This window comes from Acinetobacter sp. ANC_7588, from assembly GCF_056783995.1.
Genome location: NZ_JBWYIU010000006.1, coordinates 57,672 through 115,342 on the forward strand (window position 1 = coordinate 57,672; position 57,671 = coordinate 115,342).

General features: G+C 39.8%; 48 protein-coding genes, 1 tRNA gene, 2 pseudogenes and 1 riboswitch (2 of these 52 cut by a window edge). Of the genes and pseudogenes, 29 read left to right on the forward strand and 22 right to left on the reverse strand.

Going from position 1 to position 57,671, the window contains the following annotated elements:
• Window positions 1-233 carry the start of a DsbC family protein gene (locus AC1M9J_RS07415; RefSeq protein ID WP_481952098.1) on the reverse strand. 583 nt of this gene lie to the left of the window's left edge, so the window shows 233 of its 816 coding nt (coding positions 1-233); it begins with the start codon at window positions 231-233; the stop codon falls past the left edge of the window.
• A 109-nt stretch (window positions 234-342) separates the two neighbouring features.
• Complete coding sequence (xerD, locus tag AC1M9J_RS07420) at window positions 343-1,260, reverse strand: site-specific tyrosine recombinase XerD (protein ID WP_481596102.1); 918 nt, start codon at window positions 1,258-1,260, stop codon at window positions 343-345.
• 170 nt (window positions 1,261-1,430) lie between these two features.
• Between xerD and AC1M9J_RS07425 the strand changes: the two genes are divergently transcribed.
• The 5 genes from AC1M9J_RS07425 to ftsW all read left to right on the forward strand — a co-directional run bounded on the left by AC1M9J_RS07425 (window position 1,431) and on the right by ftsW (window position 6,521).
• Window positions 1,431-1,682: a FeoA family protein gene (locus AC1M9J_RS07425; RefSeq protein ID WP_481591514.1), complete on the forward strand. Its 252-nt coding sequence runs from the start codon at window positions 1,431-1,433 to the stop codon at window positions 1,680-1,682.
• Complete coding sequence (feoB, locus tag AC1M9J_RS07430) at window positions 1,679-3,535, forward strand: ferrous iron transporter B (RefSeq protein WP_481613091.1); 1,857 nt, start codon at window positions 1,679-1,681, stop codon at window positions 3,533-3,535. Before AC1M9J_RS07425 ends, feoB begins: the two co-directional genes overlap by 4 nt.
• A gap of 24 nt (window positions 3,536-3,559) precedes the next feature.
• A complete protein-coding gene (locus tag AC1M9J_RS07435) occupies window positions 3,560-3,808 on the forward strand; it encodes a DUF6587 family protein (protein WP_035263913.1) in 249 nt (82 codons plus the stop codon).
• A gap of 150 nt (window positions 3,809-3,958) precedes the next feature.
• A complete protein-coding gene (gene murD / locus AC1M9J_RS07440; RefSeq protein WP_481596104.1) occupies window positions 3,959-5,314 on the forward strand; it encodes a UDP-N-acetylmuramoyl-L-alanine--D-glutamate ligase in 1,356 nt (451 codons plus the stop codon).
• Between the two features lie 10 nt (window positions 5,315-5,324).
• Window positions 5,325-6,521 carry a putative lipid II flippase FtsW gene (gene ftsW / locus AC1M9J_RS07445; RefSeq protein WP_035263915.1) on the forward strand — a complete coding sequence of 399 codons (1,197 nt, stop codon included), beginning with the start codon at window positions 5,325-5,327 and terminating at the stop codon, window positions 6,519-6,521.
• A 16-nt stretch (window positions 6,522-6,537) separates the two neighbouring features.
• On the opposite strand, the gene AC1M9J_RS07450 is transcribed toward ftsW, so the two are convergent.
• The 7 genes from AC1M9J_RS07450 to AC1M9J_RS07480 all read right to left on the reverse strand — a co-directional run bounded on the left by AC1M9J_RS07450 (window position 6,538) and on the right by AC1M9J_RS07480 (window position 13,228).
• Window positions 6,538-6,792: a zinc-ribbon domain-containing protein gene (locus AC1M9J_RS07450; protein ID WP_481589171.1), complete on the reverse strand. Its 255-nt coding sequence runs from the start codon at window positions 6,790-6,792 to the stop codon at window positions 6,538-6,540.
• A gap of 79 nt (window positions 6,793-6,871) precedes the next feature.
• On the reverse strand, window positions 6,872-7,735 hold the full coding sequence (gene gluQRS, locus AC1M9J_RS07455) for a tRNA glutamyl-Q(34) synthetase GluQRS (protein WP_481952099.1): 864 nt from the start codon (window positions 7,733-7,735) through the stop codon (window positions 6,872-6,874).
• 59 nt (window positions 7,736-7,794) lie between these two features.
• On the reverse strand, window positions 7,795-8,316 hold the full coding sequence (gene dksA / locus AC1M9J_RS07460; protein ID WP_035263919.1) for an RNA polymerase-binding protein DksA: 522 nt from the start codon (window positions 8,314-8,316) through the stop codon (window positions 7,795-7,797).
• A gap of 206 nt (window positions 8,317-8,522) precedes the next feature.
• A complete protein-coding gene (gene cpdA, locus AC1M9J_RS07465; RefSeq protein ID WP_035263920.1) occupies window positions 8,523-9,329 on the reverse strand; it encodes a 3',5'-cyclic-AMP phosphodiesterase in 807 nt (268 codons plus the stop codon).
• A 3-nt stretch (window positions 9,330-9,332) separates the two neighbouring features.
• The gene (locus tag AC1M9J_RS07470) at window positions 9,333-9,959 is read right to left on the reverse strand and encodes an NUDIX domain-containing protein (protein WP_035263922.1); all 627 of its coding nucleotides are present in this window, start codon (window positions 9,957-9,959) and stop codon (window positions 9,333-9,335) included.
• 73 nt (window positions 9,960-10,032) lie between these two features.
• On the reverse strand, window positions 10,033-11,928 hold the full coding sequence (gene thiC / locus AC1M9J_RS07475) for a phosphomethylpyrimidine synthase ThiC (protein WP_481591483.1): 1,896 nt from the start codon (window positions 11,926-11,928) through the stop codon (window positions 10,033-10,035).
• 87 nt (window positions 11,929-12,015) lie between these two features.
• Window positions 12,016-12,135: riboswitch (TPP riboswitch) on the reverse strand.
• Between the two features lie 40 nt (window positions 12,136-12,175).
• Window positions 12,176-13,228, reverse strand: coding sequence for a hypothetical protein (locus AC1M9J_RS07480; protein WP_481952100.1), 1,053 nt, complete (start codon window positions 13,226-13,228; stop codon window positions 12,176-12,178).
• A gap of 279 nt (window positions 13,229-13,507) precedes the next feature.
• Between AC1M9J_RS07480 and abuO the strand changes: the two genes are divergently transcribed.
• Entirely contained in the window at window positions 13,508-14,848 is a 1,341-nt protein-coding gene (gene abuO / locus AC1M9J_RS07485) for a multidrug efflux outer membrane protein AbuO (RefSeq protein ID WP_092767312.1), read from the forward strand.
• A gap of 96 nt (window positions 14,849-14,944) precedes the next feature.
• Window positions 14,945-15,670 (forward strand): phosphate signaling complex protein PhoU, encoded by a 726-nt coding sequence (gene phoU, locus AC1M9J_RS07490; protein ID WP_035263928.1) that lies wholly within the window; start codon window positions 14,945-14,947, stop codon window positions 15,668-15,670.
• A 399-nt stretch (window positions 15,671-16,069) separates the two neighbouring features.
• Here phoU and AC1M9J_RS07495 read toward each other — a convergent pair whose 3' ends face one another.
• The 3 genes from AC1M9J_RS07495 to ompR all read right to left on the reverse strand — a co-directional run bounded on the left by AC1M9J_RS07495 (window position 16,070) and on the right by ompR (window position 20,128).
• The gene (locus tag AC1M9J_RS07495) at window positions 16,070-17,587 is read right to left on the reverse strand and encodes an acetyl-CoA hydrolase/transferase family protein (RefSeq protein ID WP_481952101.1); all 1,518 of its coding nucleotides are present in this window, start codon (window positions 17,585-17,587) and stop codon (window positions 16,070-16,072) included.
• 208 nt (window positions 17,588-17,795) lie between these two features.
• Entirely contained in the window at window positions 17,796-19,256 is a 1,461-nt protein-coding gene (locus AC1M9J_RS07500) for an ATP-binding protein (RefSeq protein WP_092767308.1), read from the reverse strand.
• Window positions 19,257-19,363: 107 nt separating this feature from the next.
• The gene (gene ompR, locus AC1M9J_RS07505) at window positions 19,364-20,128 is read right to left on the reverse strand and encodes an osmolarity response regulator transcription factor OmpR (RefSeq protein WP_035263934.1); all 765 of its coding nucleotides are present in this window, start codon (window positions 20,126-20,128) and stop codon (window positions 19,364-19,366) included.
• A gap of 482 nt (window positions 20,129-20,610) precedes the next feature.
• Here ompR and AC1M9J_RS07510 point away from each other — a divergent pair, with 482 nt between their 5' ends.
• Together AC1M9J_RS07510 and AC1M9J_RS07515 are read left to right on the forward strand one after the other, a co-directional pair.
• Window positions 20,611-22,977 carry a Tex family protein gene (locus tag AC1M9J_RS07510; RefSeq protein WP_481952102.1) on the forward strand — a complete coding sequence of 789 codons (2,367 nt, stop codon included), beginning with the start codon at window positions 20,611-20,613 and terminating at the stop codon, window positions 22,975-22,977.
• Between the two features lie 198 nt (window positions 22,978-23,175).
• On the forward strand, window positions 23,176-25,371 hold the full coding sequence (locus tag AC1M9J_RS07515) for a bifunctional SulP family inorganic anion transporter/carbonic anhydrase (protein WP_481596108.1): 2,196 nt from the start codon (window positions 23,176-23,178) through the stop codon (window positions 25,369-25,371).
• A 58-nt stretch (window positions 25,372-25,429) separates the two neighbouring features.
• On the opposite strand, the gene AC1M9J_RS07520 is transcribed toward AC1M9J_RS07515, so the two are convergent.
• The 4 genes from AC1M9J_RS07520 to AC1M9J_RS07535 form a co-directional block, all read right to left on the reverse strand.
• The gene (locus AC1M9J_RS07520; protein WP_481952103.1) at window positions 25,430-25,747 is read right to left on the reverse strand and encodes a hypothetical protein; all 318 of its coding nucleotides are present in this window, start codon (window positions 25,745-25,747) and stop codon (window positions 25,430-25,432) included.
• A 113-nt stretch (window positions 25,748-25,860) separates the two neighbouring features.
• The gene (locus tag AC1M9J_RS07525; RefSeq protein WP_035263939.1) at window positions 25,861-26,160 is read right to left on the reverse strand and encodes a hypothetical protein; all 300 of its coding nucleotides are present in this window, start codon (window positions 26,158-26,160) and stop codon (window positions 25,861-25,863) included.
• A 116-nt stretch (window positions 26,161-26,276) separates the two neighbouring features.
• Window positions 26,277-27,164, reverse strand: coding sequence for an SDR family NAD(P)-dependent oxidoreductase (locus AC1M9J_RS07530; protein ID WP_092767298.1), 888 nt, complete (start codon window positions 27,162-27,164; stop codon window positions 26,277-26,279).
• 241 nt (window positions 27,165-27,405) lie between these two features.
• Window positions 27,406-28,683, reverse strand: a complete 1,278-nt coding sequence (locus tag AC1M9J_RS07535; protein WP_035263942.1) for an O-acetylhomoserine aminocarboxypropyltransferase/cysteine synthase family protein — start codon at window positions 28,681-28,683, stop codon at window positions 27,406-27,408.
• A gap of 298 nt (window positions 28,684-28,981) precedes the next feature.
• On the opposite strand from AC1M9J_RS07535, the gene ettA reads away from it, so the two are divergent.
• Complete coding sequence (ettA, locus tag AC1M9J_RS07540; protein ID WP_035263944.1) at window positions 28,982-30,643, forward strand: energy-dependent translational throttle protein EttA; 1,662 nt, start codon at window positions 28,982-28,984, stop codon at window positions 30,641-30,643.
• A 52-nt stretch (window positions 30,644-30,695) separates the two neighbouring features.
• Here ettA and AC1M9J_RS07545 read toward each other — a convergent pair whose 3' ends face one another.
• The 5 genes from AC1M9J_RS07545 to AC1M9J_RS07565 all read right to left on the reverse strand — a co-directional run bounded on the left by AC1M9J_RS07545 (window position 30,696) and on the right by AC1M9J_RS07565 (window position 33,747).
• Window positions 30,696-31,001: an SEL1-like repeat protein gene (locus tag AC1M9J_RS07545; protein ID WP_051586493.1), complete on the reverse strand. Its 306-nt coding sequence runs from the start codon at window positions 30,999-31,001 to the stop codon at window positions 30,696-30,698.
• A 158-nt stretch (window positions 31,002-31,159) separates the two neighbouring features.
• Complete coding sequence (locus tag AC1M9J_RS07550; protein ID WP_035263946.1) at window positions 31,160-31,501, reverse strand: zinc-ribbon domain-containing protein; 342 nt, start codon at window positions 31,499-31,501, stop codon at window positions 31,160-31,162.
• Between the two features lie 105 nt (window positions 31,502-31,606).
• Window positions 31,607-31,682, reverse strand: a tRNA-Glu gene (locus AC1M9J_RS07555).
• Between the two features lie 114 nt (window positions 31,683-31,796).
• A complete protein-coding gene (gltX, locus tag AC1M9J_RS07560) occupies window positions 31,797-33,305 on the reverse strand; it encodes a glutamate--tRNA ligase (protein ID WP_481952104.1) in 1,509 nt (502 codons plus the stop codon).
• Window positions 33,306-33,432: 127 nt separating this feature from the next.
• Window positions 33,433-33,747 carry a hypothetical protein gene (locus AC1M9J_RS07565; RefSeq protein WP_092767291.1) on the reverse strand — a complete coding sequence of 105 codons (315 nt, stop codon included), beginning with the start codon at window positions 33,745-33,747 and terminating at the stop codon, window positions 33,433-33,435.
• A gap of 405 nt (window positions 33,748-34,152) precedes the next feature.
• On the opposite strand from AC1M9J_RS07565, the gene AC1M9J_RS07570 reads away from it, so the two are divergent.
• The 9 genes from AC1M9J_RS07570 (at window position 34,153) to AC1M9J_RS07610 (ending at window position 44,586) form a co-directional block, all read left to right on the forward strand.
• Window positions 34,153-35,127: a sulfate ABC transporter substrate-binding protein gene (locus tag AC1M9J_RS07570; RefSeq protein WP_481952122.1), complete on the forward strand. Its 975-nt coding sequence runs from the start codon at window positions 34,153-34,155 to the stop codon at window positions 35,125-35,127.
• Window positions 35,128-35,364: 237 nt separating this feature from the next.
• A complete protein-coding gene (locus tag AC1M9J_RS07575) occupies window positions 35,365-36,381 on the forward strand; it encodes a sulfate ABC transporter substrate-binding protein (RefSeq protein ID WP_481589159.1) in 1,017 nt (338 codons plus the stop codon).
• A 184-nt stretch (window positions 36,382-36,565) separates the two neighbouring features.
• Window positions 36,566-37,489, forward strand: a complete 924-nt coding sequence (gene rsmH, locus AC1M9J_RS07580; RefSeq protein WP_481591473.1) for a 16S rRNA (cytosine(1402)-N(4))-methyltransferase RsmH — start codon at window positions 36,566-36,568, stop codon at window positions 37,487-37,489.
• The gene (gene ftsL, locus AC1M9J_RS07585; protein WP_092767285.1) at window positions 37,489-37,833 is read left to right on the forward strand and encodes a cell division protein FtsL; all 345 of its coding nucleotides are present in this window, start codon (window positions 37,489-37,491) and stop codon (window positions 37,831-37,833) included. Before rsmH ends, ftsL begins: the two co-directional genes overlap by 1 nt.
• A gap of 9 nt (window positions 37,834-37,842) precedes the next feature.
• Window positions 37,843-39,672 (forward strand): penicillin-binding protein PBP3, encoded by a 1,830-nt coding sequence (ftsI, locus tag AC1M9J_RS07590; RefSeq protein ID WP_035263956.1) that lies wholly within the window; start codon window positions 37,843-37,845, stop codon window positions 39,670-39,672.
• A gap of 7 nt (window positions 39,673-39,679) precedes the next feature.
• Window positions 39,680-41,176 (forward strand): UDP-N-acetylmuramoyl-L-alanyl-D-glutamate--2,6-diaminopimelate ligase, encoded by a 1,497-nt coding sequence (locus AC1M9J_RS07595; RefSeq protein WP_481952105.1) that lies wholly within the window; start codon window positions 39,680-39,682, stop codon window positions 41,174-41,176.
• 9 nt (window positions 41,177-41,185) lie between these two features.
• Complete coding sequence (locus AC1M9J_RS07600) at window positions 41,186-42,589, forward strand: UDP-N-acetylmuramoyl-tripeptide--D-alanyl-D-alanine ligase (RefSeq protein WP_035263958.1); 1,404 nt, start codon at window positions 41,186-41,188, stop codon at window positions 42,587-42,589.
• Entirely contained in the window at window positions 42,590-43,708 is a 1,119-nt protein-coding gene (gene mraY / locus AC1M9J_RS07605; protein ID WP_092767279.1) for a phospho-N-acetylmuramoyl-pentapeptide-transferase, read from the forward strand. It begins immediately after the preceding gene.
• A gap of 71 nt (window positions 43,709-43,779) precedes the next feature.
• Window positions 43,780-44,586 carry a putative RNA methyltransferase gene (locus tag AC1M9J_RS07610; RefSeq protein ID WP_180028177.1) on the forward strand — a complete coding sequence of 269 codons (807 nt, stop codon included), beginning with the start codon at window positions 43,780-43,782 and terminating at the stop codon, window positions 44,584-44,586.
• A gap of 32 nt (window positions 44,587-44,618) precedes the next feature.
• On the opposite strand, the gene ponA is transcribed toward AC1M9J_RS07610, so the two are convergent.
• A complete protein-coding gene (ponA, locus tag AC1M9J_RS07615; RefSeq protein WP_481596116.1) occupies window positions 44,619-47,144 on the reverse strand; it encodes a penicillin-binding protein PBP1a in 2,526 nt (841 codons plus the stop codon).
• 168 nt (window positions 47,145-47,312) lie between these two features.
• Here ponA and AC1M9J_RS07620 point away from each other — a divergent pair, with 168 nt between their 5' ends.
• The 10 genes and pseudogenes from AC1M9J_RS07620 to gltB form a co-directional block, all read left to right on the forward strand.
• The gene (locus tag AC1M9J_RS07620) at window positions 47,313-48,371 is read left to right on the forward strand and encodes a pilus assembly protein PilM (protein WP_035263966.1); all 1,059 of its coding nucleotides are present in this window, start codon (window positions 47,313-47,315) and stop codon (window positions 48,369-48,371) included.
• Window positions 48,371-48,997 (forward strand): PilN domain-containing protein, encoded by a 627-nt coding sequence (locus AC1M9J_RS07625; RefSeq protein WP_035263969.1) that lies wholly within the window; start codon window positions 48,371-48,373, stop codon window positions 48,995-48,997. Before AC1M9J_RS07620 ends, AC1M9J_RS07625 begins: the two co-directional genes overlap by 1 nt.
• Window positions 48,994-49,722, forward strand: coding sequence for a type IV pilus inner membrane component PilO (locus tag AC1M9J_RS07630; protein WP_481952106.1), 729 nt, complete (start codon window positions 48,994-48,996; stop codon window positions 49,720-49,722). Before AC1M9J_RS07625 ends, AC1M9J_RS07630 begins: the two co-directional genes overlap by 4 nt.
• The gene (locus AC1M9J_RS07635) at window positions 49,722-50,249 is read left to right on the forward strand and encodes a pilus assembly protein PilP (protein ID WP_035263973.1); all 528 of its coding nucleotides are present in this window, start codon (window positions 49,722-49,724) and stop codon (window positions 50,247-50,249) included. The genes AC1M9J_RS07630 and AC1M9J_RS07635 overlap by 1 nt, the downstream gene beginning before the upstream one ends.
• A 196-nt stretch (window positions 50,250-50,445) precedes the next feature.
• Window positions 50,446-50,667: pseudogene (locus AC1M9J_RS07640) on the forward strand (AMIN domain-containing protein); the annotation flags it as partial.
• Window positions 50,668-51,027: 360 nt separating this feature from the next.
• A pseudogene (locus tag AC1M9J_RS07645) lies at window positions 51,028-52,758 on the forward strand (type IV pilus secretin PilQ); the annotation flags it as partial.
• A gap of 36 nt (window positions 52,759-52,794) precedes the next feature.
• Window positions 52,795-53,337: a shikimate kinase AroK gene (aroK, locus tag AC1M9J_RS07650; protein ID WP_035263975.1), complete on the forward strand. Its 543-nt coding sequence runs from the start codon at window positions 52,795-52,797 to the stop codon at window positions 53,335-53,337.
• Between the two features lie 25 nt (window positions 53,338-53,362).
• The gene (gene aroB, locus AC1M9J_RS07655) at window positions 53,363-54,442 is read left to right on the forward strand and encodes a 3-dehydroquinate synthase (protein ID WP_035263978.1); all 1,080 of its coding nucleotides are present in this window, start codon (window positions 53,363-53,365) and stop codon (window positions 54,440-54,442) included.
• A gap of 14 nt (window positions 54,443-54,456) precedes the next feature.
• A complete protein-coding gene (locus tag AC1M9J_RS07660) occupies window positions 54,457-55,302 on the forward strand; it encodes a hypothetical protein (RefSeq protein ID WP_481596119.1) in 846 nt (281 codons plus the stop codon).
• Window positions 55,303-55,715: 413 nt separating this feature from the next.
• Window positions 55,716-57,671: the 5' portion of a glutamate synthase large subunit gene (gltB, locus tag AC1M9J_RS07665; RefSeq protein ID WP_481610872.1), read on the forward strand. It continues 2,520 nt past the right edge of the window; 1,956 of the gene's 4,476 nt are visible here — the first part of the coding sequence; its start codon is at window positions 55,716-55,718; its stop codon lies off the right edge, out of view.

Here is a 57,671-nt window from a genome sequence, read left to right on the forward strand (position 1 = left end):
ATCTCGATAATTTTGGCATTGATATTGGCAGTTTTAAAATTTTTCTCTAACTTTTGAATCAAGCGTTGTTGCGCATTTCGCTCAGTTAAATTTGATGCTTGGCCCGTTGCTGGTGCAGTTGCCGTTAAAGTACCATCAGATTTTTGCGTGTCTTCAGATTTGGAACATGCACTCATAAAAAGCGTCGTTGCAAGGGTAGAAGCGAATAAAATTTTCGAACGGGTAAATAACATAAACAACCCTTTTAAAGTTTTCAGCATTATTTTTACTGCGTTAAGCATAACAAAAAATAATCTCAAATCGTAAATTATAGCTCAGTGCTACAAAATTCAGATCGATGACTTAGCCACGGGGATGATGCTGAGCATGAAGTTGTTGCATGCGAATTTGTGCAACATGCGTATAAATTTGTGTTGTCGATAAATCACTATGCCCTAAGAGCATTTGTACCACTCGGAGATCTGCACCATGATTGAGCAGGTGAGTTGCAAAAGCATGTCTTAATGTATGGGGGGATAGCTCTGTAGCTATACCTGCTTGGAGGGCATAACGTTTGATGGCATACCAAAAGTTTTGACGGCTCATAATCCCGCCATGTTGGGTCAGGAATAAGTAATCTGTAGCACTTTTATGGAGTTGGGGGCGAGCTTCTGCTAAGTATTTTTCAATCCATTCCACAGCAATTTGCCCCAAAGGAACTAAACGCTCTTTATTTCCTTTGCCCAAAATTCGCAAAAAACCCTGATTGAGATTGATGTGATCTATTCTTAAATTAATCAGTTCGCTCACGCGTAAACCACAAGCATAAAGGACTTCAAACATCGTGCGATCACGCAAGCCTAACGCTGTGTTTGTATCTGGTGCTTGAATGAGTGATTCAACATCTTGCTCAGATAAATCTTTAGGTAACGCTCGTCCTAACTTGGGTGTTTTGTGCGCTGCTATAGGATTATCTGTTCTTAAATTTTGCTCTCTTAAAAATTTATAAAAAGACCGAAGTGCCGATAAAGTGCGAGCAATTGATCGAGGACTTTTACCTTGTTTGGTGAGCTCAATCAGTACATCTGAAATATCATCATGTGACCATAAGGTCATGGGGCTGGTTAACAGAGTACTGCATTGGACTAAATCTGTGAGATAAGCATTTCGGGTGTGCGGACTAACAGACTGAGCGATTAAATAATCCCGAAATCCGTGTAAGAACGAAAGTTGTTCTGGAATTTGAATGGGGGTAGGAATTCGAGGTTTCTTATTAATCATATGGATATTCGATTGAGAAATTCGATTGATTTAATTGAGATTATCTAATGTAGTGTAATTTTCTATGCATGTCGATGTGTTATAAGAAGATGCGAATCATTCTTGATGAGAGTGCGGTAATAATTCTCATTTGTATGTATACTGTTCAAAATTTTTTAGGGTTAGGTACGGTGCGTTTATCTGATTTGAAAGTCAAACAATCTGCCATCATTACGCAAGTGCATCGCACTGTAGATGGTACTTCTACAGACATGGTGGCAAGTCGTTTAGAAACTCTAGGATTTGTTGCCGGAACTAAAGTACAAGTCATTACGAAAGGACTGTTTGGTGGCGAACCAATTCTCATTCAAGTGGGTTTTACTCGCTTTGCCTTAAGAAAAAATGAAGCAGAAAAAATTGAAATAGAAGGAGTGTCGGCATGAGCGATGCGTTGCGTGTTGCCCTTGTTGGTAATCCTAACTGTGGTAAAACTTCATTATTCAATCATTTGACTGGAACACGCCAAAAAGTAGGTAACTATGCAGGTGTAACCGTTGAGCGGAAAATTGGTCATTTCACGCTAAACTCGGGTAAAGCGGTTCGTGTTTTAGACTTGCCAGGAACGTATAGTTTAGACGCAACTAGTCCAGATGAAGAAATCACCCGTGATGTTGTTTATGGGAAAATTGCGGAAGAAGGTCGTCAAGATGCATTTTTATGCGTTGTAGATGCAACCAATCTTAAGTTGCACCTTGGTTTAGTTTTGGAGTTGATCCAATTGGGTCGTCCAATGCTACTCGTGCTTAACATGATGGATGAAGCTCGTCGTCGTGGAATGCAAATCAATACCCAGAAGCTTTCTGAGCGCTTAGGCATTCCAGTTGTAGAAACAGTTGCTGTACGTCGCTCAGGTATTGAAAACCTGATGAATGCGCTAGATCATGGCAAATATGCTGTTCCTCAAACTGAGCTGACAGGTTTGAAAGGATCTGATCACGACAAAGTTGAAGCGATTGTCAAAGATGCCGTTCAATTTGTTGAATTTGATGATAAACGTTCAGTTTTTCTCGATAAAATCTTTTTGCACCCTGTATTTGGTCTATTCAGTTTAGCGGTGATGATGTTCGTCATTTTCCAAGCAGTTTTTGCTTGGGCGGCACCCTTCATGGATGGTATTGAGACGTTCTTTGGCTGGTTGGGTGAAGTTGTTGGCGAGAATATTGCCCATCCATTACTCAATAGTTTAGTGGTTGATGGAATTATCGCGGGTGCTGGTGGTGTAGTTGTCTTTTTGCCTCAGATTCTCATCTTATTCTTTTTTATCTTGGTGCTTGAAGAATCAGGTTATTTACCCCGAGCGGCATTCTTACTTGATAAGTTGATGTATAAAGCAGGTCTTTCGGGACGTGCATTTATTCCATTACTGTCAAGTTTTGCCTGTGCAATTCCTGGAATCATGGCATCACGGACTATTAGTGATCCAAGAGACCGTTTGACCACGATCTTTGTTGCACCATTGATGACTTGTTCAGCTCGTTTACCCGTCTATGCGTTGTTGATTGCAGCTTTTGTTCCTTCTCAAATGGTTTGGGGACTATTTAACCTTCAAGGTTTAGTGCTGTTCGGTCTATATATGGCAGGGATTGTGAGTGCACTGATCGTATCGTTTGTGTTGAAGTTTTTCCAAAAAGATAAATCTCAACATATGCTATTGATGGAACTTCCAAGCTATCGTTTTCCAGATTTGAAAAATGTGTGGATTGGTTTGCTTGATCGAGCAAAAATCTTTTTAAAGCGAGTCGGTGGAATCATCTTTGCGCTTTCTATTTTATTATGGTTCTTGTGCACATTCCCACAACCACCTGAGGGTGCAACATTACCTGCGATTGATTATTCATTTGCGGGGATGTTAGGTCATTTGATGCAACCAATCTTTGCGCCATTAGGCTTTAATTGGCAGATTTGTATTGCCTTAATTCCAGCCATGGCTGCGCGTGAAGTTGTCGTTGCTGCTTTAGGCACGGTGTATGCTTTGTCTGCTGTTGATGAGGATGCGATGTCGGAAGGCTTGGCATCACTGATTAGTAGTGGTGGGGATTTGGGCTGGTCTTTAGCAACAGGATTATCACTTTTGGTCTGGTTCATTTATGCACCACATTGTTTGGCGACATTAGCGACAGTGAGACGCGAAACAGGTTCTTGGAAGACAGTTGGCTTTATGACCGTCTATTTATTTGGTTTAGCGTACTTTATGTCGTTCTTGACCTATCAAGTCGCGACCAGCGTGTTAGCTTAAATCTGAAGAGTTGAGGAGACTGAGATGATTGAAATTCTAATTATTACGGCATTGGTCCTTTGGAGTGCATTGGTCGTATTCAAAAAGGTTTTTCCACAGACGTCAAATTCAGTCTTTATGAAACTGTCAGATGCTACGGAAAGAAAAGGGTGGAAGGCACTATCAAAGTGGCTTAAACCCAAAATGACTGCTGGATGTGGCGGAAATTGCGCTTGTCCTGTTTCAGACAAGGAAACACCCAAGTTAAACCCTCAAGCTGTGAAATGGAAGTAGTTTACTTCAATAAAAAAACCGCCTAAATTGGCGGTTTTTTTACGCATGGACACAAAATAATGTCAAGATTATGAAATCAAAAAAAGCATTCAAAGCAGCAAAGTGCTAACATTTCGGCAGTTTCTAATTAGACTAAAATATGGGGCAGAAATGTTAATACAGCGTGGTGGATTAAAAGTTGTCGCAGGACTCGGAATTTCGGGTGTTGCTGCGGTAAATTTTCTACATGAAAAAGGCTATCACGTTGCAGTAACAGATTCGAGGACCTCTCCACCTGGACATGATCAAATTCCACCTGAAGTCCAAACTAGCTTTGGGAAATTTGACGAAGAAATGTTGTTGTCTGCTGAGGAAATTATTATCAGTCCAGGGCTTGATCTTAAACTGCCAGTGATTCAAACAGCACTTGCACAAGGCATTCCTGTTGTCAGTGAAATTCAAATTTTACGACGTGCGACTGAAAAGCCTATTGTTGCAATAACAGGTTCTAATGCAAAAAGTACAGTGACCACCTTGATCGGCTTAATGGCGAAATATGCAGGCAAAAAAGTCGCTGTAGGGGGGAATTTAGGACGTCCAGCCTTAGATTTAACCAAAGATGATCCAGAGCTATATATCTTAGAACTATCCAGTTTCCAATTAGAAACTACATCGAACTTAAATGCTGAAGTTGCTGTCGTCTTAAATATGAGCGAAGACCATCTCGATCGTCATGGCGATATGATGGGATATCACACTGCCAAACATCGTATTTTTCAAGGTGTCAAGAAAGTGGTCTTCAATCGGGATGACTCTTTGACACGTCCTTTAGTACCTGATGCAACGCCAATGCAGAGTTTTGGGCTCAATGCACCAGATATGAATCAGTATGGTGTACTCAGAGATACTGATGGCACGATGTGGTTAGCAAGGGGGCGTGAACGTTTATTGAAAAGTTCTGAGATGTATATTCAAGGGACACACAATGTCGCAAATGCACTTGCGTGTTTAGCTTTAGGTGAAGCGATAGGTCTACCATTAGAGGTCATGCTGGAAACTTTGAAAACCTTCAAGGGGTTGGAACATCGCTGCGAATTTGTCAAAGAAGTGCAAGGTGTTCGTTATTATAACGACTCAAAAGGTACAAATATTGGGGCAACCTTAGCAGCATTAGACGGCTTAGGTGCGGCGATCGCAGTACAGAAAGCTAAAGTTGCCATCATTTTAGGTGGTCAAGGTAAAGGGCAAGATTTTACTGCTTTAAGAAAATCATTAACGGAATTTGCAAAACTCGCGGTACTCATTGGTGAAGATGCGCCAGTGATTGAACAAGCAATTCAAGGCACAACCACAATTCTTCACGCTACATCATTAGAAGAAGCAGTAAAATTATGCCAAGCAAATACACAGCAACATGATGTGGTATTGCTTTCGCCGGCATGTGCAAGTTTTGATATGTTTACTGGCTATCCACAACGCGGACATCAATTTGTTGCTTGTGTGAATGCGCTGCACGAAGAACAATAAGGACGAAGATATGGCTGAGTCAGCTCAGACAACGATTGATAAAGTGAATAAAATTTACCAACGTTGGTTACCACGTATTCCAAGTGAAATTACATCAAGGAATGTTCTAATTTTTTGTGTGATTGCACTGCTCTGTATTGGAACGGTGATGGTTGGTTCAGCTTCTATGCCTTACGCTGAAAGATTGCATGAAAATCCATTCCACTATGTCATCCGCCATGCCATATCCATCGTGGTTGCGTTTGTCGCAGCAATTTTGGTTTATCGTGTTTCGTTAAATACCTGGTTTAATAACACATTTCCGTTATGGATGATGACTATGGCATTGCTTGTCGCGGTGTTATTAGTCGGTTCGGAAGTGAACGGTTCGACGCGTTGGATTCGAATCGCAGGATTTACCTTCCAGCCTACTGAAGCTGCGAAAGTGATGATGGCTATTTTTACTGCAGATTATGTTGTCCGTCGGGCAGAAGAAGTGCGGAATAATGTGAAAGGGCTGGCACGGTTAGCAACAGTAATGCTATGTACAGTTGGTTTGATTATTGCTGAACCTGACTTAGGTGCAACGGTAGTGGTTGCCTTAACGATGTTAGGGGTGTTCTTTCTTGCAGGTGCGCCACTAATCCAGTTTGGTATTGCATTGGGTGCCATTATCATGGCATTTGTAGTGCTGGTTGTGTTCGAGCCTTATCGTTTCGAGCGTTTAATGTCTTTTACCAATCCATGGGCAGATCCTTTAGGTTCTGGTTATCAGCTTTCAAATGCGCTTATGGCCTTTGGACGTGGTGAATGGTTAGGGGTAGGCTTAGGCCATAGTATTCAAAAAATGTCTTATCTCCCTGAGGCGCATACGGACTTTATGTTGGCTATTTTGGCAGAAGAGTTCGGTTTCATGGGCATTACGGTTGTTCTCGCACTGTCATTTCTTATGGTGGGTGCGTGTATTCGAATTGGGCATCGTGCCATTCAACATCAATTCTTGAGAGCGGGTTATTTGGCTTACGGGATTAGCATTATTTTTGTTCTGCAAATTATGGTAAATGCTGGCATGAATATGGGGCTGCTCCCAACAAAAGGTTTAACTTTACCATTTATTAGTTATGGTGGTTCATCTCTGATTATGTGTGCTGTCATGGTCAGTTTAATGCTGAAAATTGAAGCAACAACCCAAGAAAAGAATCAGGCTAAGGAAGTATCTAGCTTTTAAAATACACGATTGTATCTTAAGCATTCAAATCTGATGATGGTGGAGTACTATTTTGCTGCAACACCATTGTTGGCATATGTGTGCCACAGTTTAAACAGGTGACTTGACCAGATTTGGGTTTTGATAGTGGAATCAATGGAATAAAAAATAAAGAAAAATAATTGCGTTGTTGTTTAATTTCATAATTGCTATGTGTACGACAGACTGGGCATAGAAATTGCCCCTTTTCCGTTTTGATGGTTTTAGGTCCTACCCCAAAAATAAAAAACATAATGAACTCCTGATTAATCTATTTAAATGGAATTCAAAAACATTTTCAGCTGAATAACAAGCATGATTCTGTATGGACACTATTCAAAAACACCTTGTATGGTGGTGCCAACTGGAATTTTCTTACGATCCCATTGTTGAATTGCTTGTAGAAGCATGCGATTTGGTTGATCTAGATCAACTGGATCTTGTCCTAATGCATGAATAGCTTTGTTCAAGAGTTGGGGGGCTTGGGTGAGATCAAGTGCTACAGCTAAATTTTGCTTAGAAAGCTTTGTACCATCTTTATTCATTGCTAGGGGCAAATGCATATACTGAAGTTCAGGGTAGCCCAATAATCGCCCTAACCAAATTTGTCGTTCAGTGTTATCCAGCAAATCAGCACCACGCACAACATGAGTCATTCCTTGTAGATAATCATCCACAACCACGGCGAGCTGATAATTAATAATACCGTCGCGACGTTTAAGAACAAAATCTCCTAATTCATTGGTCAAATTAGAGCAATGCTGACCTTGTAAAAGATCCTCAAAACAAATCAACTCGTCTGATGTTTTAACCCGAATGGCTTGTTGATCGTGTGGTAGTTTTAAATCGCGGCAAGTACCGCTATAGATATGATTAGAGCCTAAGATTTTGCGTGTACATTGGCAGGCATAGGTGAGGTCACGTTGCTGAAGATCATTTAAGACAGATTCATAGATGTTTAAACGGTCTTTTTGAAAGATAATTTCGTCATCAAAATCGAAACCGAAAGCTTCAATACATGACAAGATATGTTCTTCACTACCAGGATATATGCGAGGGATGTCTGTATCTTCAATTCGTACAACCCATTTGCCTGCATGAGATCTTGCTTCACAATAGCTTGCAACAGCTGTAATGAGTGATCCAAAATGAAGAGGGCCGGTTGGCGATGGCGCAAACCGACCCACATAAGCCATCCTGTTGTCCCCCTCCTTTATCAAAGGAGGGGTTAGGGAAGGATTATTAAATAACATGATTAACCGTTATTTTGTTTCTCTTTAATTTCAGCTAAAGTTTTGCAATCAATGCAAAGCGTCGCTGTTGGACGAGCCTCTAAACGACGTAAGCCAATTTCGATCCCACAGGTTTCACAGAAACCATAGTCATCATTTTTGATTGCTTCGATAGATTGTTCAATTTTGCGAATTAACTTGCGTTCACGGTCACGAGTACGAAGCTCAATCGCAAACTCTTCTTCTTGCGTTGCACGGTCATTTACATCAGGCAATGCAGTATTTTCATCTTGCATTGTATTTAATGTTCGATCCACTTCTGACATTAACTCGTCTTTCCATGCCAATAAAATTTGACGGAAATGCTCAAGTTGACCTTCAGACATGTATTCTTCATTTTTTTTCGGCTGATAAGGCTCGATGCCAAATAGACTCGCTGTAGTACCGCCTTCGGAAGTCTTTGGCTTGGTCTTACGCACGCGTTTTACTTTTTCAGCAACTACGTTGTTTTCTTCCAAGACTTGATTTTGGTTGTCATTCGCCATAAAGGGCATTCCTCATCATATGCGTGTTTGCGTACGCAAAAAATATGGTGATATGCAAGTGTTTTTATCGCTTCCGATAGATTGTTGCTATCGGGGGCGTCATCATATAGATTTTTTATCAAAGATGAAAGCTATGAATATCTGTTTTGGACTGTTCAGATTCCATTCGGACAGATAACTTAATCCAAAACACTTTAAAAGAAAAGCTAATAACCTGAAATTTCTTTATTAATATTTTGCGCAAAATTTTGTAGGCGATGAACACGTGTTTCAAAGCTACCATCAGCTTTCAATAGCAGGCTGCGATAGCCTGGTGCAAGGTCATCAAAGGCAAAATCTTCAGTCTTTGGTTTAAACTGAACAGAGGTAGAAGGCGTTGATAAAAATTGAATATTTTTCCAGACATTCAACGAATCTTGGTGCACATGTCCAAAGATCACTGCTTGAATGTGTTGATATTCTGCCATGATCTGTGTCAATTGATCTGAATTTTTTAAGATGTGTCGATCAATCCACTTGGAATTCATTTCAAGTGGGTGATGATGACACGCCAAAATGACTGGGTGCTGCTGTGTTTCCTGAAGAATCATTGATAAATGATTCAATTGTTCTGCTTTAATCCAACCATCTACTTTGTGGGGCACAGCACTATTTAATAGGACGATTTTCCACGTTCCGAAAGTTAACACGGCCGGTATAGGATCAGGCGCTGCAAAAGGAAAATATTCGGCATCATCATGATTGCCTGGAATTTGATAAAACGGAATATTCAAATTTTTCATGAAACTCAAATATCGCTGATAAGTTGCCTCATGTGGTACCTGTGCCAAGTCACCTGTATGAATAATCGCATCAATGTCTTGATAGCGATTTAAAATATCATTGATCACTGCATGAAAACTTTGTTCAGGATTTATCTGAACAAACGGCGTGTCAGGATGATCCATGAGATGGGTATCGGTAATTTGGATAATGAGCTGATCATTTTTATTCTGTTTGATTAAAGGCGTCATAAATTACCTCAGCGCTATAGAGGTAGTAGCAATGTGCTGTTTGAGCCATTGCAGAGCCATGATGACAGGTGCATTACACAATCGTTTGGATGCCAATAATGGTTCAAGATCTGAATAAGCTAAGATATGCAGTTGGATATTCTCACCTTCATCTGGCATACCATGAATACCGCCTTGCTCAGGAAGATCTGCTTCTGCAACATACAAATGAAAAACTTCATCGCACGCACCAGCAGAAGGATAGAAGGTAAATAAATGTTCCAGATTACGAATTTCACAACCAGATTCTTCTAAACTCTCACGCTGAATACATGTTTCAGGTGATTCATCGCCATCTAATACGCCTGCAATGATTTCTAGTTGCCATGGGGAGATAGGATCATCGATTGCACCAATTCGAAATTGTTCAATCAGTGCAAAGCGCTTGAGCGCATCATTGTAGATGAGTACACCAGCAGCTTCTTTACGATGCACTAATTCACGATGAATTGTTGGGGTATAAGTATTCTCACCAAATAAACGATGTGTGATGCTCACTTTCTCTATACGAATGAATCCTTGATAAAGGGATTCGCGAGAATGGACCTTAAAATCTTTATTATTGTAGGTGGCTTTTTCAAGAATTTTCATTCGTATACGTTAGGACAAAAATTTATTTCATCCTAACTGAGATTGCATTAAAGAAAAACAGGTTTTTTAATTTTTACAGCTTCTGATACAACTTTTGTCCTTGCTTATGATACTCATTTTTCATCGCGTTGAGACCTGATTCAATCTCTTGATTTAACTTGAGATCTAGATTATCAGACTGCTGATTTTGAGCGTATTCACGCACATTTTGGGTAATCTTCATTGAGCAAAATTTAGGTCCACACATCGAACAGAAATGCGCTGATTTATGTGCCTCTTTAGGCATGGTTTCATCATGCATACTACGTGCTGTATCAGGATCTAAACTTAAGTTAAATTGATCTTCCCAACGAAACTCAAAACGTGCTTTTGAAAGCGCATTATCACGGACTTGAGCACCTGGGTGTCCTTTGGCGAGGTCTGCAGCATGTGCTGCAATTTTATAGGTAATAATGCCATCTTTGACGTCCTTTTTATTGGGTAGACCTAAATGCTCTTTAGGTGTTACGTAACAAAGCATCGCTGTTCCATACCAACCGATCATGGCTGCACCAATTGCTGAAGTAATATGATCATAACCAGGTGCAATATCTGTTGTTAATGGTCCTAATGTATAAAAAGGTGCTTCTTTGCAAACCTCAAGTTGTAAATCCATATTTTCTTTAATCATATGCATAGGAACATGACCAGGACCTTCAATCATGACTTGCACATCGTGTTCCCAAGCTCGATGGGTTAATTCTCCTAATGTACGCAGTTCGGAAAATTGGGCTTCGTCATTGGCATCTTGAATGCACCCAGGGCGTAAACCATCACCTAAGCTGAATGAGACATCATAGGCTTTCATGATCTCGCAGATTTCATCAAAATGGGTGTATAAGAAATTTTCTTTATGATGTGCAAGACACCACTGTGCCATGATTGAACCGCCGCGTGAAACGATGCCCGTTAAGCGATTGGCTGTGAGAGGAACATAGCGTAATAAAACACCAGCATGAATCGTGAAGTAATCAACCCCTTGCTCAGCTTGTTCGATTAAAGTGTCTTTAAAAATTTCCCATGTAAGATCTTCTGCTATTCCATCCACCTTTTCTAATGCTTGATAAATCGGAACAGTTCCAATAGGTACAGGGGAGTTTCGAATAATCCACTCGCGTGTTTCGTGAATATTTTTACCCGTAGATAAATCCATGATGGTGTCAGCACCCCAACGTGTTGCCCATGTCATTTTTGCCACTTCTTCATCAATGGATGAACCCAGTGCTGAGTTGCCAATATTGGCATTGATTTTCACTAGGAAATTTCGTCCGATAATCATCGGTTCGAGTTCAGGATGATTGATATTGGCAGGAATAATGGCACGACCTGCAGCGACTTCTTGGCGTACAAATTCGGGTGTAATTTCTAATAAATTTTTTGCACCAAAGTTTTGACCAACATGTTGGCGAGTATCCACACCTTCGCGCTGTTTTTGGTTTTCTCGAATCGCAATGTATTCCATTTCAGGCGTGATAATACCCTGCTTAGCATAATGCATTTGCGTAACGTTATGTCCTGGTTTAGCTCGACGAGGTTTCTGGATATGTGCGAAACGAATGCCAGCTGTACGAATATCTTGAAGACGTTCTCGCCCAAATTTTGAGCTTAATGTCGCGAGTTGTTCTGTATCTGCGCGCTCTTCAAGCCATGTATCTCTGAGGTTTGGTAGGCCTCGATTTAAATCAATTTGAATCTCAGGGTCGGTATAAACACCTGAAGTGTCATACACCAAAATGGCAGGATTATACTCACCGCCTAAGCCCGTTGGTGTATCGGAGAGTGCAATTTCACGCATGGGTACGCGAATATCTGGACGAGAACCTTGAACATAGACTTTTTTTGACGCTGGTAAAATGCGGGTGAGATCTTGAGCATCTTGCTCATGTTGAGCAGAGAGATCTGTATTTGAAAGATTCGTTAATTGGTTCATTGCAATGATCCTTATGAATGACATCAACGAATCAAGCACGACCAAAAACGGTGGCGGAATTATCCTGAATGAATAACCTAGAACAAAGTTTTTAGATGGCTTGATTCCTACGCAGGTATTAACCTGATCAGGTTCAACGGTACTCACCATCAAAACAATGTTTTAGGTGATCTCAGCGAGTTATTACTCGCGCTCCGTCAAGCGATGCCAAAATATTAACATATAAAGTCCGATTAAAGTCATCAGACTATGATGCATAACAAATTGCGTCTTTAAAGCAATTACGACGATTTTCAAGATCAACAGTTTTTAAGTTTAAATAGTGACTTAGCTGTATAAGAACTTGCGGATTTTGATCAGTCTGATTTGAAGTTAATTTACTTTTTTGTTGTGAATCCAGTTCGATAAATTTTAAGAAAAGTCTCGCTTGATCTGCTAAACGACTATTTTTCATATTTGCGAGTTGTTCGATTTCAGTTAAAGCATCGGGTGCAATTTCAACACGTCCTTCAAAATCATGAGAAACAGGATCATGTTTGAGACCTTTAAATAATAAATTTGAATAAAAATGATAAAGGTACTCTGCATCTAAACGGAAACTGCTTTGAGGATATTTTTTTAGATAATTTTCCCAATACTGGGCACGTCTAGAAATCTCTTTTGCTTCAAGATGAAAATGAGGATCTTCAAATTGTGCTTGCTGATTTTGTTCAGCAAGTTCTTGCATAAATGCTTGTTCTGCCTCAGGGAAATAGGGGGCAAATACTCGTGCTAAATAATATGGGTTTCTTTGATAGGTTGCTTGGTGGTTAATATCGACGAGATCAATATACGCTTGACCTTTATGCCGAAGTAAATATTGATCTCGTGGATGTAATTTTTCAATTTGTGATTGTTGAATCGTCGGAAATTGCGACTGGCCATGAGCATATAAATCAAAAGCTTTTTGCTGATCAGCTGATCGATCTATACTTAAGAAATTTCTATACATGATGTCTGCCAAACCGATCAATTCTTTCTGTTCCTGAAAGGGCATTAAGGGAAGACAAAGTCGAATATCTTGATTGATTTGCTCAATGGCGAATGTAGTCCGTTGAGCAGTTATCCCGAGCATTTCTTTTTTGAGTTTTTGACAAATGAGGTTGAGATCAGGTGTGGTGTTCTGGTTTTGGGTTGGGTTTGGAGATTCAGTAGGTATTTCTTCGGAAATCGGTTTTTGACATGCAGTTAAGCCAAGACTTACGACCATAAGAGTCAATAATTGACGAATAGGCTTAAACGTGTGCAAAAATGACTTCATTGAGATATCAAAATACAGTTAAAGTGTGAAATGAGGCGCAAATAGATTTTCACTTATTTTAAAACCGTACACTGAAATTTATTGTAGTTGCTTCGCAATCAAGCGTTAAAATAATGTATGAAAAACATACATCAATGCGCATAATTCAAAATAATTCTCCGGATTAAATGAAAAAATAATAAAATTGATACGTAAAAAGCTCGATTAAAGATTATATTTGCAACATCCTATTCTAATTACTTGTTATTCAAATGCTTAAGGTACTGTGAAGTCATTATCATGAAAAAAACTCTACTTGCAGTCAGTTTAATTGCGCTTAGCCCGATGAGCTTTGCATTGAACCTCGTTGAAGCCTATGAGCGAGCAAAGCAAACCGATCCAAATTGGCAAGCCAACGTTTTGCAGTATGAGGCTGATCAGTTAAATATAGGTTTAGCAAAAGGTAATTTGCTGCCGACAGTAACTGTTTCAGGAAATGTGACGCGTAAAAACCAAGATGTAAATCGTTCAAGTACAGAATCGAATCCTTTTTTTAATAGTTCTGACCTGTTGGCATCGACATCGACCACTCGTCAAATTGCGATTACTGCACGACAACCCATTTTCAGAATGGATGCTTGGCAGGGATATAAACAGGTAAAAACCTCAGTTCAACTGAGTGAAGTCACTTTAAAACAGCAACAGCAACAACATATATTAAATGTCTCTGAAGCTTATTTTAATGTACTACGTCAACAGGCTTTAACGCTCACTAACGCTCAAGAAGAAAAAGCATTATTCGAGCAGCTCAATATGATGAATGCCAAACTCAAAGAAGGTTTAGTTGCTGAAAGCGATGTGAGCGAAGCGAATGCACAATATCAAAATGCGCGAGCAAATCGAATTGCGACAGGTGTTCAATTAATCTTGGCACAAGAGCAACTTGCTCAGTTGATTGGACCTTACCAAGAAAAGCTCGCTGTTTTAAGTGATGATTTCGAGTATCAAAAGCCTGTACCGAATATCATGAGTGAATGGACTAAATTAGCTCAAGAACAGAATCTTGAAATTCTACAAGCGCGTTTGCAACGTCAATATGCCAATGATCAGCGACGTGTAGAGCAAGCGGCGCTTTATCCTCAAGTCGAAGCAGTAGCCACTTATGGTTATAGTGAACAGTCACCACAAACAGCTATATCAAGTGATGGGAAATTTGATCAGGTGGGTGTAGAAATGAACTGGAATGCCTATACCGGTGGACGAACTAAAATTAATATTGATAAAGCGACAAAAAATGTTGAAAAGTCGGAACGCCAATTAGAAGCTGCGATACGTAAAGCAACCACAGATGCTAAAAAATCTTACCTACAAATTGATATGGATAGTGCTACATTGCAAGCGCGCAAAGCTGCCATGGATTCTTCAGCATTAGTCGCGAAAGCATCCCAAGCTCAGTATGATGAAGGGCTTAAAAGTATGGTTGATGTGTTGCTTGCACAAAGAAATGCTTTTGCAACGCGATTAGATTTTGTGAATGCTCAATATGATTATGTGTTGAATGTGTTGAGGTTGAAGGCTTCTGTGGGACAATTGAATGAAAATGAGCTTCGTCAAATGAATGCATGGTTAGTTGAAAAATAGAATAAATTGATTGTTTTGTCATCAAATATTCACAATTGATATGCTTTAATATGGCAAAAATTTCAATCCATTCACGCTGTGTGGAGTAATAAGACTTTGAGCTCTAATAATCCTGTACTTAGCCACCATATTTCTTCTCAATTTAACGAAGATTTGCAAGATGTCCATACCAAATTTATGGCGATGGGTGGTTTGGTTGAGCAACAAGTTGCTAATGCCATTCATGCTCTTTTAGACACCAATGTGAATTTAGCTGTAGATGTCCAATTTCAGGATAATACGGTAAATCGCTATGAGCGTGAAATTGATGAAGGTTTGACTTTGATTTTAGTGCGTCGCCATCCTGCTGCAAGTGATCTGCGTATGGTGATTGCAATGAGCAAGGCCAATACCGATTTAGAACGTATTGGTGATGAAGCAGCTAAAATTGCACGTATAGCCCAAAATCTATGTGAAGAAGGTGAATCACCTCGTGGTTATATGGAAACACGTCATATCGGTAATCAAGTGCGAGTAATGATTCATGATGCATTGGATGCATTTGCACGTGTTGATGCAGAGCAAGCACTTAAAGTATTGTTGGCTGACGCAGATATCGATCGTGAATATCAATCTGCTACACGTACATTAATGACCTACATGATTGAGGATCCTCGTCATATTTCTCGTGTTCTGAATGTCATGTGGGTGCTGCGTTCTTTGGAGCGTATTGGTGACCATGCGCGAAATATTTCTGAACAAGTGATTTATATGGCTAAAGGCTATGACGTACGACACACCAGTGTGGAAGAGATTGAGGAAAAAGTTCAAGGTAATCATTAAAATAGAATTCGTCTCAAACACAAAAAACCTCGAATATCGAGGTTTTTTTATGTGGACACTAAACTTGAGTTCTGTAAAACATATAGACAAAAAAAATTCCTAGATTTTGGGGGAAATCTAGGAAGGAAAACTGATGAAACAGTACGCTGTTATTATTATTTGTTCACTCATAATCTTGCTATGAAATAATAATACTTAAATTATGTGTAAAGTTCAGCCATAAAAGTGTGATTTTGTGTAATTTAATATTTGTAAAATGTAAACCTTATCACACTTTAGTGTCCTACCCAATCCTGCCTATTTCATTAGTTTATGTCAACTATTATGATGATCTAAAAGTATTTTAGAATCTTTCGAAATAAAAAAAGCCCTGATATTCAGGGCTTTTTTAAGTCATACTTATGCAGATTTTGCTTCAGCAGGTGCAGATAACATATGACCTGTTTCTTCGAAATTAGAATGCCAAGAGAGCGCTTCTGTAAGTAGGTGAGGAGTTTGTCCACCTTTAGCACATGCACGATCGAAATAGTCGTTTAATGCATCTTTATACAATGGGTGAACACAGTTATCGATGATTGCACGTGCACGTTCACGCGGTGCAAGACCACGTAAATCAGCAAGACCTTGTTCAGTAACAAGAATGTCTACGTCATGACCTGTGTGATCTACGTGAGATGCCATCGGCACTACAGATGAAATGTCACCGCCTTTAGCGATTGATTTAGTCACGAAGATTGCGATATGCGCATTACGTGCGAAGTCACCTGAACCACCAATACCATTCATCATTTTTGAACCACATACGTGCGTAGAGTTCACATTGCCGTAGATGTCAAATTCAAGCGCAGTATTGATCCCGATAATCCCTAAACGGCGTACCAATTCTGGGTGGTTTGAAATTTCTTGAGGGCGTAATACAAGTTTGTCTTTGTATTGCTCAAGATTATTGAATACTTTTTCACCATAACGTGCAGAAAGTGTAATTGATGAGCCAGAAGCGAATTTCATTTTACCAGCATCAATTAATTCAAAAGTACAGTCTTGAAGTACTTCTGAGTACATGATGAGATCTTCAAAATGCGATTCTTTAAGACCCGTTAACACCGCATTGGCAATTGAACCAATACCTGCTTGTAATGGACCTAAATTTTTAGGAAGACGTTCTTCAGCCACTTCTTTTTCAAAGAATTCGATTAAGTGGTTTGCAATTGCTTGAGTCTCATCATCTGGTGCAGTGACTGTTGATGGAGAATCATGGAATTCGCTGTTAAATACGATGCCAACAATTTTAGCAGGATCGATATTAATTGCATGTGTACCAATACGCTCATCGACTTGAGTGAGTGGAATCGGCTGACGTGTCGGACGATAAGATGGGATATAAATATCGTGCAAGCCTTCGAATGCTGGGCTTAAATTTGTGTTAATTTCAACAATTACTTTTTCTGCAAAGATTGCAAAGCTTGCTGAGTTACCTACTGAAGTCGTTGGAATGATGCCACCATCTTCAGTAATTGCTACAGCTTCGATTACAGCAATATCAGGCTTTTTCAATTGTTTATTACGCATTTGTTCAACAGTTTCTGACAAATGCTGATCAATAAACATTACTTCGCCTTTATTGATCGCCTTACGCAAAGTATTATCGACTTGGAAAGGTAGACGACGAGCCAATACGCCAGCTTCAGTTAACTGTTTATCTAAGTCATTACCCAAAGACGCACCAGTGATTAAAGTGATCTTTAAAGGGTTTGTATGAGCGCGTTTTACCAATGCCAATGGAACTGCTTTAGCTTCACCAGCACGCGTGAAACCACTCATACCTACGGTCATGCCATCTTCAATAAACGTTGAAGCTTGTTCAGCTGAAATGACTTTTTCATGAAGTGACTCTAAACGAATGCGATCTAAAGACATGGTTTACTCTTCTCTTGATATTCTGGATCTGGCACCGATTGTACCGATCAAGCGAGCCATTTTGCATACCTGTTAGGCTAAGGTCTAATTTTTTCAAAAAATGCGGATATAAAGATATATTATGGTTTGTAAGATATTGTTTTTTATTTTTAATTTTCATTGTGGTGAATAATTAAACCAATTCAACCGTTCAACTATTCACCATTCATCAAAATCGTTCGGTGATGGTTTGCCTTATTTTATCTAAGGTGCTATTGGTTGAAATATCAGCAACTTGAGGTGTTGAAAGGGGCAGTAGAATGATAGCTTCAAGACCTCCTTCAGGACGATTATGAATTTTTAATTCACCTTCATGAATATCGACAATTCGTTTTACAATGGCTAAACCAAGACCACTCCCTTGGATGGTACGTGCTTCATTGCCACGTACAAAAGGTTGCATAAGGTCTGCAATTTGATCTTCTGGGATTCCATCACCGTGATCAGCAACACAAATTTTTAGATGATCTCCCTCGACTTTCGCACTTAGCTCAATGGGTTCAGCACCATAACGCTTAGAATTATTAATTAAGTTACCAATTAAGCGCTTGAGGGAAAGCGAACGAGCAGTAATCAGTGGGAGTTCTTCTGGTTCAAAGCGAATATCCAGGGGTTTAAACTGAATAACCAATTCTTGCAAAAGGGTATTGATATTGGTTTCTTTTAGGTCTTCATCTGAACCATCACGCATGTAAGAAATAAACTGATTAAGAATGGCATCCATATCATCCACATCAAAGATTAAGCCTTCTTTCAAGAAGTCATCATCTGACATCATTTCAGCACTCAGTCGAATTCGAGTGAGCGGGGTTCTTAAATCATGTGAAATACCAGCCAACATAATTTGACGATCACGTTCAGTGAGCTCCAATGTATAAATCATATGATTAAAGGCTTGGTTGACTTGGCGGATTTCCAAAGGTCCGTGGTTCGTCTCAAGATAGGGGGCTTTTCCAGTTTTACTATAGCTATTTGCTGCATTTTGAAGTCGGCGTAGTGGGCGATTGAGCTGTCTCACTAAAGTTAAGATAATCATGGCTGAAATCAGCGGTACGCCAAGAAACCATGCCAAAATCAATTCGGGGCTATAATTTGCATAAGTTTTTAACGGTTCTTGAACCCAATTCCCGTTCATTTCTGGGGTTTGAATCCAAATACGTGGGCTAGGTTTAAATTGGAAATAGACGGTGACCTCAGGCACGTCGAGCTCTTTGGCCAAACGTTTTTCAACTTGGTTCGTAAAGAATTCAGCAATGACTTTATCGCGCTGGTTGGGGAACGCAGCAGGGTCTGTAACGTATTCAATTCCAACACGCTGTTTTAACCATGTGTCAACATCAAGTTCAGTGTCACCATGAAAAATTCGAAGGTCGGGGTTGTTGATAATTTCGAGTTCAACCGCAAGGTAGCGTGCATGCTGTTGAATCTCTGGTAAATAGAGGGTTTTCCAAAAAAACCAAAGTGACATAAACAGACTAAAGAACACCACAAAAACAACCAAAACTGTTGTTCGCATTGCAGCGGAGCGCGGCTTGATTTTGTCAAGAAAGCGTTCCCATTTCGTTCGTTTTCGCTCTGAATACGCAACAAATTCATTAAATTTTTGTGGGTCAATAGGATCAAGTTTCACGGTCTAACCTGAGAGTTTGGGCTTAAAAAGAATAAGTGCATGTAATTGTTTAATACATAAAATAAAGACCCCGACATCATTGATGGCGGAGTCCATTGTTTAAAAAATTATTCTGCACCATCTGGTACGAATACGTATCCCACACCCCACACCGTTTGAATATAGCGTGCACGAGCCGGATTTTCCTCGATTAAACGACGTAAACGAGAGACTTGAACATCAATAGAGCGTTCCATTGCTCCCCATTCACGACCACGTGCCAAATTCATTAATTTATCACGTGTCAACGGTTCACGAGGATGTTGCACCAATGCTTTGAGTACTGCGAATTCACCAGTAGTTAAGGTCACCACTTGACCCTCACGAGTCAGTGTTCGAGTCGATAGATCGAGTGACCAAGGACCAAATGAAACCACTTCAACATTCTGGCTTGGTGCCCCAGGAACCTCACGCACTTGTCGACGTAGTACAGCTCGGATACGAGCTAACAATTCATTTGGGTTGAATGGTTTTGGTAGATAGTCATCAGCACCTGCTTCAAGCCCTGCAATACGATCAGAGTCGCTACCACGTGCAGTGAGCATAATAATAGGCGTGTCAATGTTAGACTGCCTTAAACGACGACAAATGCTCAAACCATCTTCTACAGGAAGCATAAAATCTAAAACGATGAGCGAGAAAAGTTCACGTTGTAATAACCGATCCATTTGCGTGGCATCATGTGCGGTTTTAACCACAAAACCTTTATCTTCTAAAAACCGTTGTAAAAGGGTACGAAGACGCACATCATCGTCGACGACCAGAATGCGTTCAACTCTGTCAGTGTCATTGTGTACTACATCAGTATTTTCAGCAGGTACAACTAAACTCATGATGCACTCCCTTAAAAGTTGTATTTATAAATAGTCATTTGTCTCAGTATAATGCCTAAGTTCTTGTTAAGACTATGTATCAAATTGCTCAAAATTACAATTTTAAGTGTGTTCTGAAACCAAATCACAACATGTATTGACCTGTTTTTAGGCAAATAATTTAAAATAAAATCGCTATTCAATATGAAGCTAATTTGAAGTGCTATTGAAAGCAAGAAATTTACATCAAAATCAGAAAAATAAAGTGATTTTAAAGAGTTAAATGTTTTAGTTCATTGTCAAAGTGATGACACAATGACGCATTACACTCAAATAATTGATCAGAGACTTCACCTGAAGATTTTTCTCTGGGAGATAAAACTAGAAAAATTGAGACTTTTATTTAAAATTTCATTGCAAATATTCAAAACAATTGTGGATTTTATAGTCTCGGTCTTTATAATCACTAACTTTTAGTCCTTATCCTTGTGGAATTTAACACGATGACTGACTTAGTTCAGCAGTTGGCAAGTGAACTTGCCGTACGTCCAAACCAAGTAGAAGCTGCCATTAAGCTGATTGATGAAGGTTCTAGTGTTCCATTTATTGCACGTTACCGTAAAGAAGTAACTCAAGGCTTAGACGATACGCAGTTACGTCAACTGGATACCCGATTAACTTACCTTCGTGATTTATTTGAACGCCGTGAAAAGGTCATTGAATCACTGAAAGAACAAAATAAACTCACGGATGATTTGTTAGCTCGCGTCAATGCCGTTGAAACAAAAAATGCATTAGAAGAAATTTACGCACCGTATCGTCCAAAACGTACGAGTAAATCATTTAAAGCAAAAGAGGCTGGTTTAGGCCCAATCGCTGAAAAAATCTATAATGAAAATGTTGAACCTGCAGAAGCTTTAGAAGGATTTAATCATGAAGATTATCCTGATTTAGAGAGTCAATTAGACGCTGTTCAGCATATTCTCATTGATGACTGGGCACAAAATATTGCACTCACGACAGAGCTTAAAGCGATGTTTGCAAAAACAGCAGTGTTAAAAAGCTTAGTTGCTAGTGAAGAGAAAAAAGAAGTTGGTAAAAAATTCCGTGACTACTTCGATTTTTCTGAAAACTTAAACAAAGTTCCATCACATCGCTTATTGGCAATGTTACGTGGACGTCAAGAGAATGTACTAGGTCTAAAAGTTGATGGTGAAAATGATGCTCCTTTGGCGCGCATTGAAACTGAATACAATCTTGATCAAGTTCAACCTCAAGCCCGTCAAGATTTTCTGAAGCAAACTGCAAAATTATTCTGGCTCGGCAAAGTCCGGCCTACAATTGAGCATTCACTTCTGACAGAAAAGCGTTTGGCTGCTGAAGCAGAAGCAATGCAAGTATTTGCAGAAAATTTACGTCATTTACTTTTATCTGCACCAGCAGGTTCACGTACTACTTTAGGTGTGGATCCTGGTATCCGTACAGGTGTGAAATTGGCTGTCGTGAATGCATCTGGAGATGTACTGGCACACAGCACGATTTATCCATTCGCACCTAAAGAAGATAAAGAAGGCTCAATCAATGAATTGGCACGTTTATGTCGTGAATTCAATGTTGAGCTAATTGCTATTGGTAACGGTACCGCGAGTCGTGAAACAGAAGCTGTTGTTGTGGAAATGATGGCTGCTCATGCTGATCTTAAATTAACGCGCGTGTCTGTATCTGAAGCAGGTGCTTCAGTATATTCAGCATCTGAATTGGCTTCACAAGAATTACCAGATTTAGACGTATCGATTCGTGGTGCAGTATCTATTGCGCGTCGTTTACAAGATCCATTGGCTGAACTTGTGAAGATTGATCCTAAATCAATTGGTGTAGGTCAATATCAACACGATGTGAATCAAACAGGCTTGGCAAAAACGCTTGAAGCTGTAGTGGAAGACTGTGTGAACTCAGTTGGTGTAGATGTAAATACAGCATCTTCAGCGATTTTGGGTTACATCGCAGGATTAAACAAATCTATAGCACAGCAAATTGTAGACTACCGTAAAGAGAATGGTCGTTTTGATAATCGTCAAGATTTGAAAAAAGTACCACGCTTAGGTGAGCGTACTTTTGAGCAAGCTGCAGGTTTCTTACGTATTCAAGATGGTTCAGAACCATTGGATGCATCAGCAGTTCATCCTGAGTCTTATGGTTTAGTCAACAAGATTGTTGAAGCGAAAGCGACCACTGTAAAAGATATTATTGGCAATACTGAAATCATTCGTCAGGTTAAACCTGAAGAGTTTGTTGATGACAAATTTGGTTTACCAACGATCCAAGATGTTTTGGCGGAGCTTGAAAAACCAGGTCGTGATCCACGTCCGGAGTTCCGTACAGCGAAGTTCCGTGATGACATTACTGAGGTTTCACAACTGACTGAAGGCTTAGAGCTTGAAGGTGTAGTGACCAATGTAACGAACTTTGGTGCATTTGTTGATGTTGGTGTTCATCAAGATGGTTTAGTTCATATTTCAGAACTAGCGAATGAATTTATTTCTGATCCACATAAGTTTGTGAAACCAGGGCAAATTGTTCAAGTGCGTGTGTTACAAGTTGATGTGGAACGTAATCGTGTTAATTTATCGATGCGTCCTGCAGGATCTGAAGCACCTGCGAAGGCACCGCGCCAGCCACGCCGTGAAACTCAAGGCCAGCAAGAGCAACGTGGTGAGCGTAAACCACACGCGAAGCGTTCTCAGCAAGCACGTCCACACGGTGATCGCCCACAACATGCGAAAAAACCTCAGCAGCAGAAACCACAAGAACAGAAGATTGGTGGTTTAGGTGCATTATTATTACAAGCAGGGGTTAAAGGTTCGAAGTAATCTTTAATCAGGTAAAAAACCTCCCATATGGGAGGTTTTTTTATGCTTATGTTTTTAAATAAATGAAGAACATCAAGGTGATTTATTTTAAATGTAAACTTTAAGATGGTATAAAACAACAAGAAAAACTTAATAATCAATTAATCACTTCAAAATTATTTTTAACTTTATAAGTCATATAATTAAGAGAAATTAAACATGAGTATATCTCAAAATAAAGGGCTGAAACCTCGATTTTATAGTCGTGATTTGCTCTCAGGTCTGGTTGTTTTCCTTGTTGCACTTCCGCTTTGTTTGGGCATAGCTCATGCATCAGGTGCACCACTCATTTCAGGCATTATTGCTGGCGTGATTGGTGGAATCGTTGTTGGTTTTTTTAGTGGCTCACATATCAGTGTATCTGGTCCCGCTGCAGGCTTAGTGGCGATTGTATTGACCCAAATTGAATTACTACAAGGTAATTATCAAGCCTTTTTGTTCACATTGTTTTTAGCTGGAATTTTACAAATATTATTTGGTATTTTTAGGTTAGGTGTTTTCTCAAATTTCGTACCCACCAATGTGATTTTGGGATTGCTTGCCGCGATTGGTCTGTTACTGATTATCAGTCAATTACCTAAATTGATTGGTTTGGACGTCAAAGGATTTGCTTTGATTGATCAATGGTCAATTCAATCTGTACTGAGTCATATTGATATTGGCTCAGGATTAATTGGTCTAAGTTGTATTGCGTTAATCCTACTGTGGGATAGTAGTAAATTAAAAAAGCTGCCGCTGCCTTCAGCCTTGATTGCGGTGATATTTGCTGGACTTCTTAACTTTATAATGTTGAAAATCGGCTCTCCATATGCAGTAAACCCTCAACAATTGATTAATCTTCCGAATATCTTTTCTGGTTCAGAAACGATTTTCCAGTTTCCAGATTTTTCGTATTGGAATAATAGTTTAATTTATACGGGTGCAATTACATTAGCGGTGGTAGCTTCTCTTGAAACACTATTGAATTTAGAAGCTGCCGATAAGATGGATCCACAAAAGCGCTCATCACCACCGAATCGTGAATTATTTGCACAGGGTGTTGGAAACTCTATGTCAGGATTGATCGGTGGTATGCCGATTACCTCAGTCATTGTTCGTAGTTCAGTGAATGCAACCAGTGGAGCTAAAACCAAATTTTCTGCAATCTTTCATGGTTTTTTACTGATTGTTGCAGTGGTGGCGCTCACCCCATTAATCAATGCGATACCGCTATCTTCATTGGCAGCAATCTTAATCTTGACTGGATTTAAATTGGCAACACCAAGCCTATTTAAACGGATTTATGCGCAAGGTTGGAAACAATTTTTACCTTTTATTATCACGGTAGTTGCAATCATTGCAACTGATTTACTGAAAGGCATCATGATTGGTCTAGTGATCAGTTTATTGATTATCTTACAGAGTCATTTACACCGTGGTGTACGTGTGATCCATGAAAAACACTTGCATGGTTCACTTACCCGTATTGAATTAGCACCGAATTTAAGTTTTTTAAATCGTGCCGCACTCGTCACCGCTTTAGAAAAAGTTAAACCGCATGAAAATGTGCTAATCGATGCATCCAATACCTATTATATTGATCCAGATATCTATCAAATTATTAAGGACTTTCAAAGTGAAGTGGCGATAAAGCAGGGGATAAAAGTTAATTTACAAGGTTTTAAAGCACATTATCCTGAAATAAAAGAGGACGAGCTCGATCTTGATGTGAGTACGCAAGAACTCCAAAAACAGCTCAGTCCTGATCAAGTTTTACAGATGCTAAAAGACGGGAACTTGCGTTTTATTAATCATCAGCGTTTACACCATAATATTGCTCGCCAAATTCAAGTGACGTCAAATGCAGGGCAACATCCTATTGCTGCAGTGTTGGGTTGTATGGATTCTAGAGCACCGACAGAGCGCATTTTTGATGTAGGAATCGGTGATTTATTCAGTTTGCGTATTGCTGGAAATATTGCTGGTCAAAAAGTCGTGGGCTCTTTAGAGTTTGCATGTAAAACCAAAGGTTCAAAACTGATCGTGGTATTGGGGCATACGGACTGTGGTGCGGTAGGATCTGCTTGTCATTTATTTGAGCAAAAAGTGGATTTGAGTCAACTAAAAGATACACCGAACGTTCAGCATTTTTTGAAGCCGATTATGCAGGCGGCGGAAACAGTCAAAAATGATATGAGTAATTATCAACTTACAACCAATTTTATTGATGCCGTAACTGTGTTAAATGTGCGAAATAATATTAATTATATTATTAAAAATAGTGACACGTTAAGAGACATGATTGAGCGTAAAGAGATTGGGATTGTTGGCGCAATCTATGATGTGAAATCTGGTCAAGTCAACTTTTTATCTTAAATGATCTCATTTCATCAGTAAGTGATATTAAAAACCTCCCAAATGGGAGGTTTTTAATTTATCCATTAATCATGGGGACAATCCAGCTGGTTAAGATCAATAAAATCCCGAGATGACCTAATTTTCGTGAAATTTTTACGAATTTTGGAACTGATTGTTCGATCTTTTGTGCATAGTCTTGTAGGTTGGCAGCTTTAGTTTGGCGGCTATGCCACAAGAATACGGCAAGATCGATACAGATGAGAATAGTTCCTACATCTGCGACTACGTCTAAAACTTTAAATTCTTGAGTATAAAAACCGAGAGTAACTTGATAAATGAGGAGTATCGCAAATGCGATGGCTGCACATTGCAGCACTAAAGCTAAACCACGCATAAGTACAAAGCATAAAATCAATAAGATGCAAGGTTTATAACATAACTCTGCCGCCTAACGAATGATCTCAAAATTTTTTTTACGCCTAGATTTGAACCCAATCATGATTAGCACTAAATAAGATTCGGTAAGATCAAGCTGAATGCAATAGTGCCTAAACCTATTTTTGACAAATGATATGCATAAGACTTTGGTGCTTTGGCATGATTCATCTGTTGTTGATCCAATTCAGTTTTATTTTGAGCATCGGCTGGTTTTATGTTGAATCCCAGCTCAAGCAAAATTAAAAATAAACCTAGCTGTAATAAGGTGTCGAATGAGTAATGTTGCTGAATAATCATGCTCATGATTTGAGTAAAAATCAAAACAGCAACTGCTAGAAAAAATAATCTAAAAAAATAAATTTGAGCCATGACAAACTCCTATTTTATGTTTTGATCATGGCATTTAATTCTTAAAGAATAATTAAAATCACACAGTGAAAATGTAACAAGATCATCTCACAAAGTACTTAAATTAACTTGTTCGATCACCAATGTTCGCCAGGAAATAGTCGGGCATATGCACGCTGTACAATGTTTAATTTCTCTTGGCGACCGACAGAAGCAGTAGAGCTTGGAAATAAATTAAATCCAATCGACATCAATTTATTATTAATATCAGGTGCAATTGCATAAGTAATTGATGCAAGTTTTCCAAGACCAGTCGCTACCTTTTTTGGACGGTTCACAATAGCACCAGCGATTAAATCTGCAGCTTGATTCGGTGAAAGTGCTGGCACGTATTTATATATTTTAGTTGGAGCGATCATCGGCGTTCTGACCAAAGGCATGTAGACCGAGGTGATAGCGATATTATGCGCATGGACTTCAGCTGATAGGCAACGGCTAAATGCATCCAATGCAGCTTTTGAAGCGACATATGCAGAGAAGCGTGTAGCATTGGCTAATACACCAATTGAACTGATATTAATAATATGTCCACGTTCACGGTCTATCATATGTGGAAGGATATTTAAAATGAGGCGAACAGCACCAAAATAGTTGAGTTGCATCGTGCGTTCAAAATCGTGAAAACGGTCGATGGACTCATGGACTGCACGGCGAATCGAACGACCTGCATTATTAATTAAAATATCAATATGTGTGACGCTATTGAAGATTTGTTGCGTTACAGCATCGATTGAACTCATATCATTCAAATCACAAGGAAAAATGTCAGCTTTTCCCCCTTTTTGCTCAATCTCATATTTTACTTGTTGTAAAGTTTCCTCAGTTCGTGCCACCAATAATACATGCGCACCTGCCGCAGCCAATTGATGTGCAACAGTTAAACCGATACCACTGGACGCGCCTGTAATCAGAATATTTTTTCCATGGACACGTTTTTTAAAACGCTGTTCTAATTTTTTATTCACTTCATTCTCCCTGTAAATGCAATGAATTGTGGAACACGTATTTTTAAACGTGTCATACAAATCAGCATAGTGAAAAAATGAAAATAAACCATGGCATAAGTTTATGAATTTATTGTAAAAATTAGAGTAAATGCTCTAATTTTTTATTGTGGTAATACGAATAAAATAATTGAAAAAGACGATATGGTAAATGAGGATAAAGCCCCAGTCATGAGGCTTTATTTCTAATGTATTACCAAGATTAAACTTGAGCGAGCGCTTGTTCTAGGTCGGCGATTAAATCGTCAGCATGTTCGATTCCAATAGATAAGCGAACCATATCCGTAGAAACGCCAGCAGCTTTTAACTCTTCTTCATTCAGTTGGCGATGCGTTGTAGTTGCTGGGTGACATGCTAAGCTTTTTGCATCACCGATATTCACCAATCGTGTGAATAATTGTAGGGCATCTATAAAGCGAGTTCCGCCTGCTAAGCCATCCTGTACACCAAATGAAAGAATTGCTGAAGGTTTGCCCTTAACGTATTTCTGAGCTAAAGCATGTTGCGGGTGATCAGGTAGTCCTGCGTAATTTACCCATTTTACTTTTGGATGAGCTTGTAAATATTGAGCAACTTTTAAAGCATTTTCAGTATGACGTTCCATACGTAAACTTAATGTTTCTAAACCTTGCAGGATTAAGAAAACATTTTGTGGGCTAATCGCTGCACCTGTGTTGCGTAATGGCACGACACGAGCACGTGCAATATAAGCTGCTTCACCAAGCGCTTCGACATAGTTCACGCCGTGATAGCTTGGATCGGGCGTATTTAACGCTTTAAAACGATCTGGATATTTACCCCAAGGGAATTTACCGCTGTCAACAATGATACCGCCGATCGAATTACCATGTCCGCCGATGTACTTGGTTAGAGAGTGAACAACAATATCTGCACCAAATTCAAAAGATTTTTGAAGCACTGGTGTAGCAACTGTATTGTCCACAATTACAGGAATGCCAAGTTCATGTGCAAGCTTAGAAATCGCTTCTAAATCAATAATATTGCCGAGTGGATTACCAATAGACTCAACGAAGACTAATTTAGTTTTTTCATCAACAAGTGCTCGCAAACTTTCTGGATTTTGATAATCGAAGAAGCGCACTTCGATCCCTTGTTTTGGTAGCGTATGTGCAAATAAATTATATGTACCACCATAAAGTGTAGATACAGAAGCGATATTGTCCCCAGCTTCAGCAATGGTTTGAATGGCATAGGTAATGGCTGCCATACCTGATGCAAGTGCTAATGCGCCGATCCCACCTTCGAGTGCTGCAATACGTTGTTCAAGCACAGCAGTCGTTGGGTTCATAATCCGTGTATAAATATTCCCAGAGACCTTTAAATCGAATAGGTCTGCGCCATGTTGCGTATTATCAAATGAGTAAGACGTCGTTTGATAAATGGGTACCGCAACTGCTTTAGTCGTTGGTTCAGGTGAGTATCCAGCATGGATGGCGAGGGTTTCGTCCTTATATGTCATTTTGAGATCTTCTTGTGGTTTAAAAATTGTTCAATGAGAATATAGCACCCTAATCATATTATAAAATTTATAAAATATTGAAAAAGTTATCTAAAATTCTCATATGTTGCTCATTTAAAAGCCATATTCTTGTGCACTTTGAATGGTAAGTTTGATGAAAAAATAAACTTGTAACATTCCTTGCAAGTTCGGGCGTATGGCTTATGTTTTTATCGTATTCATCGTATAATGCTCCCTAATTATTTGTCCGCGATTTGTATTTACAGCGGATTTTGTTTTTTTTATAGAGGAGTCCTACGTGGCCCAATATATTTACACGATGAACCGTGTGTCTAAGATGGTTCCGCCTAAGCGCGAAATCCTTAAAGACATCTCTTTATCATTTTTCCCGGGCGCTAAAATTGGTGTTCTTGGTTTAAACGGTGCAGGTAAATCTACCTTGCTTCGTATTATGGCTGGCGTAGATAAAGATTTCTCTGGTGAAGCTCGTGCACAACCAGGTATCAAGATCGGCTACCTTGAGCAAGAGCCGCCATTAGATGAAACAAAAGACGTTCGTGGCAACGTTGAAGATGGCGTTCGTGAAGCACTTGATGCATTAGCTCGTCTTGATGAAGTTTTCGCTGAATATGCAGCTGAAGATGCCGACTTTGATGCACTTGCAAAAGAGCAAGAAAAGCTTGAAGCAATTATTCAAACTTGGGATGCGCATAACTTAAATAACCAGCTTGAACAAGCAGCGGCAGCGTTAAACTTGCCAGCTTGGGATGCTGATGTCACTAAATTGTCAGGTGGTGAGCGCCGTCGTGTGGCACTTTGCCGTTTGCTCTTGTCTAAACCAGACATGTTGCTTCTTGACGAACCGACGAACCATTTGGATGCATCATCTGTTTCATGGTTGGAACGTTTCTTAAAAGATTTCCCTGGTACAATCGTTGCGATTACGCATGACCGTTATTTCTTGGATAACGTTGCTGAGTGGATTCTTGAGCTTGACCGTGGTATGGGTATCCCTTATCAAGGTAATTATTCTTCTTGGTTAGAGCAGAAAAATGCCCGCTTAGAGCAAGAACAGAAGCAAGAAGAATCTTTTGCTAAAGCATTGAAAAAAGAACTTGAATGGGTTCGTTCTAATGCAAAAGGTCAGCAAAAGAAAAATAAAGCACGTATGGAACGCTTTGAAGAGCTTAACTCTCGTGAATTCCAACAACGTAACGAAACGTCTGAAATCTACATTCCACCTGGTCCACGTCTAGGGAACAAGGTTGTGGAAGTTGAAGGTATCAGCAAATCGTTTGGTGATCGTACACTTTACAAAGATTTATCTTTTGTTGTTCCACCTTGTGCGATCGTGGGTATCGTGGGTGAGAACGGTGCGGGTAAAACCACACTATTCCGTATGATGACAGGTGAATTACAACCTGATACAGGTACGGTAACGCTAGGTGAGTCAGTTAAAGTGGCTTACGTGGGTCAGATTCGTGACACCTTAGATAACAATAAAACGGTTTGGGAAGAAGTTTCTGGCGGTTTAGATATCTTACGTATTGGTGAATATGAAATCGCATCACGTGCATATATTGGTCGTTTTAACTTTAAAGGCCAAGATCAGCAGAAGCGTGTAGGTCAATTGTCAGGTGGTGAGCGTAACCGTTTACAACTTGCGAAAATTCTACAAATGGGCGCAAACGTTATCCTTCTCGATGAACCATCGAACGACTTGGATATCGAAACTTTACGTGCGCTTGAGGATGCAATTTTAGTATTCCCAGGTACTGTAATGGTCATCTCGCATGACCGTTGGTTCCTAGACCGTATTGCAACGCACATCTTGTCATTCGAAGGTGAAACACCAGAATTCTTCACAGGAAACTATGCTGAGTTCGAAGAATACCGTCGTAAACGCGATGGCGATGATCTAGTGGCTAAGCGCCAAAAATATCGCAAAATTGGTGGTTAATTCCATCTAATAAAAAAACCAGCCTTCAGGCTGGTTTTTTTATGAATTAATTTTATGAAAATGCTAAAAGACTATAAGCTTGAAGTAGAGTTCTTTTTGCATTTTCATTTCCAGCATTCGCTGATTGGTTCAGCCATTTTTCAGCAATTTGATAATTTCGATCCAAACCTAGTTCACCATTTAAGTAACTCAGACCTAATTGATATTGTGCTTCAGCATTCCCACGTAATGCATCACGTAGGTATAACCACATTTGATTTCGAGGGTTTAAGGATGTGGATGGCTCGAGATTGGATAAATTAGCCGTTCGAGTACGTTTTAGATCAAAGAATAGTGATTGAAATAGTTTTATTATCATTATGGTTCTCCTTGCTTATCCATGCAAAAATGAGATCTATTTCATTAAATTATGCTCTTTTGAAGGTTTTGTCTACTACTCATATATAAAATTTAAATTTATTTAATTTTAAGTCCTAAAAGCTCAAATGAGCTTTTAGGACTGATGAAAATAAACAATTAATTTTCCCATTCGTGATTACATTCACGACATTTCCATTTCTTTTGAGATTGCATGAAGGCTTGCATCGAAATTTTGAAATCTGGTAAATCTTTCCAGAACATCACACCTGCAATCACTGCAATTAAAAATACGATCACAGTTGCAATTTGAAGTGTCTCGCCAGCACCATTGCTAAAAATCATCAGTACAACGCTAATAATGACCAATAATAGGAGTAAAAATAGAGTGGGTACGAGGATAATTAAGCTTTTAGGAACATTTGGTCGTACAGCAGGTGCATTGGCACTTGCTAAAGGAAGAATTTTACGACTTTGACATTTAGGGCATTGGTACTGCATGAGCGCTCCGTATTTCTTTTGCTTAATTCTATAACATCGAAACTAAAATCAAAAATGTATAGATGAAAAAAAACCACTGATCGAGGTCAGTGGTTTTTTAGAATTTGGCGTCCCTACGGGGATTCGAACCCCGGTTACCGCCGTGAAAGGGCGATGTCCTAGGCCTCTAGACGATAGGGACTTATGAGGCAACACAGTCAATGCTATAAAAGCAATCTAGGTATCAAGCTAAATGCTCAATCTGTGTGAGCGCTATATTAGGGATATAACACTCATGCGTCAATAAAAAAATTAATTAAGCTTCATCAACTGCGTCATTTTTCGGCAATTTTAAGCTTTCATTCAATTTTTCCCACACTTTAAGCTCTTTTTTACTTGGACCGCCAACGATTTCGAGTGCATGACGCAAGCGAGCAAAAGTCAAGTCAGGACCAATGGTCACCATGGTTTGCATCACTGGCGTTGAAGCAGTAGAACCCGCAATGGCAATAAAGAACGCAGGCATAAAGTCACGTAATTTAATTTCCATTTGTGCAGCTAAATCCATTAGCGTTTGGCTAACAGTGTCATTATTCCAAGTAAATAAGCTTTCTAAGCGCCAAATTGCAAATTGTAGGCTTTGACGAACTTGCTCTTCAGATAACTTTTTACTTTCGAATTGTGCTTTAGACAGTGTAGGGAAGTGATTAAAATAATGTGCTGACCAATTCACAGCTTCAGACAATAGGTTAATACGTGGTTGGATTGCCGCTGCAATTTCTTCTAACTTGGCACGATCTGCCTTCCACGCCAATAAAGTGTCTAAAAGCTCAGCAGGGCTAAGTGCTTTGATCCATTGACCGTTTAACCAATTGAGTTTTTCTACATCGAAAATTGGACCCCCAAGTGATACACGTTGGATGTCAAAATTCTCGATCATCTCAGCCAAATTGAACTTTTCGCGTTCATCTGGCATTGACCAACCCATACGACCCAAATAGTTTAATAATGCTTCTGGTAATACACCGATATCTTTGTAGTAATTGATTGAAGTTGGGTTTTTACGTTTAGATAGTTTTGACTTATCAGGGTTACGTAAAAGTGGCATGTGGCAAAGCACTGGCATTTCCCAACCAAAATATTGATAAAGCAATTGGTGTTTAGGAGCAGATGGAATCCATTCTTCACCACGAATCACGTGAGTGATTTCCATTAAATGGTCATCAACAACGTTTGCTAAGTGGTAAGTTGGTAGGCCATCGGTTTTCAGCAGAATTTGCATGTCGACTTGTGCCCATGGGATTTCTACTTCACCACGCAGTAAGTCATTAAATTTACAAATTCCTTCTTCAGGTACTTTCATGCGAATAACATGCGGTTCGCCAGCCGCTAAACGTCTTTCAACTTCTTCTGGTGTATGTTTTAGACCACGACCATCATAACGAGGAGATTCACCACGTGCTTGTTGTTCTGCACGCATTTGATCTAATTCTTCAGCAGTGGCAAAACAATAGAATGCATGACCTTTTGCAACCAGTTCTAACGCATATTTTTTATAAATATCCATACGTTCAGATTGACGATATGGCGCATGAGGGCCACCCACATCTGGACCTTCTGACCAATTTAAACCTAACCAGCGCAATGAATCGAGAATCATTTTTTCTGATTCAGGTGTTGAACGGAGTTGGTCTGTATCTTCAATACGTAAGATAAATTCACCGCCATGCTGTTGAGCAAAGCATAGGTTAAATAATGCGATATAAGCAGTACCTACATGGGGGAAACCTGTAGGAGATGGTGCAATACGAGTACGAACTGTCATAGCCAGAAAAAGTTATCAAATAAAAATTGGTTTTATTATAGCAAAAAGCCCAGTGGCTTAATGATTAATTCATTAAATCGGACTGGGCTAAATTTGGCTCAATTGGGGAGATTGAGAAAAATGGTGCTTAAGATGTGTGCTGAGGAAATAAACTTTGTAAAAAACGCGAAAACTGTTGGTGTTGCGATGCTAGGAAGTTTTGCGTTGGAGCATTCTTAATAGAGGTGATCACTTTAATCTGATCCATCTCTGAAGAAGGTTTGTTCTCAGCACGTTCACGTTTTTGTTGAGTCAATGCGCGTTCGATAGGTGTTAAAGACTTTTCAGCAACACTAGAGTTTTGTAGTGATTTGGCAGGGTTTTGTAACGCTGCTGCATGTGTCTGGCTCATACCAAAAACACATAAAGTTAAGCTTAACGCTTGTAAATAGCACAAATTCATTTCAATTTTCCCCTATTTTGAATTTATTGTAAGAGTAATTAGGTTTACATTTTAAACATAAAATTCACAAAAGTACAAATGCATCACACTTTCTTACAATTTGTTATTCAACAATCCTTAAGTTACTCAACCTGTAGCTGAAATAAATTTTGCCTCTTTTTATCAATAAAATATGGAGATTTGGTGAAGATATGATGTTATGCGGTAAATTTTAAAGAGAGTATAAGTGATAAAAATGCAATTCATATGAAGAAAATGTATATAAAATTTAGATATTTACAATGATTTAATTCGTCTATTGAATACATTGTGACTGAAGTAAATAAAAAATATAGTGCAATTCATAAATGTAATAAAAAAGAGATTTTAATGAATAAGCACTTTTTCAATAAATTATTGGGCACAATGAGTATTGGGGCATTGTTGTTCAGTATGACTGCACAGGCGAATACATCATTTTTAAATGTTTCTTATGATCCCACTCGCGAATTTTATCAAGAATATAACCAAAGTTTCGGTGAGTTTTGGAAAAAACGTACTGGTCAAGACGTGCAATTTAAGCAATCTCATGGTGGATCTGGGAAACAAGCACGTGCTGTAGCAACAGGATTACAAGCAGATGTTGTGACCTTGGCACTTGCAAATGATATTGAAGAAATTGTAAAAGCAGGTTATATCAATAAAAATTGGCAAAAAGAATTTCCCAATAATTCAGCACCCTATACATCTACCATTGTTTTTTTAGTAAAAAAGGGCAATCCAAAAAATATCAAAGACTGGAATGATTTAGTCAAACCAGGTGTTGAGATCATTACCCCGAACCCAAAAACAGGTGGTGCGCCACGTTGGATTTATTTATCTGCATGGGGCTATGCACTTAAACAGCCTGCCGGAAATGATGCCAAAGCTCGTGAGTTAGTCAAACGATTATACAAAAATGTCAAAGTGTTAGATTCAGGAGCCCGTGGATCACTCACGACTTTTGCTGAACGTGGAATTGGTGATGTTTTACTGTCTTGGGAAAATGAAGCGCTCTTAGCGACGCAAGGTTTGGGGCAAGATAAATTTGAAATTATTTATCCATCCATTTCAATCCTAGCTGAGCCTTCTGTTGCCATCGTAGATAAAACCGTAGATAGAAATGGGAATCGTAATCTCGCAAAAGGATATCTTAACTATCTGTATTCACCTTTGGGCCAGGAATTAGCAGCTAAATATAATTTTAGACCACGTAATGAAAAAATCGCAGCTAAATACAGTGCTAAATTTCCAAAGGTACAATTATTTACCATTGATAAAGTGTTCGGTGGTTGGGCGAAAGCGCAACAAACTCACTTTGTAAATGGCGCGATTTACGACCAGATTTCAGCAGAAAAATAATCTATTTTTAGAACTTATGTGAATGGATCGCGACATGCTATCCATTTTTTTATAAGGAATACAGAAAATACTATATATTTGAATATAGACTGTATTTAAGATGATTTATGAATTAATTCATAATCTTGAAAGAAAAATGGTAGCAATATAACGTAAATCACATGTCCAAATTAAATTGATGAATATGATTTTATTTCATATATTTAGATTAATTATGTATATCTAGATTTTTTGACTATGAAAACTCAATTTAAAGCCTTGCTTACAGCGGGCTTACTCGCAACAGGTTTATCGTTCAGCGTATCTTCTCAAGCAGCACAACGTGATTTCCTGAATGTATCTTATGATGCGACTCGTGAATTTTATGATGAGTTTAATCAGTCATTTGGTCAATATTGGCAGTCAAGAACTGGAGTGAAAGTCAACTTTAAACAATCTCATGGTGGCTCAGGTAAACAAGCACGCTCTGTGGTTGATGGCTTGAAAGGCGACGTTGTCACTTTGGCTTTGGCAAATGATATTGAAGAGATCGTGAAATCGGGTCAAATCAATAAAGGATGGCAAAAAGAGTTCCCTTATAACTCTGCACCTTATACATCAACCATTGTTTTTATGGTGCGTAAAGGTAACCCTAAAAAAATTCAGGATTGGCAAGATCTTGTTAAGCCGGGTGTAGAAATCATCACACCAAACCCTAAAACAGGTGGACTACCACGCTGGGTATATTTATCAGCTTGGGGTTATGCACTCAAACAACCAGGTGGTAATGAAGCGAAAGCAAAAGACTTTGTTGGCAAGATGTACCATAACGTCAAAGTGATGGACTCTGCGGCGCGCGCTTCTATGACGACATTTGCTGAGCGTAAAATTGGCGATGTGTTGCTCACTTGGGAAAATGAAGCACTGGTCACTCAAAAAGCCTTGGGCAAAGATCAGTTTGATATTGTTTATCCATCTATTTCTATTTTGACAGAGCCTTCTGTTGCCATCGTTGATCGTACTGTAGATAAAAATGGCAATAAATGGTTGGCAACTGGCTATATCAACTATTTATATTCACCATTAGGTCAGGAGATGGCTGCTAAGCATTTCTATCGTCCGCGTAATGCTGAAGTGTTAGCAAAATACTCAAAACAATTTCCTAAGTTAAAAACATTCACCATTGATGAGGTTTTCGGTGGTTGGGCAAAAGCACAACAAGCACATTTTGTGAATGGTGCGATTTTTGATCAGATTTATAACAGTCGTCGTTAATATACTTAAGTAATTGAAAATTAATAAAAAAGCCTCCAAGTGAGGCTTTTTTATTTGAACATTCCAGTGAATGAAACGGTTTTGCCTATAGAAAGTAAAATTTACCTACAAAAAGTCGTTTGGAGCTTTATTAAAACAAGGTAATAATGTGCAGTTAAATTTTTAGATGTTCTGAAACGTTATTATGTCGCATATTTCTGTATTACTTCATGAAACTGTAGATGCCCTATTGGGTGGGCGTAATACAGGGATTTATGTAGATGGCACCTTTGGTCGAGGAGGTCATACTCGACTTCTCTTGTCCAAATTAGATGAACATTCTCGTGTCTATGCCTTTGATAAAGATCCGCAGGCTTTGGCTGTGGCTGCTCAGTTAGAACAAGAAGATCCAAGATTTACCATTATTCATGCAAGTTTTGCAGATATTAAAACAGCCTTAAATCAACGTGGTGTTGAAACTGTGGATGGTGTTATGGCAGATTTGGGTGTGTCATCGCCACAACTTGATCAGGCCGAACGTGGTTTCAGCTTTATGAAAGACGGTCCATTGGATATGCGAATGGACAACTCTCAAGGCCTAACTGCAGCGCAATGGTTGGTTGAAGTTGATGAAGAGCATTTAGCGAATATTATTTTTCAGTATGGTGAAGAACGATATAGCCGCCGCATTGCGAAAGCGATTAAAGCAGCAGGTTATATTGAGACTACAGGTCAATTGGCTGAAATTGTAAAAGTTGCCCATCCGAAATGGGAAAAAAATAAGCATGCTGCGACACGTACATTCCAAGCAATTCGAATTGAAATCAATAAAGAATTAGAAGATGTGCATGCTTTTTTACCTGAAGCACTGGATATGCTTCATAATGGAGGTCGATTAGCGGTCATCAGTTTCCATTCCTTAGAAGATCGAATTATTAAACAATTTATTCAAAAAGAGTCGACTTTAGCTGAGGATGATGGTTGGGGCTTACCTCAGAAACCTAAAGAAACTCGTCGTTTGAAAAAAATTGATCGCGTACGTGCAAGTGAAGAAGAAGTGAAACAAAATCCGCGTTCTAGAAGTGCTTGGTTGCGAGTTGCAGAGCGAATAAATTTTAAAGGCGAATAATGAAAAAGGAAAAAGACGTAGAACAACAGGAACTGGTAGCAACGACCTTGGTGCGTAAAAAAATACTGATCTATAGCGTTTTAACCGCTATGGTCATGGTGAGCGCATTTATGGTGGTCTATCAGGTCTATTCTTATCGTCAAGATTTTCGTGAATTCAATACGCATATGCGTGAGCTTGAAGACATAAATGCTGAATGGGGTCGTCTACTTATTGAGCAACAGACATTTGGAGCGACTGCACAAATTGGGACACGTGCAGTGACACAATTACGTATGTATTCACCACCAACATCACAGACTGTGGTGATTTCACTTCCTGCTGAAACCGCGAAAAATCAATAGGCACGCTGAATGGTTGATAAAAGCAAAACAAAACAAACACGTAAAAAACAGCAGCCCATTACACAGAAAAGAACCGTTGCTGTAGATATGTGGCGTTTCTATTTAATGTGGGGCTTAGTCCTGACATTTTTTGTAGTATTGGTTGCACGTGCCTTTTATGTTCAAATTGTGAACAAAGACTTTTTGCAAAATAAAGCCAATGCCAAAATTTTACGTACTGAAAAATTAAGCGCGATGCGAGGGGTTATTAGCGACCGTAATGGCGTTCCCTTGGCTATTAGTACACCAATTATGAAGGTGGTGATTGATCCTCAACATTATTTTGAAACTAAAGCAACTTTTGATGAAATCACTGAAGAGTTAAAAAAGAATCCAACCAGCCGTAAATTAAAAAATCAGTTACCACAGGAAAACCTGAATTTAGATGAGCTAGCAGATGCAGTTGGGTTGGATCGAGCTGACCTCAAAAAGCGTGTTCAAGATCGAGCTCGTTCACGTTATTTAGTATTGAAAAAAGAAGTACCACCTGCTCAAGCGGCTCTGTTAGCACAACGTAATTTTGCTGGCGTATATTCTGAAAAATCATATAAACGTTATTACCCACAACCACAACCCAACTCTCAAATCATTGGTTTAACCAATACCGAGGGAACAGGGATTGAAGGTTTGGAGATGCAGCTGAATAAGCGGCTTGCAGGGGTCAATGGCGAACAGAAAATTGTACGTGATAAGCATGGTAACCGTGTTCAAGTTCCAGAAGTTATTAAAGAAGTTGAAGCTGGGGAAAATATTACACTGAGTATTGATTCTCGATTGCAATACATTATGTATCGAGAGCTTACCGCGGTAGGCGTGGCAAATAATGCACGTTCTGCTACAGCAATTGCGGTCGATGTCAAAACCGGTGAAATTCTAGCGATGACCAGTTGGCCGTCGTATAACCCGAATGATAAAAAAAGTTTATCCAATAAAGATGCAATGCGAAATCGCGGTGCAGTTGATTCGTTTGAACCAGGTTCGACGATGAAACCATTAACGGTGGCGATGGCGCTTGAAAGTGGTAAGTACACTGCAAACTCAGTCGTTAATACCACGCCAGGGTCGATGCGTGTCGGTAATCATACGATTCGTGATACACATAATTATGGAGCGCTTACTTTAGGTGGCATTATTCAAAAATCCTCCAACGTAGGTGTAGCGAAAATTGCCTTATCTTTGCCTTATCCGACTTTACCAACGTTCTATAAGCGTCTTGGTTTTGGACAGCGTTCGGCTGTCAAATTCCCTGGTGAAAGTCCAGGTCTGATCTTACCGCCAAGTAAATGGAATATTTCAGAAGTTGCAACCATGTCCTATGGATATGGTCTTAATGCCACGGTACTACAATTGGCAGACGCTTATGCCATGTTGGCAAACAAAGGGAAGAAAGTTCCTTTAAGTTTGTACAAGTTGGATGAAGCTCCTCAAGGTGAACAAATGATTGATCCTAAAATTGCGGATCAAGTCTTGTTAATGATGGAGACAGCAACATTACCAGGCGGTACAGCGACTCGTGCTCAAATACCAGGTTATCGCGTTGCAGGTAAAACGGGTACAGCACACAAATTACGTGCTGACCGTAAAGGTTATTCGACCAATGAATATCGAGCTTTATTTGCAGGTGTTGCACCTGTAAGTGATCCACGTTTGGCGATGGTCGTCGTGGTCGAAAATCCAAAAGGCACATATTACGGTGGTACTGTTTCAGCACCTGTTTTCGCAAAAGTAATGCAGGAGTCGCTGAGACTGTTAAACGTACCATTGGATAAACCCTTAGATACTCCAAAATCCATTCCATAGGTGATGAATGTCGATTACATTTCAACAAATCTACGCTGTAGATCATCCAGCAGAATGGATGCAACAAGCATTTAATGGCTTCCAATTAGATAGTCGTAAAGTTGAAGCGGGACAAGTGTTTATTGCTTTGACTAGTCTTTCTCAACCTGAAAAAACTGCAGAATATGCACAGAAGGCTTTGGATCTTGGTGCTTTGGCTATTATTTCAGAACAAGATCTAGGTTTAACGCCAAGTTTGATCGTTCCGAATGTGCGTATGCTTATGGGACAATGGCAGAAAGATTATTTGCAACAGACACAGCCAGTAAATCCACTTCGAGTATTGGCTGTCACGGGAACCAATGGTAAAACGACCATTTCAAGGCTTGTCGCAGAGCTACTGATGTTAAGTAAGTACCCATGTGCTGTGATGGGAACGACAGGGAATGGGATTTTACCTCACCTTGAAGCATCTACACATACTACGTTGGATGCATTGCATATGCAAAATCAATTGCATGCTTATGCTCAGCAGGGGGCTAAGTTTGCTGCTATTGAAGCAAGCTCCCATGGTCTTGAACAGGGGCGTCTCAATGGAACGCCAATTGAAGTTGCTGCTTACAGTAATTTAAGTCGCGATCATTTGGATTATCACAAGACTTTAGAGGCCTATGCTGAGGCAAAATCACGCTTATTTCAGTTTGAGAGTCTTAAAGTTGCAATTATCAATATCGATGATGCTTACGCAAATATCATGCTCAAAGCGGCGGAGCAAAATCCAGCAAAACCTAAAATTTTGACTTATTCCACCACTCGACCCGCGGATTACCGTGTTGAAGAGATTCAATATAGTTTAGACGGTGTTCATTTTAAATTGGTGACCAAGACCCAAAGCTATTTAGTGCATAGTCCGTTATTGGGTCATTTTAATATTGAAAATGTAGTTGCGAGCTTAATCTCTGTTGAACAGGTGGGTTTAGATTTATCTCAGTTAGTCGCTTTAGTTCCTCAGTTAAAAGGCGCACCAGGGCGTATGCAAGTGTTGCGTGATCGAGATCGTTTGTTTGTCGTAGATTATGCCCACACTCCTGATGCATTAATTCAGGTTCTTCAAACATTAAAACGACATGTTTCACAACAATTATGGGCCGTGTTTGGGTGTGGTGGTGATCGTGATCGCGGTAAACGACCTTTAATGACACAGGCTGCTTTAGATCATGCAGATGTTGTATTGCTCACCTCAGATAATCCACGTACTGAAAACCCAGAACAAATTTTTGCTGACATGAAGGCTGGAATTGAATTTTTGGACAGAGAGGTTCATGAAATTCATGATCGTCGTGAAGCGATTAAGTTTGTAGTGAAAACAGCAAAAGCAGGTGACATTGTTGTGATTGCAGGCAAAGGCCACGAAAATTATCAAGAGATTGATGGTGTTCGTCATTGGTTTGATGATGTGGTAGAAGTCCAAGCAGCCATTAAGGGTCAGCATGCGACTAAGCCAGCATCTTATCCAGCAGACTAAGGAATCATTATGCACACATCTACTACAAGTACTGCGACACTTGTCCCATGGACTTTGTCTGATCTTGTTGCTGCTACTCAAGGGTATTGGTTGAATGATAAAAAACCGACTGGAGAAGTAAAGCGTATTTTGACAGACTCACGTCATGCGGAGTCGGGGGATGCTTTTTTAGCCCTGAAAGGTGAGCGTTTTGATGCGCATGAGTTTGTTCAACAAGTGGCTGAAAGAGGCTGTCAGATTGCGATTGTTGAGCGGCCTTTAGACATTGATATTTGTCAGTTGGTGGTAACAGATACGAGATTAGCATTAGGTATGCTTGGTGCATTTCGTCGCGCTCAACATGCGCAATTAAAAGTTATCGCACTGACTGGTAGTAGCGGCAAAACCACGACTAAAGAAATGCTTGGTAGTATTCTTGCTCGCAAAGCACCGACATTGATCACGCGAGGTAATCTCAATAATGATCTAGGTGTGCCTATGATGCTATTAGAGCTTCGACCAGATCATGAATATGCAGTGATGGAGCTTGGAGCAAGTCATCAAGGAGAAATTGACTATACCTCGAAGCTCGTTCAACCTCATGTTGCGGGTATTATTAATATTGGTACGGCTCATCTTGGTGAGTTCGGTGGGCGTGACGGAATTTGTAAAGCTAAATCTGAAATCTATGGTCATGTTTCAGAAACTTCGATCGTGCCAGCAGCTGATGATTATATAGACCAGATCCGTCAAAGTGTAAAAACAACAAAAACCTTAAGTTTTGGAGAAGGTGGCGATGTCTATGCTTCAGATATTCAGCTGAATCCACAGAGTGCTCAATTTAAATTACATACGCCTGTAGGTGTCCAACCCGTGGATTTACCTTTTGCTGGTGAGCATAATGTTCAAAATGCTTTGGCTGCTGCTGCTTTTGCATTGTCATTAAATATCAGCTTGGATGATATTGTCACGGGTTTAGAACAAGCTGTGGGTGCAAAGGGACGTTTGAATTTTATTCAAAAAAATGATTTTTTATTTATCGATGATACATACAATGCCAATCCCACTTCGATGCGTGCAGCGGGTGAAGTGCTTGCACAGCAAGAAGGTATTCGTGTCATGGTGATTGGGGATATTGGTGAGTTAGGTCCGACTGCTGCTCAACAACATTATTTACTCGGGCGAGATTTGGTTTCGATTCGCGGACTCAACTTTGTCGTTGCTGTTGGTGAGTTTGCACCAGCAACACAGGAAGGCGCACGTAGTACTCAGTACGGGAAAAAGTTACAAGCTTTCCTCAATCAAGAGCAAGCTCTACCATTTTTAATTAGTCTAATCGAAACACATCAACCGCAAAAAATGAGTTTCTTATTCAAAGGTTCTCGTTATACCCATATGGAAACGTTGATGGCAGATTTGATGGAGAAACTCTAAATGCTGTTATGGTTATTTGAACAACTTTCCGGCTATCACAGCTCGTTCCAAGTGGTTCGTTATTTAACATTACGTGCGCTGCTCAGTGTCTTGACAGCACTCACGATAGGCCTAGTTCTTGGTCCTGTTATGATCCGTAAGTTACAAGCTTTAAAATATGGCCAAGCGGTAAGTTCTTTCGCTCCGGAAAACCATGCCAAAAAAATGGGAACACCAACCATGGGTGGTCTCCTTATTTTGCTTTCTATTGGGATTTCAACTTTACTTTGGGCAGATCTTTCAAACCCTTATGTTTGGATTGTGCTTGGCGTGATGGTGATATTTGGCGCCGTAGGTTGGGCGGATGACTGGATTAAAATCCGTTATAAAGACAATGCAGGTTTGCCAGCGCGTAAGAAGTTTTTTTGGACATCTGTCGCTTCTTTGGGTGCAGGGATATCACTCTACGTAATTGCGACTCAGCAAACTAATCCTGTACACACTGCGAATATGTTGGATTTGCTGATCCCTTTCTTTAAAGATCTTACAATTCCTTTATCGGTAATACCTTTAGGGATCGGTTTTATCATATTCACTTATTTAGTGATTAACGGTGCGTCGAATGCTGTTAACCTGACTGACGGTTTAGATGGTCTTGCAATTATGCCAATTGTATTGGTTGCGGCGGGCCTAGGGGTGTTTGCTTATTTGGCGGGTGATGTTCGTTTTGCAAATTATTTACATATTCCCTATGTGAAATATTCATCTGAACTCGTTGTTATTTGTGCTGCAATGATAGGTGCAGGTTTAGCATTCCTTTGGTATAACGCGCATCCTGCACAAGTATTTATGGGTGATGTTGGTGCCTTGTCGCTTGGAGCGATGCTGGGAACTATTGCGGTGATGGTACGTCAGGAAATTGTATTTGCAATTATGGCGGGTGTATTTGTAGTCGAAGCAGTCTCTGTATTCTTACAAATCGGTTCGCTTCGTATGCGAAATAAACGTGTTTTCCTTATGGCGCCGTTACATCATCACTATGAAAAGAAAGGATGGCGTGAAACACAGGTGGTCATCCGTTTCTGGATTATCACAATTATGCTAGTAGTTTTAGGTCTAATGACCTTAAAATTGCGCTAAGCAAGAATCAAATGAGATCAAGTCGGCTTATGCCGACTTTTTTTCATCGCTAAAATTTTTTGGAGAAAATGATGAATCTGTTGATGTGTCCTGTTTGTCGCGAGGCATTGGCGCTTGAGGGGAAAACATGGCGCTGCAAGAGTAATCATAGTTACGATATTGCAAAGCAAGGTTATGTGAATTTGCATGTCGTACAGCATAAACATAGTAAAAATCCAGGGGATACCCCTGAGTCTGTTCAAGCTAGACGGTCGTTTTTATCAGCGGGATTTTATGCGCCATTACAGCAAGCTGTCGTTGCTAAAATCCGAGAATTACGTATTGAAAATCTTTTAGATATTGGTTGCGGTGAAGGATATTACACCAATGCAATGGAAGCTGAAGCGATACAAGTTGTGGGGGTGGATATTGCTAAAACTGCAGTTCAGGTAGCAGCAAAATTAAATCAAAATGTCACTTGGGTTGTGGGTACGGGGGCTGTGTTGCCTGTTTTAAGCGAGACCATCGATTTATGTACCAGTTTATTTAGTCCTATTCCCGAGGCGGAAATATTACGTGTATTAAAATCATCGGGGTATTTAATGGTTGTTACCCCAGGTCCACAACATTTATATAAAATGCGAGAAGCACTATTTGAAGAAGTTAAGGCACATGAGCCACATAAATTTGTAGCACAGTTGAGCGAGCACTTTGAGTTAATTGATGAAAGCTTAATTCAGGCACCATTGGTGTTGAACCAAAATGACCTAAAGTGTCTTATCGCAATGACGCCATATGCTTATAAGGCCAAACCTGAACGGCGTGAGCAATTAGAGCAAGTTGAAAAATTTGAACTGAGTGCAGAGTTTCAGATCTATATTTTAAAAAAGAAAAGTTAAAAGAAGCCCTCTTTTAGAGGGCTTTATTTTGGTTATTGAACTTGATTAATCAAATTTTCGATTGAATCTCGTTTAACTTGTGGTGTTGAATTCATATCCGGTGGTGTCGACGACGTCGGCGTTAACGGTTGATCGTTATCTGGTAGATCATCAAAATCGCGATCATTCGTTGGTGCTACCACTGGAGCAGGGCGATAAATTGGACGAGCTAAAGGTGGAGTTTTATCTTTTTGCTCATGGTTTAATGTATGTACACGACCACGTTGTTCTCGAGTTAAAGGAGCTTTTGCATTTTTATCTAAACTTACCCAAGCATATGGTGTATTGGCAAGCGACTTCTCCATAAAGTCACTCCAAATTGGAAGAGCAGCGATACCCCCATATTCACGACGACCTAGCGTAGTCGGTTGGTCGAAACCTACCCATGAAACTGCGACTAGATTGCCGTTAAAGCCAGCGAACCAAGCATCTTTTGCATCATTGGTTGTTCCTGTTTTACCTCCTAAATCACCACGACCAATTTTTAATGCTGCGCGACCAGTACCATGCTGAATTACGTCTCGTAAAATATTCGCCATATCAAATGCTGAACTGGATTTTAAAATTCGATGTGCTTGACGATATTGGCTACGCTCTTCATCAGTTAAAGTGGGTTGCTTATCCTCTAAAGACTGATTGGTAACTTCAATAATTTCGTCGTCTGGTGTTGTTGCTTCAGCAGAGGTTGTATCTTGCTTCTGAGATTTAATACATGAAATACATGCGTATTCTGGATTGGCTTGATAAATCACTTTGCCGTAAGCATCCTCAATACGGCTAATGAAGTGAGGTTGCACGCGGAAACCGCCATTGGCAATTGCGGCATAGCCTGTTGCCATTTGAACAGGGAGTACTTGAGGTGTTCCTAATGCAATCGTGTAGTTACGTGGAATCTGATCATCCTGCAAACCAAAATCCATAAACAATTGGCGAGTACGTTCTAGACCGACTGTTTGTAAAAGGCGAACAGAGACAGTATTACGTGACAAATATAAAGCGCGACGTAATGGAATCATCCCCAAATAGCGCCCATCAGAATTGCGTGGTGACCATTTACCAATGGTAATGGGATTATCACTAACCATGGTATGCGGCGTCATACCTCGTTCAAGTGCAAGCGAGTAGACAAATGGTTTGATAATAGAGCCAGGTTGACGCCAACCTTGCAGTGCACGGTTAAATTTCGATTGATAAAAATTATATCCACCAACGATCGCGACAATTGAGCCATCATTTGGGTTAAGTGCAATTAACTGACCTTGTACACGAGGCACCTGTACCAAGGACCACATACTACGATTTTGATTTGGACGTAGACGAACAATATCTTTGACTTTTACAATTTGTGAGGCATTGCTCGGTGCACCACCCACACTATTGGCATTGCGATAGCGTCTCGCCCAAGACATGCCAGACCAAGGAACAGTGACTGATGAACCATCTTGTAAAGTTGCTTCAAAAGAATTACTTAAAACTTTAGTGACTTCAGCAGGATAGGTGTTTGCAAATGGTACAAAGTCTTTTAAGGGTTTGTCATGGGCTTCTGGGCCACGCCATCCATGACGACGGTCATAACTTTCTAAACCAACACGAACTGCTTCTTCGGCAAAGGCTTGACGATTGTAATCAATAGTGGTGTAAACCTTATATCCTGAATCGATCGCGAGATCGCCAAATTTTTTGACGAGTTCAGAACGAACCATTTCACCGACATAAGGGAATTTATTGTTAATACCGCGATCAGGCATGTCCAAAGCGATAGGCTCTGATACTGCATCTTCATATTCAATTTGACTAATATAACCCAACTGTAGCATACGACCTAAAATCCAATTGCGACGTTCTAACGCACGTTCAGGATTGGCCACAGGATTATACTTAGAGGGTGCTTTAGGTAATCCTGCAATCATTGCCATTTGGGCAATTGAAAGATCGTCTAAATTCTTGTTGTAATAAATTTTTGCTGCTGCAGCGATGCCATAAGCATTTTTACCGAGGAAAATTTTATTGACGTAGAGGGTAAGAATCTCTTCTTTAGATAATTTTTGTTCGATTTTACGTGCTAAGAAAATTTCGGTGAGTTTGCGCTTGAGAGTTCGTTCTGGTGTTAAATAATAGTTTTTAGCCACCTGCATGGTAATTGTAGAACCACCAGTTTGAATGTCAGAACCCGTGATCGATTCACTGACTGCACGTCCTAAACTTTTAAAACTAATACCGCTATGCTCAAAAAAAGAAGAGTCTTCTGCAGCTAAAAAAGCATGAATAAAATCTTGTGGGATTTGCTCATATTCAACTGGAACAGAAAGTTTGCCACCATATTCTGCGATTAATTGGTTATCTGCTGTATAAACTTGCAGCGGTTTTAATAATGGAGCCTTCTTAAAAGCAGTCATCTCTGGCAAAGATGGTGCAATATAGAGATACATTCCATAAAATCCCATTGGAATTGTGACTAAGATAATGATAATCAGCAAAAAAAAAGGGTGAATCTGTCCACAACAAGATAGCTTTTTCATAACAAGTAAGTTTTAATAGGTGCTAAAGGCAAACTAATAGAAGGTCAGTATAGCTTCTCATTTAACGGAATGTTAGTTGAGTTATTATATCCGCAAAAAAATTAGACCAAGTGTAGTTAGTTTGTATTGTGCTGTTGTTGGGGACAAAAAAATAATAGGAATTGCATTGTGCTTAGACTATATCGTAAGCCAAATAAGGGGTTAGTGGGGGTAGATGTTAGTTCGACCTCTGTTAAGCTATTAGAGCTATCAGTTAAAAACGGTCGCTATTGGGTTGAAAGTTACGGGTTAAGTCCATTGGTTGATGGAAGTGTTGTTGAAAAAAACATCCTCAATCAGGATAACGTGGCTGATGCTTTAGAGCGCGCGATTAATATTGCAAATCCGCAATCAACGAATGCTGCTTTTGCAGTGCCTACGTCTATGGTGATTCACAAGGTCATCGAGATGGATGCCGACATGAGCGATGATGAGCGTGAAGTTCAGATTCGTATGGATGCTGAGCAATATATCCCATTCCCACTTGACGAAGTCAGTTTAGACTTTGAAGTGCTTCCTGAGCGATTAAACAATCCAAACAGAGTGAACGTTCTACTCGTTGCGACACGTACTGAAAACGTGGACTCTCGTATTGAAGTATTGGATTTGGTCGGCCTTACCCCAAAAGTTGCCGATGTTGAAAGCTATGCACTGGAACGTAGTTTTGAAGTCTTTGCAGATACATTGCCGATTGGTGCAAATCTTGTTGGCGTTCTTGATATTGGTCATACCATGACGACTTTGTCAGTCATGCAAAATGGCAAAATTATTTACACGCGCGAACAAGTGTTTGGCGGTAAGCAATTGACTCAAGATGTGCAAAATCGTTATGGCTTATCTTATGATGAAGCTGGGCGTGCTAAAAAAGACAACACCTTACCAGATGACTTTGAAACAGAAGTTTTAATGCCATTCCTTGATGCAGTGATTCAACAAGCAGCGCGTTCATTACAGTTCTTTTTCTCTTCTTCTCAATTTAACGAGATTGATCATATTTTATTGGCGGGTGGTAATGCCAATATCCCAGGTCTTGCAAAAATGATGCAACAAAAATTGGGATATCGCGTCACTATAGCTAATCCATTTTTACAAATGGGCTTTTCTCCTCAAATCGACCTGAAAAAAATAGAAAATGATGCACCATCATTATTGGTGGCGTGTGGCTTGGCATTGAGGAGTTTTGATTAATGGCTAAAATTAATTTACTCCCTTGGCGCGAAGAGCTAAGAGAACAGCGAAAAAAGCAATTTGTTTATATCTGTATCGCAGTGGTATTACTTGCGATTTTATCGGTTTTAGCAGCGTGGTTCTTCTTGAATCATAAATTGCAAGACCAAGAACAAGCAAACCAACTTATTGTAAGCACCAATCAAAGTTTAGACGTTCAATTAAAATCCTTGGAAGGATTGCAAGAACGTCGAAATGCAGTGATTGAGCGGATGAAACTGATTCAAGGTCTTGAAGGTCAACGACCTGTTACTGTGCGTTTAGTAGATGAATTGGTACGTGTTGTTCCTGAAACAGTGTATCTGACGAAATTTACCCGTACTGGTAATAAATTTACCATCGAAGGTAAAGCTGAAAGTCCGAATGCGGTAGCAGAGTTATTACGTGGTTTAGAAGCTTCCCAGTGGTACCGAAATGCATTTATGAATTCATTCTTGGCTGCGCCAGAAGTGAAGGAAAAAGCACCAAGTTCGGTAATCCCTCGAGTTGAAGAGTCTTACGGTACATTTATCGTGACTGTCGACTTGGGTGCAATTGCTCAACCGACATCAGAGATGGACGCGAATAATGTGGGAGGTGCACCATGAGTCGTAATGATTTAAATGATTTTGATTCAGATGTCACTGTACCTAAAAAGAAGTCCATGACTGTTGAAAAGTTCTTTCAGCAATTTAATACTTTGGACTCCAATAACTACGGTAGTTGGCCACTGTCTGTAAAAATTACCTGTTGGATTTTTATTTTCCTATTTGTTTGTTCTATTGGTTACTTTTTGGTGATTAAACCAAAACTTGAATCTATTGATCTTGCTAAAGCACAAGAGGCAAATTTACTGACAGAGTTTAAAGAAAAGGATTCTAAGCTCCGTAATTTGCAGCAATACCAAGCACAGTTGCAACAAATGGAAATGAATTTCAATGAGCAATTACAACAATTGCCAAAAGAAACAGAAATTCCAAGTTTAGTTGAGGACATCAACTTAACAGGTGTGAATTCAGGACTCAAATTTAAAAATATCCGTCTCGAAAATGAAGTGGCTCAAGAATTCTTCATTGAGCAGCCAATTTCGATAGAAACGACAGGTGATTATCATTCATTTGGGCGTTTTGTGAGTGGAATTGCGTCTTTACCGCGTATCGTGACTTTGCATGATTTTGTGATTACAGCGACGCCAAGTGCAGATAAAAAATCTGATATTCCACTGATCAATTATTCATTAAAAGCCAAAACATATCGTTATGTTGCATCGACTGAAGATACGGTAGGTTCAGCGGTTGTTCCACCAGCTGATATGCCAGCAGGAGGACAATAATGAAATCATTTAAGCTTTTGTGCGGATTAGTTATTGCAGCGACTATGGTGGGATGTGATTCGCGTATTGATGCGGTCAATCAAGAAATGGCGAATATTCGTAGCCAACCACCTTTACCGATAGAACCGGCACCTGTATTTAATCCAGTTCCAAATTTTCTTTACTCGGCGCATCAACTTCGAAGTCCATTCTTGCCAAACTCATTGGCAACAGAGCTAAGAATCATGTCGGGTAAACGTGTTTATCCTAATTTTAATCGTCAACCACAGCCTTTAGAAAGCTATGCATTGGAAACGTTAAACTTTAAAGGAAGTTTAAAACGTAACAATGGACAGATTCTCGCTTTGATTCAAACCCCTGATGGTGAGATTGAGCGTGTGCAACGTGGTAATTACATGGGGATGAACCAAGGGCGCATCGTGAAGATAACGCCGACTCAAATCGATCTGATTGAAATTGTTTCAGATGGTCGAGATGGTTATATCGAAAGACCAAGAAGCTTAGTGTTGCTTGGGCCTGTTGGTTAAGACGAGTTAAGGAATAACAATGAAAAAGAGTATGCAAAATTTTTGGGGTGGGGATCGACAGTATATGAACCGTTTTCTTCGTCAATTCGCTATGACCACTGTTTCTATAGCTGTTATGCAGGCAGCGGCGGCTAAAACTACGATGACCAATATTGTGCCTTTGCAGGTGCCAGGTCAAGGAACAGAAATCCGTGTCATGTTTAACGGATTACCTCCACAGCCACAGTCATATCAATTGGAAAATCCATCTCGACTCGTTTTGGATTTTATGCAGGTAGGTCAAACACTGGCGAATACTAAAATACCTGTGTCGACCACTGAAGCAAACTCAGTTGAAGTCATTTCTAATGATCAGCGTTCACGGTTAACTGTCAATTTAACGCAGAAAGGTAGCTACACGACACGTGTTGAAGGCAATACCTTTATTTTAAAAATAAATAATCCGAACTCTGCGAAAGTGGCAACACCAGCGGCGCCAGTGGTTACACAAGCCAAAGCAGCAGAACCAACGACTAAACCAAGTGTTTTAAAGCCAGTCATACGTCCTAATCTGACGAATAACGTTACACCTGTTGCGGCTACAGCTGTGGCAGAGACACCTGTAACGCCAACACCTGTGATTCCTGTTGCAGCACAGCAGGTATTGAAACCAACTGCACCAACGCCTACTGTGTTAAGACCTGCCGCTCCACCTACATCAGTGGTTAGTCAGCAAGTTTCAGCACCTGTACCACCTCCAGTAGTTCCTGTTTATCAGCAGCCTGTTGCGTATACACCGCCAGCACCTGTCGCTTATCAAGCAGTACAACAAGGACTGCAAGATATTGGTTTTGAGCGCGGTAGTGCAGGTGAGGGACAAGTTGTACTGAATTTAAAAACAGCAGATACACCAGTAGATGTACAACAGCAAGGTAGCAAAGTTGTGGTGCGTTTCCTCGGTAACAAAATTCCATCGCATTTGGTGCGCCGTTTAAACGTTAATGATTTTGCCACGCCAGTCTCTACAGTAGACGCTTATAATGATAAGTCGAATGGTGTAATTTCCATTCAGTCGAGTGGTAGCTTTGAATATATGGCTTATCAAACAGATGGTAAGTTAACGATCAGTCTAAAACGCCCAGAAGAGAAAAAAGGCTTAAGCAGCCAAAATCGTACACCGAAATATACAGGTAATAAGATTTCTCTCGACTTCCAAGACATTGAAGTGCGCCGCGTATTACAATTGTTGGCTGATTTTACCGGCATTAATATGGTGACTTCGGATTCAGTTCAAGGGAATATTACATTACGCTTAAAAGATGTGCCTTGGGATCAAGCGCTTGATATTGTAATGAAAACCAAGAACTTGGATAAGCGTCGCAACGGAAACGTGATTTGGATTGCACCTGTTCCAGAATTGATTAAAGCCGAAGAAGAAGAGGCGAAAGCCATTGCACAAAGTGTGAAATTAGCACCATTACAAACCGAATATATTCAATTGAGCTATGCCAAAGTTGAAGATATTGAAAAGTTGATTACTGAAGGTCGTAACAGTCGTTCATCTAATGGTAATAATACAAACTCAACAACTGACCCATTGGGGGACAGTGTCGGGTCATTATTAAGTCCACGTGGTACAGTTTCAATTGATCCACGTACCAATACATTGATTATTAACGATACAGTTCAAAAAATTGATCAAATTCGCAAGATGATTGATTTACTGGATGTTTCTGTAAAACAAGTCATGATCGAAGCTCGTATTGTACGCGCGACAACAGATTTCACAAAAGAAATGGGTGTGAAATGGGGTGTAGTATCGAAAGGTGTTGCAACCAATAATGATCTTTTGGTTGGTGGTAGTGATCAAACGCTGTGGGATTTAAAATCACCAAGTGAGGATGGTCGTTATAATATTCAACGTCCTGATAACTTAAATGTGGATTTAGGTGTGGCTGGGGCTGCAGGTAAAATTGCATTTGGTTTAATCAATATGTCTGATTTTATGCTGGACCTTGAGTTGTCGGCACTACAAGCTGATGGCTACGGTGAAGTTATTTCTACCCCAAAAGTTCTCACTGCTGATAAGCAACAAGCGAAAGTTGCTTCAGGTCAGGAAATCCCTTACCAAACCACTGAAACTGCAGGTGGTGCTGCAACGGCGACGACTTCCTTTAAAGAAGCGTTGTTAAGCTTAGAGGTAACACCAAGTATTACGCCTGATGGTAAAATTCAAATGAAATTGAACATTACCAGTGATTCACCAGCAGGTTATGCACAGAATGGGGAAATCATTTTGAACAAAAATCAAATTGATACCAATGTGCTTGTGAACAACGGTGAAACTGTGGTGCTAGGTGGTATTTTCGAGCAAGAAACGATTTTTAACCAAACCAAGGTGCCTTTCTTTGGTGATATTCCTGCTGTTGGTCGTCTATTCCGTAAAGACAGTAAAACAGAGAATAAGCGTGAGTTATTAATCTTTGTGACACCAAGAATTGTTAATGACAGGCAAACTAGAAACAATTAATATAGTTTCAATGAAAGCAATTCAATAGGTGACTCCTTGCCAAGCAAAGAGTTTGAAACCCTACCGAATATTTATTTGGTAGGGCCCATGGGAGCTGGTAAAACAACCGTTGGTCGACATCTTGCAGATTTACTTCATCGAGAGTTTCTTGATAGTGATCATGAGATAGAAAGAAAAACTGGGGCGACCATCCCATGGATTTTTGAGAAAGAGGGTGAACAGGGATTCAGACATCGTGAATCACTGGTAATTGATGATTTAACATCAAAACAAAATTTAGTTGTTGCGACGGGTGGCGGTGCAGTTACTCAGTCGATTAATCGATCTTATCTAAAAGATCGAGGTATTGTGATTTATCTTTATACTCCCGTAGAAATACAACTTCAAAGAACCTACCGTGATAAAAATCGACCTTTATTACAAGTCGAAAATCCTGAACAGAAATTACGTGAATTATTGAATATTCGTGATCCGCTGTATCGTGAAGTTGCACATCATATTATTGAAACGAATCAAGGTGCTGCGCGTGATTTGGCACAACGTATTCTTAATGTGATTGTCGCAAAAGAATTGAATTAAATTTGTTTTATTGGCTTATAACATCATGCAAACCTTATTCGTTGAACTCGGTGAACGCCGTTATCCTATTTTCATTGGTAGTGATTTAGATCCGCAACAATTACTTGAACCCTATATTCATGGGCAACAGGTCATGATTGTCACCAATGAAACGGTTAAACCGTTGTATTTAAATCACTATGTATCAGCTGTGGAAGGTTTAGGTAAAAAAGTTGAGACATGTGTTCTACCTGATGGTGAATGTTATAAAAATATTGAACATTTGAATTTAATTTTTGATGCCTTGCTTGAGGCAGGATTTAACCGAGATTGTACAGTGCTTGCCTTGGGTGGAGGGGTGATTGGTGACATGGCTGGATTTGCATCAGCTTGTTTCCAACGCGGAGTGTATTTTATTCAAGTCCCGACTACGCTGCTATCGCAAGTCGATTCGAGCGTTGGCGGTAAAACTGGAATCAACCACTCATTAGGCAAAAACATGATTGGCGCATTCCAGCAGCCACAGGTCGTACTTGCGGATATGGCGCAACTTAAAACATTGCCTGAGCGTGAGTTATCAGCAGGTTTGGCTGAAGTCATTAAGTATGCCCTATTAGGAGATGTTGATTTTCTTGCATGGCTTGAGGAAAACATGGATGGTCTGGTTGCACAACATCCAGAATTACTTGCTGAAGCAGTGTACCGCTCTTGTGCACATAAAGCGCGAATTGTGGCCAATGACGAGAAAGAACAGGGTGAGCGTGCATTACTGAATTTAGGTCATACCTTTGGACATGCGATTGAATCTTATCTGGGATATGGTGAGTGGTTACATGGTGAGGCTGTGGCGACGGGAATGGTGATGGCGGCAGATTTATCTTATTTAATGGGGTGGATCACAGAAGCTGACCTTGAACGTACAAAAATTATCATTCAACGTGCGAAATTACCGATAAAATGTCCTCAAATTCCACTTGATGAATTTTTGGCATATATGTCTCATGACAAAAAAGTCCTGAATGGTCAATTACGTTTAGTGCTCTTGAAGTCGCTAGGGCAAGCAGTAATTACCAAAGAGTTTGATGTGGAATTAATGAAACAAGCGATTTTACGTAATCAAGCATAATCTTAGGTTTTCTCATGACGGTACGCCACTCATCCCCACGCACAGCGCAACAATATATTTGGTTGATCGGTGGCATACTGTTTTTAGTCGCATCTTTTGTATTCTGGATTTTGACTGATAGCAAAGAGTTGGTTACTCAGTCTAAGCAAATTGAAGAAACTCAAGTCCAGATTCAACCTGAAAAGGTGGCAGCAACAAATTATTTGGGCGGGCTGACTGATCAAGTGCGACCTTTGGAATTAACTGCGCGTAAAGTGGCTTCAGGAAACCATTTGCCTGAATTTAGAGGCACAAAGTTTATTCAAGACAATAAAAATAATTATTTTATCGAACTATTTCGCGTTACCAATGAAGATGTAATTAAAAGTTTTCTTAATAAGCAAACTGATCGTAAACCATACATTTATTTTCGTTTGAGTGGTGAGGATCAAGTTGAACAGTACATTTTGGGTTATGGGCTGTTTATGGGGGAAGGTGCTGCCAAGACAACTTTAAATGGATTGGATTTAAAGTTACCACCTTCTGTAGCGCCTAAAGTTGCTGGCTTTAATCAGTTTGTGGGTCAAGTCAATGACATGGGTTCTGAAGAACTAACAACTGCAAAATTATACGAAATTAAATTACGACCTGCAGCGGTACCATTGATTGATGAGTCATTGCTGGTTCGTCCTAAGCCAACCCCTGTGGTTGATCCTGCTAAGGCAACAACCAATGTGACTATTACAAGAAAAGATCAGTCAGGAAATGTGGTTGATGTGAGACGTTCGCAATCGAATGTTGACCCTATTTCGAGCGATAATTCAAAGAATAATACGGATAAGCGGAATCAAGAGGCTCAAATTAGTGATCCATTTAATTAAAATGTTATAAAATGGCGCAAAATTAAACGAAAGCATAATAAATTTGCACATCATTGGTGCGATAAAGTGGTTCTAATTTGGTGCCTTTTCGGTTAATAATGACAAAATAATTGAAATAAAACGCTTGCACGGAATAAATAAATATTGGCATAGATTTTGCTTTATTGGTGCACTGATTAAGTAAATTGTCCCTATTTTGGAGCGAAGACCTTAATTTAGTGTGCGATTTAGTCAAATTGATCTGCTTTAAATGAGTGCAAATCGTCTCGTACATTTGTGAAATTAAATCAGAAAAGACGTTCAATAACGAAAGACATACAGAATCATGTCTTTGTTTTATAAAGAAATCGTATTTGAAGAATAGATAAGTTTTGCCCAATGAGGGCCATGTTGATGAAGGGTACGCTATGCACATGCCATCGCCTAATACTGTAGCTCCCGCTAAAGGTCTATACCAACCGGATGAGTTTAAAGATAACTGTGGTTTCGGATTAATCGCCCATATGCAAGGTGATGCGAGTCATGACTTGGTCAAGACCGCGATTCATAGTTTAAGTTGTATGACGCACCGCGGTGGTATTGCTGCAGATGGTAAGACGGGTGATGGATGTGGTCTACTGTTGGCTATGCCTAAGCAATTCTTCCGTGAAGAAGCAAAACGTTTAAGTGATATTACACTCAGTGAAATTTTTGCAGTAGGTACAGTTTTTCTTAGCCTAGATCCTGCAATTGCTGCACATGCAAAACAAGTGCTGACTAAAGAAATTGAATCAGAAGGTTTGCGTGTAATTGCATGGCGCTTAGTGCCAACCAATAATGAAGCATTAGGCTCAATTGCGATGCAGTCTTTGCCAGCATTTGAACAAGTAATTGTTAACTGTCCAATGGGTGTTGAAGAAGTTGAGTTTAACCGTAAGTTATTCTTGGCTCGACGTCGTGCTGAACAAAAATTAAGTCAAGATAGTTCATTCTACGTTACAACACTTTGTTCAACTGTGATCTCTTATAAAGGCTTAATGATGCCTGAAGCGATTGCAGATTTTTATACAGATTTGGCTGATCCACGTTTGGAATCACACATTGTAGTGTTCCATCAGCGTTTCTCAACCAATACATTGCCACGTTGGCCATTGGCACAACCTTTCCGTTACTTAGCGCACAATGGTGAAATTAATACCATTACAGCAAACCGTAACTGGGCGATGGCACGTACACCAAAGTTTGAAAACCCGCTCTTACCTGGTTTAACTGAGCTCAACCCAATCGTAAACCGTACTGGCTCTGACTCTTCAAGTTTAGACAACATGCTCGAGATCTTGGTTGGTGGAGGTATGGATTTATTCCGTGCACTACGCATGCTCGTTCCACCAGCATGGCAAAACGTTGAAACTTTAGATGCTGATTTACGTGCATTCTATGAGTTCAACTCTAAACATATGGAAGCATGGGACGGGCCAGCAGGTCTTGTGATTCAAGATGGTCGTCATGCGATTTGTATGCTTGACCGTAATGGCTTACGTCCTGCACGTTGGGTAATTACTAAAAATGGTTACATCACACTTGCATCAGAAATTGGTGTCTGGGGTTATGAACCAGAAGATGTGGTCTCTAAAGGTCGTGTTGGACCAGGTCAGATCTTAGTCATTGACACTTTCACTGGTAAATTGCTGGATACTAAAGACGTCAGTAATCATCTGAAAAAAATGCGTCCTTATCGTCAATGGTTGCGTGAAAATTCAGTGCGTATCCAAGGCAGCCCTGAGTTAGAAGAATATCTATGTGATCAAGGCTTAAAAGGCGATGCTTTAAAAGCAGCGCAAAAAATGTTTATGGTGACATTTGAAGAGCGAGATCAGTTATTACGTCCAATCGCTGAAAGTGGTCAAGAAGCAGTAGGTTCGATGGGCGATGATACGCCGATGGCAGTATTGTCTCGTCAAGTACGCCATGTAACAGATTACTTCCGTCAACAGTTTGCTCAAGTAACTAACCCACCAATCGATCCATTACGTGAATCGATCGTAATGTCTTTAGAAACATGTTTGGGTCGTGAACAAAATGTATTTGAACAAGGTCCAGAGCATGCGGATCGATTAATTATTTCAAGTCCTGTACTGTCAAACTCTAAAATGCATCAAATTCGCACTTTAGGTCGTAAGGGCTATGAGATTACAGATATTGATCTAAACTATGCAGAGACTGAAGGTCTAGAAGCCGCGATTACACGTATTTGTGAAGAAGCAGCGCAAGCAATTCGTGATGGCAAAACCCTATTGGTGATTTCCGATAAGAAAATCCGTGAAGGGTTCTTACCAGCCAATGCAGCGATGGTAACGGGTGCTATCCACCATTACCTCATCCATGCAGGT

What these genes read in the sequence shown, in the direction of transcription:
- abuO (WP_092767312.1), top strand. Translation starts at nt 13,508, where the DNA reads ATGAAAAAAACTCTACTTGCAGTCAGTTTAATTGCGCTTAGCCCGATG.
- AC1M9J_RS07550 (WP_035263946.1), bottom strand. Translation starts at nt 31,501, where the DNA reads ATGCAGTACCAATGCCCTAAATGTCAAAGTCGTAAAATTCTTCCTTTA.
- feoB (WP_481613091.1), top strand. Translation starts at nt 1,679, where the DNA reads ATGAGCGATGCGTTGCGTGTTGCCCTTGTTGGTAATCCTAACTGTGGT.
- AC1M9J_RS07575 (WP_481589159.1), top strand. Translation starts at nt 35,365, where the DNA reads ATGAAAACTCAATTTAAAGCCTTGCTTACAGCGGGCTTACTCGCAACA.
- AC1M9J_RS07610 (WP_180028177.1), top strand. Translation starts at nt 43,780, where the DNA reads ATGAATCTGTTGATGTGTCCTGTTTGTCGCGAGGCATTGGCGCTTGAG.
- ponA (WP_481596116.1), bottom strand. Translation starts at nt 47,144, where the DNA reads ATGAAAAAGCTATCTTGTTGTGGACAGATTCACCCTTTTTTTTTGCTG.
- gltX (WP_481952104.1), bottom strand. Translation starts at nt 33,305, where the DNA reads ATGACAGTTCGTACTCGTATTGCACCATCTCCTACAGGTTTCCCCCAT.
- AC1M9J_RS07450 (WP_481589171.1), bottom strand. Translation starts at nt 6,792, where the DNA reads ATGTTTTTTATTTTTGGGGTAGGACCTAAAACCATCAAAACGGAAAAG.
- ftsW (WP_035263915.1), top strand. Translation starts at nt 5,325, where the DNA reads ATGGCTGAGTCAGCTCAGACAACGATTGATAAAGTGAATAAAATTTAC.
- thiC (WP_481591483.1), bottom strand. Translation starts at nt 11,928, where the DNA reads ATGAACCAATTAACGAATCTTTCAAATACAGATCTCTCTGCTCAACAT.
- AC1M9J_RS07565 (WP_092767291.1), bottom strand. Translation starts at nt 33,747, where the DNA reads ATGAATTTGTGCTATTTACAAGCGTTAAGCTTAACTTTATGTGTTTTT.
- AC1M9J_RS07545 (WP_051586493.1), bottom strand. Translation starts at nt 31,001, where the DNA reads ATGATAATAAAACTATTTCAATCACTATTCTTTGATCTAAAACGTACT.
- AC1M9J_RS07525 (WP_035263939.1), bottom strand. Translation starts at nt 26,160, where the DNA reads ATGGCTCAAATTTATTTTTTTAGATTATTTTTTCTAGCAGTTGCTGTT.
- ftsL (WP_092767285.1), top strand. Translation starts at nt 37,489, where the DNA reads ATGAAAAAGGAAAAAGACGTAGAACAACAGGAACTGGTAGCAACGACC.
- AC1M9J_RS07515 (WP_481596108.1), top strand. Translation starts at nt 23,176, where the DNA reads ATGAGTATATCTCAAAATAAAGGGCTGAAACCTCGATTTTATAGTCGT.
- ompR (WP_035263934.1), bottom strand. Translation starts at nt 20,128, where the DNA reads ATGAGTTTAGTTGTACCTGCTGAAAATACTGATGTAGTACACAATGAC.
- AC1M9J_RS07635 (WP_035263973.1), top strand. Translation starts at nt 49,722, where the DNA reads ATGAAATCATTTAAGCTTTTGTGCGGATTAGTTATTGCAGCGACTATG.
- aroB (WP_035263978.1), top strand. Translation starts at nt 53,363, where the DNA reads ATGCAAACCTTATTCGTTGAACTCGGTGAACGCCGTTATCCTATTTTC.
- AC1M9J_RS07480 (WP_481952100.1), bottom strand. Translation starts at nt 13,228, where the DNA reads ATGAAGTCATTTTTGCACACGTTTAAGCCTATTCGTCAATTATTGACT.
- AC1M9J_RS07510 (WP_481952102.1), top strand. Translation starts at nt 20,611, where the DNA reads ATGACTGACTTAGTTCAGCAGTTGGCAAGTGAACTTGCCGTACGTCCA.
- rsmH (WP_481591473.1), top strand. Translation starts at nt 36,566, where the DNA reads ATGTCGCATATTTCTGTATTACTTCATGAAACTGTAGATGCCCTATTG.
- dksA (WP_035263919.1), bottom strand. Translation starts at nt 8,316, where the DNA reads ATGGCGAATGACAACCAAAATCAAGTCTTGGAAGAAAACAACGTAGTT.
- AC1M9J_RS07660 (WP_481596119.1), top strand. Translation starts at nt 54,457, where the DNA reads ATGACGGTACGCCACTCATCCCCACGCACAGCGCAACAATATATTTGG.
- AC1M9J_RS07595 (WP_481952105.1), top strand. Translation starts at nt 39,680, where the DNA reads ATGTCGATTACATTTCAACAAATCTACGCTGTAGATCATCCAGCAGAA.
- AC1M9J_RS07520 (WP_481952103.1), bottom strand. Translation starts at nt 25,747, where the DNA reads ATGCGTGGTTTAGCTTTAGTGCTGCAATGTGCAGCCATCGCATTTGCG.
- AC1M9J_RS07435 (WP_035263913.1), top strand. Translation starts at nt 3,560, where the DNA reads ATGATTGAAATTCTAATTATTACGGCATTGGTCCTTTGGAGTGCATTG.
- mraY (WP_092767279.1), top strand. Translation starts at nt 42,590, where the DNA reads ATGCTGTTATGGTTATTTGAACAACTTTCCGGCTATCACAGCTCGTTC.
- AC1M9J_RS07625 (WP_035263969.1), top strand. Translation starts at nt 48,371, where the DNA reads ATGGCTAAAATTAATTTACTCCCTTGGCGCGAAGAGCTAAGAGAACAG.
- AC1M9J_RS07470 (WP_035263922.1), bottom strand. Translation starts at nt 9,959, where the DNA reads ATGAAAATTCTTGAAAAAGCCACCTACAATAATAAAGATTTTAAGGTC.
- AC1M9J_RS07570 (WP_481952122.1), top strand. Translation starts at nt 34,153, where the DNA reads ATGAGTATTGGGGCATTGTTGTTCAGTATGACTGCACAGGCGAATACA.
- AC1M9J_RS07495 (WP_481952101.1), bottom strand. Translation starts at nt 17,587, where the DNA reads ATGTCTTTAGATCGCATTCGTTTAGAGTCACTTCATGAAAAAGTCATT.
- ftsI (WP_035263956.1), top strand. Translation starts at nt 37,843, where the DNA reads ATGGTTGATAAAAGCAAAACAAAACAAACACGTAAAAAACAGCAGCCC.
- xerD (WP_481596102.1), bottom strand. Translation starts at nt 1,260, where the DNA reads ATGATTAATAAGAAACCTCGAATTCCTACCCCCATTCAAATTCCAGAA.
- gluQRS (WP_481952099.1), bottom strand. Translation starts at nt 7,735, where the DNA reads ATGGCTTATGTGGGTCGGTTTGCGCCATCGCCAACCGGCCCTCTTCAT.
- cpdA (WP_035263920.1), bottom strand. Translation starts at nt 9,329, where the DNA reads ATGACGCCTTTAATCAAACAGAATAAAAATGATCAGCTCATTATCCAA.
- murD (WP_481596104.1), top strand. Translation starts at nt 3,959, where the DNA reads ATGTTAATACAGCGTGGTGGATTAAAAGTTGTCGCAGGACTCGGAATT.
- AC1M9J_RS07630 (WP_481952106.1), top strand. Translation starts at nt 48,994, where the DNA reads ATGAGTCGTAATGATTTAAATGATTTTGATTCAGATGTCACTGTACCT.
- AC1M9J_RS07535 (WP_035263942.1), bottom strand. Translation starts at nt 28,683, where the DNA reads ATGACATATAAGGACGAAACCCTCGCCATCCATGCTGGATACTCACCT.
- AC1M9J_RS07600 (WP_035263958.1), top strand. Translation starts at nt 41,186, where the DNA reads ATGCACACATCTACTACAAGTACTGCGACACTTGTCCCATGGACTTTG.